Annotated in this window: 62 protein-coding genes and 2 other RNA genes (2 of these 64 cut by a window edge); 31 read left to right on the top strand and 33 right to left on the bottom strand. The window is 68.8% G+C overall.

The annotated features are described in order from the left end of the window. The 5 genes in view from flhA to KTC28_RS09770 are tightly spaced (at most 60 nt apart) and all read right to left on the bottom strand, a layout consistent with a single transcriptional unit that may run on beyond the window. Window positions 1–1,884, bottom strand: partial view of a flagellar biosynthesis protein FlhA gene (flhA, locus tag KTC28_RS09790; protein WP_216708730.1) — the 5' portion only. 186 nt of this gene lie to the left of the window's left edge; 1,884 of the gene's 2,070 nt are visible here — the first part of the coding sequence; its start codon is at window positions 1,882–1,884; its stop codon lies beyond the left edge, outside the window. Further along, window positions 1,884–2,588 carry a lysozyme family protein gene (locus KTC28_RS09785; protein WP_216708729.1) on the bottom strand — a complete coding sequence of 235 codons (705 nt, stop codon included), beginning with the start codon at window positions 2,586–2,588 and terminating at the stop codon, window positions 1,884–1,886. Before KTC28_RS09785 ends, flhA begins: the two co-directional genes overlap by 1 nt. Window positions 2,589–2,616: 28 nt before the next feature. Next, window positions 2,617–2,925, bottom strand: coding sequence for a hypothetical protein (locus KTC28_RS09780; RefSeq protein ID WP_216708728.1), 309 nt, complete (start codon window positions 2,923–2,925; stop codon window positions 2,617–2,619). Then, entirely contained in the window at window positions 2,918–3,181 is a 264-nt protein-coding gene (gene flgM / locus KTC28_RS09775) for a flagellar biosynthesis anti-sigma factor FlgM (RefSeq protein ID WP_216708727.1), read from the bottom strand. Before flgM ends, KTC28_RS09780 begins: the two co-directional genes overlap by 8 nt. Before the next feature lie 60 nt (window positions 3,182–3,241). Continuing rightward, window positions 3,242–3,652 carry a flagella basal body P-ring formation protein FlgA gene (locus KTC28_RS09770; protein WP_216708726.1) on the bottom strand — a complete coding sequence of 137 codons (411 nt, stop codon included), beginning with the start codon at window positions 3,650–3,652 and terminating at the stop codon, window positions 3,242–3,244. 215 nt (window positions 3,653–3,867) lie between these two features. Between KTC28_RS09770 and KTC28_RS09765 the strand changes: the two genes are divergently transcribed. The 13 genes from KTC28_RS09765 to KTC28_RS09705 all read left to right on the top strand — a co-directional run bounded on the left by KTC28_RS09765 (window position 3,868) and on the right by KTC28_RS09705 (window position 15,132). Beyond that, on the top strand, window positions 3,868–4,191 hold the full coding sequence (locus tag KTC28_RS09765) for a flagellar basal body rod protein FlgB (RefSeq protein WP_216708725.1): 324 nt from the start codon (window positions 3,868–3,870) through the stop codon (window positions 4,189–4,191). After that, complete coding sequence (gene flgC / locus KTC28_RS09760; protein ID WP_216708724.1) at window positions 4,191–4,601, top strand: flagellar basal body rod protein FlgC; 411 nt, start codon at window positions 4,191–4,193, stop codon at window positions 4,599–4,601. Before KTC28_RS09765 ends, flgC begins: the two co-directional genes overlap by 1 nt. A 25-nt stretch (window positions 4,602–4,626) precedes the next feature. Further along, entirely contained in the window at window positions 4,627–4,902 is a 276-nt protein-coding gene (locus tag KTC28_RS09755; RefSeq protein WP_216708723.1) for a flagellar hook assembly protein FlgD, read from the top strand. A 155-nt stretch (window positions 4,903–5,057) separates the two neighbouring features. Next, window positions 5,058–6,320 carry a flagellar hook protein FlgE gene (locus tag KTC28_RS09750; RefSeq protein ID WP_216708722.1) on the top strand — a complete coding sequence of 421 codons (1,263 nt, stop codon included), beginning with the start codon at window positions 5,058–5,060 and terminating at the stop codon, window positions 6,318–6,320. A 121-nt stretch (window positions 6,321–6,441) separates the two neighbouring features. Then, window positions 6,442–7,170: a flagellar basal body rod protein FlgF gene (locus KTC28_RS09745; RefSeq protein ID WP_216708721.1), complete on the top strand. Its 729-nt coding sequence runs from the start codon at window positions 6,442–6,444 to the stop codon at window positions 7,168–7,170. Window positions 7,171–7,321: 151 nt separating this feature from the next. Then, complete coding sequence (gene flgG / locus KTC28_RS09740) at window positions 7,322–8,107, top strand: flagellar basal-body rod protein FlgG (protein ID WP_216708720.1); 786 nt, start codon at window positions 7,322–7,324, stop codon at window positions 8,105–8,107. Window position 8,108: 1 nt separating this feature from the next. Next, window positions 8,109–8,744, top strand: coding sequence for a flagellar basal body L-ring protein FlgH (locus tag KTC28_RS09735; RefSeq protein WP_216708719.1), 636 nt, complete (start codon window positions 8,109–8,111; stop codon window positions 8,742–8,744). Between the two features lie 95 nt (window positions 8,745–8,839). Next, window positions 8,840–9,919, top strand: a complete 1,080-nt coding sequence (locus tag KTC28_RS09730) for a flagellar basal body P-ring protein FlgI (protein WP_216708890.1) — start codon at window positions 8,840–8,842, stop codon at window positions 9,917–9,919. A gap of 71 nt (window positions 9,920–9,990) precedes the next feature. Next, window positions 9,991–10,248: a hypothetical protein gene (locus tag KTC28_RS09725; RefSeq protein WP_216708718.1), complete on the top strand. Its 258-nt coding sequence runs from the start codon at window positions 9,991–9,993 to the stop codon at window positions 10,246–10,248. Next, the gene (gene flgK, locus KTC28_RS09720) at window positions 10,245–12,116 is read left to right on the top strand and encodes a flagellar hook-associated protein FlgK (RefSeq protein WP_216708717.1); all 1,872 of its coding nucleotides are present in this window, start codon (window positions 10,245–10,247) and stop codon (window positions 12,114–12,116) included. The genes KTC28_RS09725 and flgK overlap by 4 nt, the downstream gene beginning before the upstream one ends. Window positions 12,117–12,222: 106 nt before the next feature. Continuing rightward, window positions 12,223–13,155 (top strand): flagellin N-terminal helical domain-containing protein, encoded by a 933-nt coding sequence (locus KTC28_RS09715; RefSeq protein WP_216708716.1) that lies wholly within the window; start codon window positions 12,223–12,225, stop codon window positions 13,153–13,155. A 218-nt stretch (window positions 13,156–13,373) separates the two neighbouring features. Next, the gene (motA, locus tag KTC28_RS09710; protein WP_216708715.1) at window positions 13,374–14,237 is read left to right on the top strand and encodes a flagellar motor stator protein MotA; all 864 of its coding nucleotides are present in this window, start codon (window positions 13,374–13,376) and stop codon (window positions 14,235–14,237) included. 1 nt (window position 14,238) lies between these two features. Then, complete coding sequence (locus KTC28_RS09705) at window positions 14,239–15,132, top strand: flagellar motor protein MotB (RefSeq protein ID WP_216708714.1); 894 nt, start codon at window positions 14,239–14,241, stop codon at window positions 15,130–15,132. 126 nt (window positions 15,133–15,258) lie between these two features. Here KTC28_RS09705 and KTC28_RS09700 read toward each other — a convergent pair whose 3' ends face one another. From KTC28_RS09700 to KTC28_RS09690, 4 genes are all read right to left on the bottom strand, one after another. Further along, window positions 15,259–16,386, bottom strand: coding sequence for a glycoside hydrolase family 1 protein (locus KTC28_RS09700; protein WP_216708713.1), 1,128 nt, complete (start codon window positions 16,384–16,386; stop codon window positions 15,259–15,261). A 129-nt stretch (window positions 16,387–16,515) separates the two neighbouring features. After that, a complete protein-coding gene (glf, locus tag KTC28_RS22745; RefSeq protein WP_255601886.1) occupies window positions 16,516–17,667 on the bottom strand; it encodes a UDP-galactopyranose mutase in 1,152 nt (383 codons plus the stop codon). Further along, complete coding sequence (locus KTC28_RS22740) at window positions 17,660–18,811, bottom strand: glycosyltransferase (protein WP_255601885.1); 1,152 nt, start codon at window positions 18,809–18,811, stop codon at window positions 17,660–17,662. The genes glf and KTC28_RS22740 overlap by 8 nt, the downstream gene beginning before the upstream one ends. A gap of 137 nt (window positions 18,812–18,948) precedes the next feature. Continuing rightward, a complete protein-coding gene (locus KTC28_RS09690) occupies window positions 18,949–19,800 on the bottom strand; it encodes an HpcH/HpaI aldolase/citrate lyase family protein (protein WP_216708712.1) in 852 nt (283 codons plus the stop codon). Between the two features lie 80 nt (window positions 19,801–19,880). On the opposite strand from KTC28_RS09690, the gene KTC28_RS09685 reads away from it, so the two are divergent. Together KTC28_RS09685 and KTC28_RS09680 are read left to right on the top strand one after the other, a co-directional pair. Further along, complete coding sequence (locus KTC28_RS09685) at window positions 19,881–20,873, top strand: SPFH domain-containing protein (RefSeq protein WP_216708711.1); 993 nt, start codon at window positions 19,881–19,883, stop codon at window positions 20,871–20,873. 163 nt (window positions 20,874–21,036) lie between these two features. Next, a complete protein-coding gene (locus tag KTC28_RS09680) occupies window positions 21,037–21,471 on the top strand; it encodes an NfeD family protein (protein ID WP_216708710.1) in 435 nt (144 codons plus the stop codon). Between the two features lie 2 nt (window positions 21,472–21,473). Here KTC28_RS09680 and KTC28_RS09675 read toward each other — a convergent pair whose 3' ends face one another. Next, window positions 21,474–22,892 carry a tannase/feruloyl esterase family alpha/beta hydrolase gene (locus KTC28_RS09675; protein WP_216708709.1) on the bottom strand — a complete coding sequence of 473 codons (1,419 nt, stop codon included), beginning with the start codon at window positions 22,890–22,892 and terminating at the stop codon, window positions 21,474–21,476. 202 nt (window positions 22,893–23,094) lie between these two features. Further along, window positions 23,095–23,473, bottom strand: an RNA gene (rnpB, locus tag KTC28_RS09670) — RNase P RNA component class A. A gap of 85 nt (window positions 23,474–23,558) precedes the next feature. Between rnpB and KTC28_RS09665 the strand changes: the two genes are divergently transcribed. Further along, window positions 23,559–23,855: a hypothetical protein gene (locus KTC28_RS09665; protein ID WP_216708708.1), complete on the top strand. Its 297-nt coding sequence runs from the start codon at window positions 23,559–23,561 to the stop codon at window positions 23,853–23,855. Here the strand turns inward: KTC28_RS09665 and KTC28_RS09660 are convergent. Further along, window positions 23,852–24,469 (bottom strand): N-acetylmuramoyl-L-alanine amidase, encoded by a 618-nt coding sequence (locus tag KTC28_RS09660; RefSeq protein WP_216708889.1) that lies wholly within the window; start codon window positions 24,467–24,469, stop codon window positions 23,852–23,854. The two genes, KTC28_RS09665 and KTC28_RS09660, sit on opposite strands and share 4 nt — an antisense overlap. Window positions 24,470–24,516: 47 nt before the next feature. Further along, on the bottom strand, window positions 24,517–25,257 hold the full coding sequence (locus KTC28_RS09655) for a J domain-containing protein (RefSeq protein ID WP_216708707.1): 741 nt from the start codon (window positions 25,255–25,257) through the stop codon (window positions 24,517–24,519). A gap of 115 nt (window positions 25,258–25,372) precedes the next feature. On the opposite strand from KTC28_RS09655, the gene KTC28_RS09650 reads away from it, so the two are divergent. Next, on the top strand, window positions 25,373–26,038 hold the full coding sequence (locus KTC28_RS09650; RefSeq protein WP_216708706.1) for an SDR family oxidoreductase: 666 nt from the start codon (window positions 25,373–25,375) through the stop codon (window positions 26,036–26,038). On the opposite strand, the gene KTC28_RS09645 is transcribed toward KTC28_RS09650, so the two are convergent. Genes KTC28_RS09645 through KTC28_RS09630 form a run of 4 tightly spaced genes read right to left on the bottom strand, consistent with a single transcriptional unit; the run spans window position 26,027 to window position 27,836 of the window. Next, window positions 26,027–26,563, bottom strand: coding sequence for a histidine phosphotransferase family protein (locus KTC28_RS09645; RefSeq protein ID WP_216708705.1), 537 nt, complete (start codon window positions 26,561–26,563; stop codon window positions 26,027–26,029). The genes KTC28_RS09650 and KTC28_RS09645 overlap by 12 nt on opposite strands. Next, on the bottom strand, window positions 26,560–27,201 hold the full coding sequence (locus KTC28_RS09640) for a LysE family translocator (protein WP_216708704.1): 642 nt from the start codon (window positions 27,199–27,201) through the stop codon (window positions 26,560–26,562). The genes KTC28_RS09645 and KTC28_RS09640 overlap by 4 nt, the downstream gene beginning before the upstream one ends. 23 nt (window positions 27,202–27,224) lie before the next feature. Beyond that, a complete protein-coding gene (locus tag KTC28_RS09635) occupies window positions 27,225–27,440 on the bottom strand; it encodes a cold-shock protein (RefSeq protein ID WP_216708703.1) in 216 nt (71 codons plus the stop codon). Continuing rightward, on the bottom strand, window positions 27,441–27,836 hold the full coding sequence (locus KTC28_RS09630; RefSeq protein ID WP_216708702.1) for a M67 family metallopeptidase: 396 nt from the start codon (window positions 27,834–27,836) through the stop codon (window positions 27,441–27,443). 36 nt (window positions 27,837–27,872) lie between these two features. On the opposite strand from KTC28_RS09630, the gene KTC28_RS09625 reads away from it, so the two are divergent. Genes KTC28_RS09625 through mtgA form a run of 4 tightly spaced genes read left to right on the top strand, consistent with a single transcriptional unit; the run spans window position 27,873 to window position 31,726 of the window. Next, window positions 27,873–28,820 carry an RluA family pseudouridine synthase gene (locus KTC28_RS09625; protein ID WP_216708701.1) on the top strand — a complete coding sequence of 316 codons (948 nt, stop codon included), beginning with the start codon at window positions 27,873–27,875 and terminating at the stop codon, window positions 28,818–28,820. Window positions 28,821–28,840: 20 nt separating this feature from the next. Next, window positions 28,841–29,755, top strand: a complete 915-nt coding sequence (gene rpoH, locus KTC28_RS09620; RefSeq protein ID WP_216708700.1) for an RNA polymerase sigma factor RpoH — start codon at window positions 28,841–28,843, stop codon at window positions 29,753–29,755. Then, window positions 29,682–31,013 (top strand): flavin monoamine oxidase family protein, encoded by a 1,332-nt coding sequence (locus KTC28_RS09615; protein WP_255601883.1) that lies wholly within the window; start codon window positions 29,682–29,684, stop codon window positions 31,011–31,013. Before rpoH ends, KTC28_RS09615 begins: the two co-directional genes overlap by 74 nt. A 23-nt stretch (window positions 31,014–31,036) precedes the next feature. Beyond that, window positions 31,037–31,726 carry a monofunctional biosynthetic peptidoglycan transglycosylase gene (gene mtgA, locus KTC28_RS09610; protein WP_216708699.1) on the top strand — a complete coding sequence of 230 codons (690 nt, stop codon included), beginning with the start codon at window positions 31,037–31,039 and terminating at the stop codon, window positions 31,724–31,726. A gap of 12 nt (window positions 31,727–31,738) precedes the next feature. Here mtgA and KTC28_RS09605 read toward each other — a convergent pair whose 3' ends face one another. The 6 genes from KTC28_RS09605 to KTC28_RS09580 all read right to left on the bottom strand — a co-directional run bounded on the left by KTC28_RS09605 (window position 31,739) and on the right by KTC28_RS09580 (window position 36,623). Beyond that, on the bottom strand, window positions 31,739–32,065 hold the full coding sequence (locus KTC28_RS09605; RefSeq protein ID WP_216708698.1) for a YbaB/EbfC family nucleoid-associated protein: 327 nt from the start codon (window positions 32,063–32,065) through the stop codon (window positions 31,739–31,741). Next, window positions 32,058–33,881, bottom strand: coding sequence for a DNA polymerase III subunit gamma/tau (locus KTC28_RS09600; protein WP_216708697.1), 1,824 nt, complete (start codon window positions 33,879–33,881; stop codon window positions 32,058–32,060). The genes KTC28_RS09605 and KTC28_RS09600 overlap by 8 nt, the downstream gene beginning before the upstream one ends. 42 nt (window positions 33,882–33,923) lie before the next feature. Then, window positions 33,924–34,018: signal recognition particle sRNA small type (gene ffs / locus KTC28_RS09595), an RNA gene on the bottom strand. A gap of 67 nt (window positions 34,019–34,085) precedes the next feature. Next, window positions 34,086–34,421 (bottom strand): 2Fe-2S iron-sulfur cluster-binding protein, encoded by a 336-nt coding sequence (locus KTC28_RS09590; RefSeq protein WP_216708696.1) that lies wholly within the window; start codon window positions 34,419–34,421, stop codon window positions 34,086–34,088. Window positions 34,422–34,440: 19 nt separating this feature from the next. After that, window positions 34,441–35,556: a cysteine desulfurase family protein gene (locus KTC28_RS09585; RefSeq protein WP_216708695.1), complete on the bottom strand. Its 1,116-nt coding sequence runs from the start codon at window positions 35,554–35,556 to the stop codon at window positions 34,441–34,443. Then, window positions 35,553–36,623: a cysteine desulfurase family protein gene (locus KTC28_RS09580; protein ID WP_255601882.1), complete on the bottom strand. Its 1,071-nt coding sequence runs from the start codon at window positions 36,621–36,623 to the stop codon at window positions 35,553–35,555. Before KTC28_RS09580 ends, KTC28_RS09585 begins: the two co-directional genes overlap by 4 nt. A gap of 102 nt (window positions 36,624–36,725) precedes the next feature. Between KTC28_RS09580 and KTC28_RS09575 the strand changes: the two genes are divergently transcribed. Further along, window positions 36,726–37,370: an alpha/beta hydrolase gene (locus tag KTC28_RS09575; protein WP_216708693.1), complete on the top strand. Its 645-nt coding sequence runs from the start codon at window positions 36,726–36,728 to the stop codon at window positions 37,368–37,370. Window positions 37,371–37,412: 42 nt separating this feature from the next. Further along, a complete protein-coding gene (locus KTC28_RS09570; protein ID WP_216708692.1) occupies window positions 37,413–37,997 on the top strand; it encodes a hypothetical protein in 585 nt (194 codons plus the stop codon). On the opposite strand, the gene KTC28_RS09565 is transcribed toward KTC28_RS09570, so the two are convergent. Continuing rightward, complete coding sequence (locus KTC28_RS09565; protein WP_216708691.1) at window positions 37,998–39,089, bottom strand: anhydro-N-acetylmuramic acid kinase; 1,092 nt, start codon at window positions 39,087–39,089, stop codon at window positions 37,998–38,000. 80 nt (window positions 39,090–39,169) lie between these two features. On the opposite strand from KTC28_RS09565, the gene tyrS reads away from it, so the two are divergent. Next, window positions 39,170–40,378: a tyrosine--tRNA ligase gene (gene tyrS / locus KTC28_RS09560; RefSeq protein WP_216708690.1), complete on the top strand. Its 1,209-nt coding sequence runs from the start codon at window positions 39,170–39,172 to the stop codon at window positions 40,376–40,378. A 153-nt stretch (window positions 40,379–40,531) separates the two neighbouring features. Here the strand turns inward: tyrS and KTC28_RS09555 are convergent, their stop codons facing one another. Next, the gene (locus KTC28_RS09555; RefSeq protein WP_216708689.1) at window positions 40,532–41,038 is read right to left on the bottom strand and encodes an SEL1-like repeat protein; all 507 of its coding nucleotides are present in this window, start codon (window positions 41,036–41,038) and stop codon (window positions 40,532–40,534) included. Window positions 41,039–41,055: 17 nt separating this feature from the next. Continuing rightward, entirely contained in the window at window positions 41,056–43,122 is a 2,067-nt protein-coding gene (gene recG, locus KTC28_RS09550; RefSeq protein WP_216708688.1) for an ATP-dependent DNA helicase RecG, read from the bottom strand. A gap of 146 nt (window positions 43,123–43,268) precedes the next feature. Here recG and KTC28_RS09545 point away from each other — a divergent pair, with 146 nt between their 5' ends. The 3 genes from KTC28_RS09545 (at window position 43,269) to mfd (ending at window position 47,621) form a co-directional block, all read left to right on the top strand. Beyond that, window positions 43,269–43,547 (top strand): succinate dehydrogenase assembly factor 2, encoded by a 279-nt coding sequence (locus KTC28_RS09545; protein WP_439650097.1) that lies wholly within the window; start codon window positions 43,269–43,271, stop codon window positions 43,545–43,547. A gap of 118 nt (window positions 43,548–43,665) precedes the next feature. Next, the gene (locus KTC28_RS09540; protein ID WP_255601881.1) at window positions 43,666–44,028 is read left to right on the top strand and encodes an endonuclease domain-containing protein; all 363 of its coding nucleotides are present in this window, start codon (window positions 43,666–43,668) and stop codon (window positions 44,026–44,028) included. Then, window positions 44,028–47,621, top strand: a complete 3,594-nt coding sequence (gene mfd, locus KTC28_RS09535) for a transcription-repair coupling factor (protein ID WP_216708686.1) — start codon at window positions 44,028–44,030, stop codon at window positions 47,619–47,621. Before KTC28_RS09540 ends, mfd begins: the two co-directional genes overlap by 1 nt. On the opposite strand, the gene KTC28_RS09530 is transcribed toward mfd, so the two are convergent. Beyond that, a complete protein-coding gene (locus tag KTC28_RS09530) occupies window positions 47,622–48,047 on the bottom strand; it encodes a DUF3592 domain-containing protein (protein WP_216708685.1) in 426 nt (141 codons plus the stop codon). A gap of 258 nt (window positions 48,048–48,305) precedes the next feature. Here KTC28_RS09530 and KTC28_RS09525 point away from each other — a divergent pair, with 258 nt between their 5' ends. Both KTC28_RS09525 and KTC28_RS09520 read left to right on the top strand, forming a co-directional pair. Beyond that, the gene (locus KTC28_RS09525) at window positions 48,306–49,061 is read left to right on the top strand and encodes a hypothetical protein (RefSeq protein ID WP_216708684.1); all 756 of its coding nucleotides are present in this window, start codon (window positions 48,306–48,308) and stop codon (window positions 49,059–49,061) included. After that, window positions 49,058–49,465, top strand: coding sequence for a hypothetical protein (locus KTC28_RS09520; protein WP_216708683.1), 408 nt, complete (start codon window positions 49,058–49,060; stop codon window positions 49,463–49,465). The genes KTC28_RS09525 and KTC28_RS09520 overlap by 4 nt, the downstream gene beginning before the upstream one ends. 197 nt (window positions 49,466–49,662) lie before the next feature. Here KTC28_RS09520 and KTC28_RS09515 read toward each other — a convergent pair whose 3' ends face one another. From KTC28_RS09515 to KTC28_RS09505, 3 genes are read right to left on the bottom strand one after another with little or no spacing between them, the layout of a single operon-like run. Continuing rightward, window positions 49,663–50,535, bottom strand: a complete 873-nt coding sequence (locus tag KTC28_RS09515; RefSeq protein ID WP_216708682.1) for an alpha/beta fold hydrolase — start codon at window positions 50,533–50,535, stop codon at window positions 49,663–49,665. Between the two features lie 36 nt (window positions 50,536–50,571). Further along, window positions 50,572–50,982: a VOC family protein gene (locus KTC28_RS09510; RefSeq protein ID WP_216708681.1), complete on the bottom strand. Its 411-nt coding sequence runs from the start codon at window positions 50,980–50,982 to the stop codon at window positions 50,572–50,574. Next, window positions 50,979–51,299: a DUF1465 family protein gene (locus tag KTC28_RS09505; RefSeq protein WP_216708680.1), complete on the bottom strand. Its 321-nt coding sequence runs from the start codon at window positions 51,297–51,299 to the stop codon at window positions 50,979–50,981. The genes KTC28_RS09510 and KTC28_RS09505 overlap by 4 nt, the downstream gene beginning before the upstream one ends. Window positions 51,300–51,442: 143 nt before the next feature. On the opposite strand from KTC28_RS09505, the gene KTC28_RS09500 reads away from it, so the two are divergent. Next, a complete protein-coding gene (locus KTC28_RS09500; RefSeq protein ID WP_216708679.1) occupies window positions 51,443–51,928 on the top strand; it encodes an Hsp20 family protein in 486 nt (161 codons plus the stop codon). A 44-nt stretch (window positions 51,929–51,972) separates the two neighbouring features. Here KTC28_RS09500 and KTC28_RS09495 read toward each other — a convergent pair whose 3' ends face one another. Beyond that, a complete protein-coding gene (locus KTC28_RS09495) occupies window positions 51,973–52,662 on the bottom strand; it encodes a hypothetical protein (protein WP_216708678.1) in 690 nt (229 codons plus the stop codon). A 119-nt stretch (window positions 52,663–52,781) separates the two neighbouring features. Then, window positions 52,782–52,979 carry a YdcH family protein gene (locus KTC28_RS09490; protein ID WP_216708677.1) on the bottom strand — a complete coding sequence of 66 codons (198 nt, stop codon included), beginning with the start codon at window positions 52,977–52,979 and terminating at the stop codon, window positions 52,782–52,784. A 198-nt stretch (window positions 52,980–53,177) separates the two neighbouring features. Between KTC28_RS09490 and KTC28_RS09485 the strand changes: the two genes are divergently transcribed. Next, the gene (locus tag KTC28_RS09485) at window positions 53,178–53,336 is read left to right on the top strand and encodes a DUF465 domain-containing protein (protein ID WP_216708676.1); all 159 of its coding nucleotides are present in this window, start codon (window positions 53,178–53,180) and stop codon (window positions 53,334–53,336) included. On the opposite strand, the gene dksA is transcribed toward KTC28_RS09485, so the two are convergent. Continuing rightward, a protein-coding gene (dksA, locus tag KTC28_RS09480; protein ID WP_216708675.1) for an RNA polymerase-binding protein DksA crosses the window boundary here: on the bottom strand, window positions 53,337–53,445 show its 3' end. It continues 341 nt past the right edge of the window; only the last 109 of its 450 coding nucleotides appear in the window; the start codon falls outside the window, past its right edge; the stop codon is at window positions 53,337–53,339. It abuts the gene before it with no gap.

Here is a 53,445-nt window from a genome sequence, read left to right as displayed (position 1 = left end):
GGCGGCATCGCGCACCGCCGCGACGACGCGCGCCGCAAGCGCCGGTTCGAACGGGTAGAGCGATCCCGGGCCGGCCCGCACCGCCGCCGCGAGCAGGTCCTCGAGCGCGGAATCGAAGGTGATCGCGAGCAACGGTTCGCGGAGACCGCAGAGGGTTTGGACAATCGCGCCGCCCAACCCGGTTCGAACAAGTTCAGCGAGTTCGCCGGGGTCGCTCGTCCGCGAAGCGACCGCGGCGAGGCTACCGATCGTCCGCCGCACATCGCGGATTGGGACCCACTCCTCGAGCAACCGCTGCAACACCGCGGTCACCGTCGCGAGCGGCAGCAGCTTCGGCACCAGCCCGGCGACGAGCTGCGGGTGCGCCTCGCCGAGCGTGTCGAGCAGCTTCTGCGTCTCGTCCTGCCCGAGCAGCAGATGCGCCTGCACCGTCAGGATATGGTTGAGGTGCGTGCCGATGACGGTCGACGGATCGACGACGGTATAGCCCGCGCCGGTCGCGAGATCGCGCTCGGCGGGGTCGATCCAGCGCGCGTCGAGCCCGAAGCTCGGGTCCTTGCACACCCGCCCGGCGACGGGCACGTCGATCGGCCCGGCTTCGAGCGCGAGCAGGTCGTCGGGGAAGACCTCGTCCTCGGCCATGACGACGCCGTCGATCAGGATGCGGTAGGTGAACGGCCCGAGCGCGATGCTGTCGCGGACGCGGACCAGCGGCACGACGAAGCCGAGCGCCTTCGACAATTGGCGGCGGATGCCGGTGATCCGCGCCATCAGCGGCCCGGTCTTCTCGTCGACCATGCCGATCAGGCCGTAGCCGAGATCGAGCCCGATCGTCGCGGTGTCGGCGACGTCGCTCCAGTCGATCGCCGCGTCGGCGCTCCGCGGTGCCTCGACCGGCACGGCGACCGGCTTGGGCCGCGACAACTTCCACGCGAGCGTCCCGGCGATCGCGGTCGCGGCGAGCAGGATCAGGTGCGGCATCCCGGGGAGGAGCGCGAGCAGCCCCATGATCCCGGCGATCGGGGTCCACGCGCGCGCACTGGCGAACTGGCTGGTGACCTGTCCGGCGAGATCGAGGCTCGACGAGACGCGTGTCACGATCATCGCCGCCGCGATCGACAGCAACAGCGCCGGGATTTGCGCGACCAGCCCGTCACCGATCGCGAGGAGCAGGTAGATCGACGCCGCATCGCCGATCGACAGGCCGTGGCGGAACATGCCGAGGATCAGCCCGCCGGCGATGTTGATGCCGAGGATCAGCAACCCCGCGACGGCGTCGCCCTTCACGAACTTCGACGCGCCGTCCATCGAGCCGTAGAAATCGGCCTCGGTCGCGACGTCGGCGCGGCGGGTGCGCGCCTCGTCGGCGGTGAGCAGCCCGGCGTTGAGGTCTGCGTCGATCGCCATCTGCTTGCCCGGCATCGCGTCGAGGGTGAAGCGCGCCGACACTTCCGACACCCGCCCCGCCCCCTTGGTGACGACGACGAGATTGATGATCAGCAGGATCGCGAAGACGAACAGCCCGACGACGTAATCGCCGCCGATGAGGAACTTGCCGAACGCCTCGATGACCTGTCCTGCGGCCGCGGTGCCCTTGTGGCCGTTGACGAGGACGACGCGGGTCGAGGCGACGTTGAGCGCCAGCCGGAGCAAGGTCGCGAACAGCAACACGCTGGGAAACGACGAGAAATCGAGCGGGCGCTGGGCGTTGATCGCGACCATCAGGACCGCGAGCGCGACGATGATGTTGGCGACGAAGAAGATGTCGAGCAGCACCGGCGGTATCGGAACGACCATCAGCATGACGAGCGACAGGATCGCGACCGGCAGCAGCGCGGCGCGCGGGTTGACGCTTCCGAGCGTGGGAAGGGCGAACGCCGCCATTATGCCGACAGCTCGGCGAGTTGAAGGTAGACCATGCGCGCGGCGTCGGGGGCGGCGGCAAACTGGACACCGGGCTGGCGCGCGACCGGCAGACCGGTGCCGGTGGGCGGCACCGGTCTGCCGCCGAAGATCGCGGCGAAATGGTCGTAGACTTGGCTGACCGATCGCGCACTGCCGTCGGCGGCGAAGAAAATGCGCGGATTGGCGCGGGCAGCGGCGGGGACGATCGCCGACGCTGTTCCGGCGGGGTCGGCCTTGAGGAAGCGCAGGGCCCCGGCGGCGCCGAGAAAATGTGCGAGCGAGAGGTCGGTGGCGGTCGCGGGTCGATCGAGCCCAGCGGATAGTTTTGCGGCGTTATCAGCAGCATACGCTGCCGCCATGTCGGCCGACGCCGTGGGGTCGCGGCGGAGATCGAGGATCGCGCTTCGCGTCGCCGGGTCGATCGGGGCACCGGCGTCGAGGACCGCCGCCGCTGCGCCGAGGCCATGCTCGCGACCATGTTTGCGGATCGTTTCGAGCCACGTTCCGGCGGTGAACTGGAACAGGCCGCGAGCGCTGCTCGTCGGCGCGGCGGCGTTGGGGTCGAGGCCGCTTTCGGTTTTCGCCTGAGTAAACAGGTAATTGAAGTCGATCCCCTGCCGCGCGGTGGCGAGGCGGATGGCAGCGATTGCCGCGCTGGCGGAGGACACGGCTTGCGGGATCATGCTTTCGGCTGAGCAAGGACCGTGCCAGTCATCGCGCGGCGCTCGTCCGCCCGTCGCGCCCGTAGCAGATCGCGACCCCGCGCCCGGCGGCGGCGGTCAGCGCGGCGAGGCGGCGATCGACCCCGGCGAGGAGCATGTTGGTCCGCGTTGCGGCCAAGGCATTGAGCGCGCGGGCTTCGTGGAGGCGGGCGACCGGGATCGCGCCGCCTGTTCGAGCCGCGCCAAGGGCAGCGAGCTTGGCGGCGGTGGCGCGCTCGATCGCGGCGGCGTCGCCGGTGTCGAGGGCGGCGAGTTCGTCGCGTATTGCCGTGAGCAGGTCGCCGAACGCGTCAGGCACGGAGGTCGGTCGCGATCATCCGCTCGGCGATCGCTTCGGGGGCGATCTTGTAACTCCCTGCGGCGATTGCGTTTTTGACGCGGTCGACCTTGGCGGTATCGACCGGCGGCGCTGAGGCCATGTCGCGGACGGCGGAGGCGAGCGCCGAGATGTCGGGGGCTGCCGACGTTACCCTGGTGGACGCTGCGACCGGGGTCGTCGTTGCGGCGGGGCGCGCTGCGATCGGCGGGAGGCGCCCGCCAAGTCCATGAATCATCGTGTCTCTCCAACGTGTTACCCCCGCTGGCTGCGGGTCTTGGAGACAATAACGGCCGGATTACGGAAGGTTATAGCCGGGTGCCGACAGGCTGCCGTCGGGGCGGACGACGGCGCTCAGGTGACCGCCGTTGCGGTCCCTGACGCGGATCGAGGTGCCGGGGGCGGCGTCGGCTTCGGCGATGCCGTCGATGGTGACGTCGAAATGCGCACCGCTGGCGGTCACCGAGACGGGATCGCCGCGGTGGATGATCGGCGCAACCATTTGTAACGGCACGACTATCCGCCAGATGGGGAGCGAACAGGCGAGGCCGATGCCACCCCTCACCGGGGTCATCGCCGGAGGGGTGTTGCACTGCGCGAGGTGGATGCGCCGGTCGATCGCGACCGTGCCCCCCGCGACGGCGCTTGCCTCGACCTCAAGTGCTGCGAGGTCCTGCAGGGCAACGATCGCAACGGCATAGAGCAACATCTTCGGTCTCCCTCGGCGGAGGTCCAGCAAGGATCGCGCCAGTTCGCCGGGCCGAGGAACCCGCCTCGTCGACCGGCAATCCGGTGCCGGTCGGCGGCGCGAAGCTGCCGGGCGCACCCGGTCCGCACATGCCCGCACACCGCCGGCACATGCGTGATCCCCGGTTGGCACAATCGTTGCACCGGCGAGACCGGTAGCAACACGGAACCTCCGCGATGGACCTGATCGATCGAAGCTTCGGCATCCACGGCAAGGCGCTCGAAGTCCGTGGACAGCGGCTCGACCTGCTCGCGTCGAACATCGCCAACGCCGCGACCCCCGGGTATAAGGCGCGCGATCTCGACTTCCGCGCCGCGCTCGACGGGCAGCCTGGCGCGGTCAAGTTCCGCGTGCCGCTGACGAGCAGCCTCGACGGCAACACCGTCGAACTCGCCACCGAGCAGACGCAGTTCGCGCAGAATGCCGTCCAGTACCGGACGACGCTCGGCTTCCTCAACGGCCGCATCGCCGGCGTCATGCAAGCGCTGAAGGGCGAATGATGGGCACCGCCCAGCCGCTGTCGGTCTTCGACATCGCCGGTCGCGCGATGGCGGCGCAGCTCGTCCGCCTCAACACCACCGCGTCGAACCTCGCCAACGCCGGTAGCATCGCCGGGTCGGCCGAGGCGGCCTACCAGCCGCGCAAGCCGGTCTTCGCGACGACCTTCGACGGGGCATCCCGCGCGACGGTCGACGTCGCCGCGATCGCCACCGGCACCGCGCAACCCGAACGCCGCCACGACCCCGGCCACCCGCTCGCCAACGCCGACGGCGACGTCTTCGTCGCGGCGGTCGACGTCAACCAGGAGCTCGTCGAGATGATGGAGACGTCGCGCCAGTACCAGAACAACGTCGAAGTGCTGGCGACCGCGAAGACGCTCCTGCTCGACACGCTCAAGCTCGGCAAATGACCGCCCAACCCCTGAGGATCACGCCATGACCGATGCCATCGCCGGGGTCCGCAGCGCCGCGACCGGGAGCGTCGCCGCCAACCGGACGACGCTCGGCCAGTCCGATTTCCTCGCGCTGATGACCGCGCAGCTGAAGAACCAGGACCCGACCAAGCCGGTCGACAACAGCGAATACGTGACGCAGCTGGCTCAGCTGTCGACGGTCACCGGGATATCGGAGACCAATGTCGATCTGACCGGCATCGCGAAGAAGCTCGACACGCTGATCGCAGCGGGCGCTGCGAAGGCGACGACGGCGTGAGCCCGAACAACGCTGTCATCCTCGCGAACGCGGGGACCCAAAGTCACCGCCGTCAGTGACCTTGGGTCCCCGCATTCGCGGGGATGACAGGAAAATCAAGCACAGCCGCAAGACAAACACAGCCGCAAGACAAGAGCCAGCCGCAGGAGAAGACCATGTCGTTCTACACCGCCCTCACCGGCCTCAATGGCGCGCAGACCGAGCTGTCGACGATCGCCAACAACATCGCCAACGCCTCGACCAACGGCTTCAAGAAGAGCCGCGTCGAGTTCGGCGACATCATCGCCTCGACCCCGCTGCAGGACCCGGCGCGGATCATCGGGTCGGGGACCGCAGTCCGCGGCGTCACCCAGCAGATGAGCCAGGGGGCGATCGCGACGAGCGACTCGGCGCTCGACATGGCGATCAGCGGGCAAGGCTTTTTTACCGTCAAGAGCGCGAACGGCGGCGCGCAGACCTCGTTCACCCGCAACGGCGCGTTCGCGGTCGACGCCGACCGCTTCGTCGTCGACACCGACGGGCGGCGGCTCCAGGTCTTCCCGACGACCGCCGACGGCAGCGTCACCTCGACCGCGCTCGCCGCGACGACGAGCCTGCAACTGCCGCTGACCTCGGGCGCACCGAAGGCGTCGACGGCGATCAAGCTTGCCGTCAACCTGCCGGCGAGCGCGGCGGTGACGACCGCGCCGTTCGACCCGGCGAACGCCGCGACCTTCGCCAGTTCGAGCTCGCTGACAGTCTACGATTCGCTCGGCAATCTGCTCGCGGCGACGGTCTATTACAGCAAGACCGCGACGCCGACCGCGACCGACCCGCTCCACCATTGGACCGCGCACGTCGTCGTCGGCACGACCGAGCTGACCAGTGGCGGGACCGCGGGGGTGCCGATGAGCTTCGATTCGAGCGGCGCGCTGACGAGCCCGACAACCCCCGCCGCGTTCGACGCCTTCACCCCCGCGAGCGGCGGCGCGGCGGTCAGCCTGTCGCTCGACGCCGGGGCCCTGACGACGCAGCGGTCGGGGCCATTCACCGTCGTCGCCTCGTCGCAGGACGGTTACAGCGCGGGGCGGCTCCAGTCGGTCGCGGTCGATGCCAGCGGCAAGGTCCAGGCGACCTTCACCAACGGCGTCGTCCAGGTCCTCGGCAAGGTCGCGGTGGCGATGTTCAGCGACCCCGAAGGGCTCAAGCAGACCGGCGACGCGAGCTATGTCACCAGCCCCGAATCCGGGCCGCCGATCACGGGCGAGGCGGGGCAGAACGGGCTCGGCACGATCCTGTCGGGCAGCCTCGAACGATCGAACGTCGACCTGACCGACGAACTCGTCGGGCTGATTACCGCGCAGCGCAGCTTTCAGGCGAACGCGAAGACGATCGAAACCGCGTCGTCGCTGCTGACGACGATCATCCAGATCCATTGATGAGCCGCGCGCCACACTTGCCTTCGTCATCCCCGCGAAGGCGGGGACCCATCATCCCAACATTCGGGGTGATGGGTCCCCGCCTTCGCGGGGATGACGAAGTAAGAGCGGGAGATGCTTTGTGGACCGCCTGATCTACACCGCCCTCACCGGCATGCGCGCGCGCCTCGCGGCGCAGGGCGTCACCGCGAACAACCTCGCCAACGCCGGGGTCACCGGCTTCCGCCGCGAGATCTCGTCACTTGCCAGCCGCTACCTCGGCGGTCCCGAGGGCGCGACGCGGGTCCAGGCCGACGATGCGGTGACGAGCGCGAGCACCGACCCCGGCCACATCACCCCGACCGGCCAGCCGCTCGACGTCGCGGTGTCGGGGCCGGGGTGGATCGCGGTGCAGGCGAGCGGCGGCGCGGAGGCGTACACGCGGCGCGGCGACCTACGGATCGCCCCTACGGGAGTCCTCGAAACCGGCGACGGACATCCGGTGATCGGGAACGCCGGGGTCATCACCCTCCCCGCGGGCGACGCGTCGATCGCCGCCGACGGGTCGGTCAGCGTCCGGCTGGCGGGAGCGGCGGCACCCGCGGTGGTCGACCGGATCAAGCTCGTCGATCCGCCGCCGGGCGATCTACACAAGGACAGCGCCGGGCTGTTCCGCAGCGCCGACGCCGTCGATGCCGCGCCCGATGTGCGGCTCCAGACCGGCGCGCTCGAGGGGGCGAACGTCGACAGCGCGCGCGGGCTGGTCGAGCTGATCGAACAATCGCGCGGGTTCGACGTGAGTGCGAAGCTGCTCAGCGCGACGCGCGAGATCGACGAAGCGGGGGCTAAGCTGATGCGGCTCGATAACTGACCAACCCCTCCCCTTCAGGGGAGGGGCGAGAGACGCGCCGCTTGGCGCGGCCCGGGGTGGGGCAGTGCCGCGCCGTGGGGTCCGAGGCACTGCCCCACCCCCTGCCCCTCCCCTGAAGGGGAGGGGGGCCAGAAAGCGAAGGAGACGACGCATGACATCCGCCCTGCAGATCGCGCGATCGGGACTCGATGCGCTCGATCAGAAGATGAAGGCGATCTCGAACAACCTCGCCAACGTCAACACGACGGCGTTCAAGAAGGATCGCGCGAGCTTCGAGACGCTGATGTACCAGTCGGGGCGATCCCCCGGCGACCCAGCGGGAGCGAATTCGGACTATGCGGTCGGGCTCGGCACCGGCACCGGGGTCCGCGTCGCCGGGACCGAGCAGATCCACACGCAGGGCGCGCTGACCCAAACCGACAATGCGCTCGACATGGCGATCGAGGGCAGCGGTTTTTTCGCGGTGACGCAGGCCGATGGCACCACCGCCTACACCCGTGACGGCTCGTTCAAGTTGAACGCCGAGGGCCAATTGGTCATGGGCAACGGCGACCGGCTCAGCCCGCCGATCGCGATCCCCGACGGCGCGCAGCAGATCGTCATCGCCACCGACGGGACGGTGTCGGCGACGCTGCAGGGGGCGACGACGGCGACGCAGGTCGGCCAGATCCAGGTCGCACGCTTCCTCAACCCCGCCGGGCTCCAGCCGGCCGGGGGCAACCTGTATACCGCGACGACCGCAAGCGGCGCGGCGCAGGTCGGAACGGCGGGCGCCGACGGCAGCGGGGTGATCCGCCAGGGCTCGCTCGAGGCGTCGAACGTCAGCACGGTGCAGGAGCTCGTCGACATGATCGAGACCCAGCGTGCGTACGAGGTCAACGCGAAGGTGATCAATTCGGCGGACGAAATGGCGAAATATGTCACGCAGAATATGTGAGGTGGCGGCGCTGTTGACGCTGGCCAGCTGCGCCGACACCGCGTTCCGCACCGTCGCGCCGATCGCCCCGGCCTACGCCGCCGCCGCCCTCGCCGTGCCCGAACCATCCGCGAGCCTGTACCGCGCCGACCGCTTCATCGCGCTCGCCAGCGACAACCGCGCGCGCCGCGTCGGCGACCTGCTGACGATCCGCCTGACCGAGCGGATGACCGCGCGCAAGTCGGCGACGGCGGATTCGAAGCGCGATGGCAGCGCGGCGCTGACCCTGCCGACCGCGGCACCGTTCTCATACATTCCCAAGGGGTTGCTGTCGGGTGGCAGCACGTCGAGCTTCAAGGGCTCGGGGACCGCGACGCAGGACAACCTCCTGTCGGGCGAGATCAGCGTGACGATCGCGCGCATCCTGCCGAACGGGGTCTATCTCGTCGCCGGCGACAAGCGCGTCACGCTCAATCGCGGCGAGGAGCAGGTGCAGCTGACCGGCATGGTCCGCGGCGACGATATCGGTCCCGACAATGCGGTGGCTTCGACCCGGGTCGCCGATGCGCGGATTCGCTATTCGGGGAGCGGCGAGCTCGCCGACGCGACGCGGCAGGGGTGGCTGGCGCGGTTCTTCGCGAAGGTGTCGCCGTTGTGATCGGAGCCTGCCCCCTCCACCATGCAAGAGCATGGTCCCCCTCCGAAGACGGGGGAGGATTTTCTAGCTCCTCCCCCTCGCGATGGTGGAGGGGGCTGCTCGCACTCGGACTATCGTTCGCAGCCCACCCCGCGCACGCCGACCGCGTAAAGGACATCGCCCGCTTCGAGGGACTGCGCGCTAATGCCATCACCGGCTACGGCCTCGTCGTCGGGCTGAGCGGGACCGGCGACGACAACCTCGACTACACCGTCCAGAGCATGAAAAGCATCGCCGCGCGGCTCGGCGTCGCGCTGCCCTCCGGGGTCGCGCCGGGGCTCAAGAACGCTGCCGCCGTCATGCTCACCGCCGAGCTTCCCGCCTTCGCCAAGCCGGGGCAGCGGTTGGACGTCACCGTCTCGGCGCTCGGCAAGGCGAAGTCGTTGCGCGGGGGCACGCTGCTGATGGCGCCGATGCAGGGGGCCGACGGCGAGGTCTATGCGCTGGCGCAGGGCAGCCTCGCGGTCGGCGGCTTCGGCGTCGAGGGGCGCGACGGGTCGAAGCTGGTGGTCAACACGCCGTCGTCGGGGCGTATCCCGAGCGGGGCGACGGTCGAGCGTGCGGTCGCCAATCCGTTCGGCGGCGGCGCGGTGATGCTGCTCGACTTGAACGACGCCGATTTCAGCACGGCGAAGGCCCTCGCGGCGGCGATCGACACCGCGATCGGGCCGGGCACGGCGACCGCGGTCGACGCGGTGACGGTCGCGATCGAGGTCGGCGCGAGCATGGCCGAGCGGATCGACCTCGCCAGCCGGATCGAGAACCTCGACATCGCCGCCGCCGCCCCGCCCGCGCGCGTCGTCATCAACGCGCGCACCGGCACCGTCGTCATCGGCGCAAACGTCCGCGTCCTGCCGACCGCGATCGCCCACGGCAATCTGACGATCCGCGTCACCGAGGATGCGCAGGTCAGCGAGCCGGCGCCGCTGTCGAACGGGACGACGGTGGTCACGCCGCACAGTTCGGTCAGCGCCGATGCGCCGGTTGCGCGGGTGGCTTTGTTCGCTCCGGGGGCGTCGCTGGCGGAGGTGGTCAAGGCGATCAATGCGCTCGGGGTGGCGCCGGGGGATCTGGTGGCGATCCTCGAGGCGCTGAAGCAGGCGGGCGCGCTGCGGGCGGAGCTGGTGGTGATATGATTGGTGCCGGATCCACTATCGGTCGTCATCCCCGCGAAGGCGGGGACCCATCACCACCGAACCTTGGGGTGATGGGTCCCCGCCTTCGCGGGGATGACGATAAAAATGAGGGAAACACTCGCAAGCTCGACCCCGCAACCGCCAAGGTCGCGCGCCAGTTCGAATCCCTCTTCATCGCGCAGATGCTCAAGTCGGCGCGTGCGGCGTCGCTCGGCGACGACCTCACCGGCAAGGGCGGGGCGACGTTCAATGACCTCGCCGACCAGCTCCGCGCCGAGGCGCTAGCCACGCAGGCCCCGCTCGGCGTCGCCCGGTTGCTCGCGCAATGAGCGACCTGCTGAGCATCGGCGCGTCGGGGATCGCGGCGTACCAGACCGCGCTGTCGGTGGTCGGCGACAATGTCGCCAACGCCGACACGCCCGGCTACGTCCGCCGCACCATCGTGATGAAGACCGCCGCCGCCGGAGGCGCGGGGGCACCGGCGATGCGCGATGTCGGCGGCGGCAACGGCGTCACCGTCGGCGATATCGGGCGCGCGTCGGACGCGCTCAAGACCGGCGCGGCGCGCGATGCCGACAGCGACCTCAGCCGGATCACGACCCGCGCCGACTGGCTGACGCGGCTGCAGTCGGCACTCGGGTCGGGCACCGCGAGCCTGACCAAGCGCATCGGCGGCTTCTTCGACGCCGCGCAGGACCTCAGCTCGACCCCCGCCTCGACCGCCGCACGAACGATCTTCCTCGACCGCGCCGACCAGACCGCGGCGGCGTTCCGCTCGACCGCGAGCGCGCTCGGCGCAATCGCGTCCGACATCGGCGCTGCGACCGCAACGCAGGTCGCGCAGGTCAACCAGCTCACTACCAGCCTCGCCCAGATAAACGCCGCGGTCACCCGCAGCGGCCGGACCGGCGAGGCGGGGGCGGCGCTGCTCGACCAGCGCGACGCGGCGCTCGCGAGCCTTGCCACCTTCGTCCGGATCGGCGTCACCGATACCGGGCGCGGCACTGTCGAAGTCCGCCTCGGCGACGGCGCGAATGCCCCGCTCCTCGTCAGTGGCACGACCGCGACCGCGATCGGGGTCAGCGCGGCGGGCGACGTCGTCCTCCACCCGGCGCACGACCCCGTCGTCGTCCGCCTGCCTGCAAGCGGCAGCCTAGCCGGGCTCGTCGAGGCCGGGCGCAAAGTCGCCGCGACGATCACCGCGGTCGATGCGCTGGCGACGCGCTTCGCCACCGTGGCGAACGCCCAAAACATGGCAGGGGTCGACGCCGCCGGGATTAACGGCACCGCGCTGTTCGCGACGACGACACTCGACGTCGTCCCCGGCAGGGCGAACGGCGGCGCGGCGGCGATCGACGTCGCGGTCGGCGATGCCGCGACGATCGCGCCGTCGGGGTATGTCCTCGGTTTCGACGGCACCGCGTGGACGCTCGCACGTGGCGACGGCAGCGGCACGGTGACCGGCACCGGCGCACTCCACCTCGACGGCATCACCGTCACCCCGGCGGGCACGGCCAATGCGGGCGACAGCTTCGTCCTTGCTGCAACCGGCGGCGCAGCGGGCATCGCCCTGCGCCCGCTCGACCCGTCGCAGGTCGCCGCCGCTAGCCGCTGGCTGACCGATGCCGATGGCGCGAACAGCGGCAGCGGGGCGCTTGCGGTCAGCGTCAACCCGGCGGCGGCGGGGCTCCCCGCCCTCCCCGCCTACCGGATCGTCGTCACCGGCGCCGCGACCGCCGACATCGTCGATCCGGCGACATCGACGGTGATCGGGACCGCGGTAATCGACGGCTCGAGCATCGCCGGGGCCGGGTTCCTTTTCACGATCGGCGGCCAGCCCGCGGTCGGCGACAGCTTCCGCATTACCCGCAACACCGACGGCGCGGGCGACAACAGCAACATCCGCGCGCTTGTCGCCCAGCGCCTCGCGGGTGGCACCGGCAACACGATCGAGGCGAGCCTCGACGCCACTGTCACCGGGGTCGCGAGCACCCTGTCCGAAACCAAGGCGCTCGCCACCAGCGCGACCGCGGTCCGCGACGACGCCCAGCGCGCGAGCGACGCGGTCGGCGGCGTCGATATCGATACCGAGGCCGCCGAACTGACCCGGCTCCAGGCGGCGTACAAGGCGAACGCGCAAGTCATCGCCACCGCGCGCGCATTGTTCGACACGCTGCTGCAGGCGGTTCAAGCGTGATTTCCGTCCGCTCTTCAGCTGTTATCCCCGCGCAAGCGGGGACCCAAGGTCGCAATGTTGTGACCTTGGGTCCCCGCTTACGCGGGGATGACAGGGATGAGTAATAATGCAGGTCAACACCCGCATCACCCACGACGCCGCGACCGCGCGGCTGACCGACCTGTCGGCGCAGGTCGACGCGATGGAGGCGGCGATCGCGACCGGTCAGCGGATCACGACCCCCGACGTCGATCCGGGCGGCTCCGCACGGCTGCTGACGATCGAGCGCGGGCTTGCGAGCAACGTCAGCCAGAGCACCGGGGTCGACCGCGCGACGAGCCGCCTCAACGCGACCGACGCCACGCTCGACGGGATCGGCACCGTCCTCCAGCGCGCCAAGGAGATCGCGCTTCAGGGCAATACCGCGACGCTCAACGCCGCCGACCGCGCGACGCTCGCCGCCGAGGTCGCGCAGCTCGGCGAGCAGCTTGCGGGCTATGCCAACGCGCGCGACAGCGATGGTACGAGCCTGTTCGGCGGCGCACGGACCGGCGCGGCCTACGCTCCCGATGCTACCGGCGCGATGACGTGGCAGGGCGCGGGGAGTGCGGCCGTGCTCGTCCTCGACGACGCCGCGATTTCGACCGGGGTCGACGGGCCGCGCGTGTTCGCCGGACTGCCGGGCGGCCCCGATGCGACCGGCGCGGCGACGTCGACCGATACCTTCGCAATGCTTGCGGCGCTCGGCGCGGCGCTCGTCGAGCCCGATGCGACGAAGCGGCTGGCGGGGGTGGCGGCGGCGCAAACCGGGCTCGACGCGGCGATCTCGCGCAACGCCGATACGCGCGCGACGGTCGGCACGCGGCTCGCGCGGCTCGACACCGAGGGCAAGCGCCTCGATGCCGCGACGGTCGCGTTGACGAGCGACAAGACGACGACGGGGAGCCTCGACATGACCACCGCAATCGCCCGCCTCCAGCGGCTGACGACGGTGCTGCAGGCGGCGCAGCTGAGCTTCGTCAAGGTGTCGGGTCTGAGCCTGTGGGATTATATCCACTGAGTGATGGTGGGCGTTCGCTGCAAAACCTTCGTCATCCCCGCGAAGGCGGGGACCCATCACCCCAAATGTCCGTGGTGATGGGTCCCCGCCTTCGCGGGGATGACGAAAATCAGAGGGATACCGCAGGTTAACGCATCTCAACCATAAGTCTCCGCACTCCCGCGCCGTAAAACCACCCGACGACGACACGGTGTATGCGTCTTTGGGAGCGGCCAATCATGGTCTCGGTCATCGGGCTGGTCGTGTTGTTCGTCATGGTGTTCGGTGGATTTGCGTTGACCGGCGGCAATATCATGGTGGTGCTCGAGGCGCTTCCCCACGAGATGCTCATCATCGGGGGTGCTGCCGCCGGTTCGACGCTGATCGCGACCGACATCGCGGGCATGAAGGCAATCGGCGGGGGCTTCGGTGCGATCTTTCGCGGCCCCCGCTACAAGCGTGCCGATTACTCGGCGGCGATCTTCCTGACGACGCGGTTGATGAAGATGCTAAAAACCGACGGCGCGATCGCGGTCGAGCCGCACATCGAGGACCCGAAATCGTCGTCGATCTTCGCCGATTATCCGCAGTTTCTCAAGGACCCGGTGTTCCTCCATCTGCTGACCGACAGCCTGCGGTTGCTTGTGGTGTCGACCGGCGGAATCAGCCCGATGGCGGTTGAGGACATCATCGATTCAGCGATCGAGACGCACCACAGCGCGGCGTCGAAGCCGGTCGTGTCGTTGACGACGTTGTCCGAGGCGCTGCCCGCGCTCGGCATCGTCGCGGCGGTGCTCGGCGTGGTCAAGACGATGTCGTCGATCGACAAACCGCCGGCGATCCTCGGCGCGATGATCGGGTCGGCGCTGGTCGGCACCTTCCTCGGCGTGCTGCTCAGCTACGGCATCGTCGGGCCGTGCGCGGCACGGCTGCGGTCGGTGCTCGACGCCGACGCCGAAATCTACCTCGTCGTCCGCCGGGTGATCGTCGCCAGCCTCAAGGGCCAGCCGCAGCCGATGGTCATCGAGGCCGCGCGCACCGCGATCCAGCCGGTCAACCAGCCGAGCTTCTCCGAAGTGTTCGACGGGATGCGGGCGAAGTGACGTGAAACCCGAACCGCACGGCCAGTTCACCGAACCCGTCATCCGCTACCGCAAGGTCAAGGGCCATGCCGCGGCGCATGGCGGGGCGTGGAAGATCGCCTACGCCGACTTCGTCACCGCGATGATGGCATTCTTCATGCTGATGTGGATCCTCGGCGCGACCAACGAGGACCAGCGCAGGGGCATCGCCGATTACTTCACCCCGACTGTTATCCAGATGCAGAACTCGGGCGGGTCGAACGGGATTGGCGGCGGGCGCGCGCTCCGCACCGACGACGGCGTCGCGCCGCACGCGTCGGTGCGCGGCCAGCGCCCGACCCCGGTCCAGGGCGGCGGCGGTGGGGGTCCGCTCGAGGCGAAGGTCAACAGCCACGACAAGGCGACCAACCCCGGCAACAGCCGCGCCGCCGACGAGGAACGCTTCAAGATGGTCGAGCGGATCGTCAACGCGCGCATCGCCGGCGACCCGACGCTCAAGGGGTTGAAGGGGCAGATCCGCTTCGTCCGCACCCACGACGGCCTGCGCATCGACCTCGTCGAGCGCGCCGATTTCAGCATGTTCGGCAGCGGAACGAGCGTTTTGACGAGCGCGGCGGCGGCGCTGGTGCGGACGGTGGCAACTGCGCTCGCGGGGGTGCCGAACAGCCTGACGGTCCGCGGCCACACCGACGGCGTCGCTTATGCGCGCGGCGGGGTCAACAACTGGACGCTGTCGACCGCGCGTGCTGACGCGACACGGCGGGCGCTCACCGGCGCGGGAACCGCCGACGGACGCTTCCGCCGGATCGAAGGGGTCGCCGACACCGATCCGTACAACCCGAAGGACGCGAACGATCCGCGCAACCGGCGGATCAGCGTGACGCTGATGTACAAAGACGGCGGCGCGCCGATTTAGCTCGACACTTTCTGGCTCCCCTCCCCTTCAGGGGAGGGGCTGGGGGTGGGGCAGTCCTACGATCTGAAGACCGAGTGCGCGGCGCATTCCCCACCCCCGACCCCTCCCCTAAAGGGGAGGGGGCCACTATTCGCGCTGGAGATACCCGCTCGCGAACAGCCCCTGCTGGCGCGCGAGTTCATCCGCCAGCGGCTTGTACACCGTGCGCGGCTCGCCGTTGCCGAACGCCTCGATCATGCCGTTCGGACAGCGGCGGAAGTCGTCCCAGCCGAGGTGGCTGAGCACCGGGTACAGGCAGATGCCCTCGACCGGCACGCCGGCGGTCATCGCCGCGGCGACCTCGTCGGCGACATGGTGGAGCCACGGTGCGCGGCCGGTCCCCTCGGTGCCGGTCTCGGCGATGAACACCTTGCGCTCGGTCCGCGCGTGGGCGAGCGCGATCAAGTCGCGCAACGGCTTGTTCGACGGATCGCCGAGGTAGACCGTCGGGCCGTGGTCGATCCACTGGTTGTTGAAGTAGCAATTGAGCCCGACGACATCGAGGTATTGCGGACCGCCGCCGAGTTCGGGGGCGCGCTTTCCGGCAAGGAAATCGACCGCCTCGAACTGCGCGTCCATGTAATCCGCCGCGGCGCGGACATGCTCGGGCGACGGCGACTGCGGCAGGATGTTGATCAGCGGCTCGGCAACCGAGAAGCGCGCGCGGCTGTCGACGTCGCGGATCGCCTCGATCGCGGCGATCGTCGAGCGGACGAGGATCGCCTTCAATTCACCGCCGCGCCCGCGCGCGAACGGGTTGAGATAGGCGACGTCGCCTGCGCCCCATGAGAAGAAACTGATCTCGTTGATCGGGATGTAGAACGGGACGGTGTCGGTTTCGTCCTTGATGACCTGCGCGACTGCCCTGGCGAATTCGGCGAAGCGGTCGACGAAGCGTGGGGCCCAGACGTCGACGCCATTGGGCATGCCATAGTGGAACAGGTCCCAGATGACCTGCGTCCCGGCATCGCGCGCGGCGCGGACTTGCGGCAGCAGCGACGAGAAGTCGTAATCGCCGCGCCGCCGCTCGATCAGGTGCCAGCGCACGGCGTCGCGGACGGTGCGGATGCCGTGCGCCGCCATCAACGCGTAATCCTCGGCGGCGCGGATGTCGTGCTCGGTCGAGGCGATGAGGTCGAGCCGAACCCCTTCGCGGCGGCGCTGCGTCGACGATTCGAAGCCGCCGAGGAAGAAGGATTGGAAGATGTCGGGCATTTGAACTCCTCCCCTCCCCTTCAGGGGAGGGGTCGGGGGTGGGGCAGTCGTTCGGAAGGCGGCCTGAACGCGCGGCGTACTCCCCCACCCCCGGCCCCTCCCCTTAAGGGGAGGGGAGCAGAAGCGAGTTTACTCCGCAGCGACGAACCGCGGTTCGGTGATGACGTTGCTCTTCACCCCGTCGAGCGGGAGCGCTTCCTGGATCCGGCGGAAGGTCGCGAGCGCCTGCCCGGTGACCTGATCCATGTTGTAGTAGCGATACGTCGCCAGTCGCCCGACGAACCACACGTTCGGCGTCGCCATCGCGAGCTTCTCGTACTTCTTGTACAGCTCGGCGTTCTCGGGGCGCGGGATCGGGTAATACGGATCACCCTCGGCGCTCGGATATTCGTAGGTGATCGCGGTCTTCGGGTGAACCTGTCCGGTCATGTACTTGTATTCGCTGACGCGGGTGTACGCCTCGGTCTGCGGATAATTGACCGTGCCCGTCGGCAGCATGACTTCGGTGTCGTGCGTCTCGTGCTGGAACTTCAACGAGCGGTACGGCAGCTTGCCGAAGCGGAAGTCGAAATATTCGTCGACCGGGCCGCTATAGATCAGCTGCTTGAACGACACTTCGTTCTGGATGTCGCGGAAATCGGTCTGCGTCATCACGCTGATATTCGGATGGTCGAGCATCTTCTCGAACATCCGGGTATAGCCGTGCTTCGGCATCGCCTGGAATTCGTCGGTGAAATAGCGGTCGTCCTGGTTGGTCCGGGTGGGCACGCGCGCGGTGACCGACTTGTCGAGTTCGGACGGGTCCATGCCCCACTGCTTGCGGGTATAGCCCTGGAAGAACTTTTCGTAGAGTTCGCGCCCGACGACCGAGACGACGACATCCTCCGACGTGCGGATCGGGTCGACCTTTTCAGCGCGCGCAGCGAACCACGCGGGCAGTTCCTCACTCGTCAGGTTGAGGTTGTACAGCTTGTTGACGGTGTCGAGGTTGATCGGGATCGGCACGAGCTGGTTATCGACCATGCCAAGAACGCGATGCTCGTACGGCCGCCACTCGGTGAACATCGACAGATGATCGAAGATCGCCGCCGAATTGGTGTGGAAGATGTGCGGGCCGTATTCGTGGATCAGCAGCCCGTCGTCGTTATAGCGATCATACGCATTACCGCCGATGTGCGGGCGGCGATCGACGACGAGAACCTTCTCGTTACGCTGCGTCGCGATGCGTTCGGCAAGGGTCGCCCCGGCGAAGCCCGCGCCGACGATAAGCCAATCAAACACGGGCGGTCTCCTTGAGGTTGGTGGTGGACGGGGTAACTGCGCGCATCAACGCGTGCATGTCAGACCACACTTGGTCCCACGACCCACTGGCGAGTTGCGCGTCGACCTTGGCGAGCCACGGGCCGCGGTCGCGCGCCATAACGCGTTCGATCGCGGCGACCGTGTCGGCGGCGGTCGACGCGATCTCGACGAGGCCGAGATCGCCATAGGGCGCGATGACATCGGCGATCGCGGTCGACACCACCGGCAAGCCGGCGGCGAGGAATTCGGGGGTCTTGGTCGGCGAGATGAATTTCGTCGCGTCGTTGATCGCGAAAGGCATGAAGCCGACATCCCAGTTCGCTAGATACGGCGGCAGATCGACGTAGCTCTTACCGCCAAGCCAGTGCAGATTCGCGGCTTGCGGCAGGTGCGCTGGGTCGATCTTCGCGGTCGGTCCGATCATGACGATCTGCCAATCGGGACGCAGCGCCGCGACTTCGCCAACGAGAGCGATGTCCATCCGCTCGTCGATCACGCCAAAAAAGCCGATACGCGGATGGGCGATCGCGGCCTGATCGGCCGGGTCGGGCATACCGTCCCGCGCTGCACCGAAATGCGCGGTGTCGATGCTCGACGGGAAGCAATGGATATTAGCGTGGCGGTGTACCGAGGCCTTGTGCATTGCTGCGCCGCCCGTGAAGACGACGTCGGCGCGCTCGAGCAGTTCGGCTTCGAGCGCGAGCAGCAGCGGCGGCGGATTGGCGAACGCCGACAGCTCGTCCATCTTGTCGAAAACGGTAACGTCGGCCGCGATGTGGCGGCTGAACGGCAGCGCCATCGGCGTATAATACCAGACCGTCAGCGACCCTTTGATATTTGCGACAAGGCCGTCGAGAACGCGGCGCTGATGATCAAGCGAGTCGGCGGCCGACGTGCCGTGCGGCAGGGTCGGTTGAGCGACGCGGATGCCATGCTCGCGGTCGAGAAATTCTACCCCGGGAGCGGCAGCGTCGGTCCAGATTGGTTCTTCGACAACGATGACGTCATAATCGGTCGCGGCGCGGGTCAGAAGGTGCTGGGGACGTTGGAAAACAAAATCCCAGCGCAGATGCGATAATGCGATCAGCGTCGGACGCACAGCATTTGACACTGCGAGGACCATTGGACTCCCGGTAACAAAAAATTAACGATTTGAATGGCCGAGCATGGGCCGATGCCGACGCTGGCACAACGACATAACGACGTCAAAACGACTTAGTTCCGGAAGCCGTCAGGCAGGGTTAATGCCGTCGCGGCGCGTCAGCCGCGCGCTACGATCGCCTCGGCTGCACGCAAAACCCTCTGCGCGGCGGCGACATGGAGACCCTCGACCAGCTTGCCCGCGTAGGTCGTGACCCCACGGTCGCCGGCGCGCGCCGCCTCATGTGCGGCAATAAGTCCATGAGCGTACACAAGTTCCTCGGCGCTTGGCGAGAAAACGCGATTGACCACGTCGATTTGGCCGGGATGGATAAGCGTCTTGCCGTCAAAGCCAAAGTCACGGCCTTGCGTCGCCTCCGCCGCGAGACCCGTTGCATCGCCAAGGTCGATGAACACCCCGTCGAACGCGGCGATCCGTGCTGCCCGCGCGGCGACCACGATCCGGCTGAGGCTGTACAGCAGCGGCGATCGGTCGGGGCGCGGACGCGCGTGCAGGTCGGCGGCGAGATCGGTCGTCCCGGCGACGAGCGCAGTAATCCCCGGCGTCGCGGCGATGTCGTCGGCCGCCTGAATCCCAGCCGGGGTCTCGACCATCGCCCAGATCGGCAACCCGCCGCCGCGCTCGACCGCGATGGCGGCGTCGGCGGCATCCGCGACCTTGGGCACCACGATCCCGGCCAGTCCCTGAAGTCCGGCGATCGCAGCGAAGTCGTCCGCCGACCATGTTGTACCGAGCGCGTTGACGCGGATCAGCAACGCGCGATGTCCCCAGCCGCCTTCGCGAACCGCCGCTACCGCCGCGTCGCGCGCCGCCGGCTTCGCAGCGGGCGCGACCGCATCCTCGAGGTCGAGGACGACCGCGTCGCAGTCGAGAGTCCGGGCTTTGACGATCGCGCGCGGGTTGGCGGCGGGAAGGAACAGAACCGACCGGAGCAGCGTGATTTCGTCCATCGTCCACCTCGCAAAATAACCCCTTCGATGTCATCTATCGGGGGGCGAGGCAAAGCGTCTCGCGTTGCAGGAGTGCACCGATGACGGCGGGGATTTTCGTGCTGGTGCTGCTGGTCGTGGCGGTCGCGGCGCTCGCGCAGGCGGTCGTCGTCGTCAAGCAGGGCTTCGAATACACGCTCGAGCGATTCGGCCGCTTCACCACGACATTGCGCCCCGGCTTCAGCCTGATCACCCCATTCGTCGACCGGATCGGGCGCAAGATCAACATGATGGAGCAGGTCCTCGACATCCCGGGGCAGGAGATTATCACCAAGGACAACGCGATCGTCGCGGTCGACGGGGTCGTGTTCTACCAGGTGCTCGACGCGGCGAAGGCGGCGTATGAGGTCAGCGATCTGTATTCGGCGATCGTCAACCTGACGACGACCAACCTGCGCACCGTCATGGGCGGCATGGACCTCGACGAGACGCTGTCGAAGCGCGACGCGATCAACGCGAAGCTGCTCATCGTCGTCGACCAGGCGACGCATCCGTGGGGCATCAAGATCACCCGCGTCGAGCTGAAGGACATCCGCCCGCCCGCCGACATCGTCAACGCGATGGGCCGGCAGATGAAGGCCGAGCGCGAGAAGCGCGCGAACATCCTCGAGGCCGAAGGCTCGCGGGCGAGCGCGATCCTCCGCGCCGAGGGCGCCAAGCAGGGCCAGATCCTCGAGGCCGAAGGGCGGCGCGAGGCGGCGTTCCGCGACGCCGAGGCGCGCGAGCGCGCGGCACAGGCCGAGGCGACCGCGACCGAACTCGTCTCGGCGGCGATCGCGACGGGCAACCCGCAGGCGCTCAACTATTTCGTCGCGCAGAAGTACGTCGAGGCGATGACCGCGTTCGCGACGTCGCCGAACGCAAAGACGATCTTCATGCCGATCGAGGCGTCGGCGCTGGTCGGGTCGCTCGGCGGCATCGGCGAATTGGTCAAGGCGGTCCGGCCGCAGGGCGACGCGCCAGCGGCACCGGCTCCGAAGGGGTCGGGCACGCCGCAGGTCGGCCAGCAGCGCCGGATCGGCCCGTTCGAGTGACGGCGACGCTCGCTTCCTCCTCCTTACTGGCTCCCCTCCCCTTCAGGGGAGGGGCCGGGGGTGGGGCAGTTGCCGCGAGCCGGATTGCCCGAAGGAGTCCCCACCCCCGGGCCACGCCAAGCGGCGCGTCTCTCGCCCCTCCCCTGAAGGGGAGGGGTAGGAGATGAACCCGACCACCCTTCCCTGGTATTGGGCGACCGCCGCGCTCGTCCTCGCCGCGCTCGAACTCCATGCGCCGGGCGCCTATTTCATCTGGCTTGCTGGCGCAGCCGCGGTCACCGCCGGGTTGGCCTTCGCGATCGACACCGGGTGGCAGTGGCAGATCGTCCACTTCGTCCTGCTCGGCATCATCGCGGTCCTGCTCGGGCGGCAGGTCTTCGGACATCGCATCGTCCGCCGTGCCCCCGGCAAGCTCAACCGCCGCGCCGAGGCGATGATCGGCACCACCGTCACCGTCGTCGACCCGATCACCGGCGGGGTCGGACGCGTTCAGGTCGGCGACTCGCCGTGGCCGGCGGCTGGACCCGACATGGCGGCGGGGACGCTGGCGCGGATCATCCGCGTCGATGGCACGACGCTGGTAGTTGATCCGGCGTAGCGTCAGCGCTCCGCCGTCACCGTCTGCGTCGCCCCGTTCTTGTCGCGCGCGACGACCGCGTCGGGGACCTTCCCCTCCTCGGCCCATTGTTCGAGCGTCGCGAACCAGTCGACCCGCGTCGGCGCATCGCCGCCCGCGCAGTGGAGCATGCCGGGGACCATGAACAGCCGGTAGAAATCGGTGCTCGGCCCCATCTTCGCCTGCACCTGCTTGTAATATTCGAGGCTGTAGCCCGGCGCGATCGCGGGGTCGTTCCAGCCGTGGTACTGGATCAGCTTGCCGCCGCGCGCCTTGAACGCGCCGAGGTCGGGCGAGGCGGCGTCGAGGATCGGGCCAAGCTCGCGGTCGCCCTGAACGATGTCGGCATCGGTCAGGTTCGCCAGTTTGAAGTTCGGGTCCTTTTTGACCAGAAAAGCGAAGTGGTTCAACGGATAGTCGTGGGTCGGGTCGACCCGTCCGGGGGTCGTTGAAATGCCCCAGTCTTTCCAGCTATGGTCGAGCGCCTCGGCCCCCGGCTTGAGGCCAGGCAGCAGCTTGCCGCCGTCGGGATCGCGCGTCCCGCCGTAGATCAGCTTGACCGTCTTGAGCTCGCCCGCGGTCAAGCACGAATCGGTGTCGGCTCCCTTGCACGCGATCGTCGCCGGGTCGAAGCGGCAGCTGCGCTGGTCGGCAATATAGGTCTTGCCGCCGCCGCATGCTTTCAACGCAGCCTCCTGGAGCGCGATCAGCTTGCCGGTCGGCAGCGCGCGTCCCGGCAGCGTGCTGTCGCGGAGAAGCGTCCCGGCGCTGCCCTGGAGCCGCGTCCACCACCACGCCGGGGCGCCCGCGACGATGCCGTCGAAGTCGGCCGGATTGCGCTGCGCGATCATCAGCGCCTCGCGCCCGCCGTCGGAGCAGCCGAAGAAATACGCCTTTTTCGGCACCGCACCGTACGCCGCGAGGATCGCCTTGGCCGCATCGGTCGTCGTCTTGACCGCGCGGCTGCCGAAATCGACGACCTTCTCAGGGTGGCCGAGCGCCCAGCTCGCGTCGGGGTTGACCGTCGTCTGGTGGCCGTCGTCGGTCGCGGCGACGGCATAGCCCTTGGCGAGCCCGAGGAGCATCGTCCCATACGGAATCTGCCCGGCGAAACCGCCGTTGCCGACCTGGAGGAAGCGCCCATTCCAGCCCGCGCCCTCGGGGATCAGCACCTCGAAGCGGATGTCCGAATCGCTCGTCGGGTGCGCCGCGCCTTCGACCCGGCACAAGGCGAACGGGAGCTTGGCGCCCTGCGCGAACGGCAACGGCGTGTCGGCGGCGATGGTGGTGGCGTGGAGCTCGGTCTTGTCGGGGTGGAAGGCGGCAAGGCCGTCGCATCCGGCGGCGGCAGCGGGGACAGCGGCGAACGCCAGCGGCAGGGCAAGCAGGTATTTCGAGCGCATGGCGGTCCCCATCGAGTTTGGACCCGCATGGCGGAGAGATGCGGCGGGGGGAAGAAGTTTCGTTGAGGGATTTGTGACGCGGCGGCGCTGAGGGCGTCGCGGGAAAGCCGCGCCATCAGACGGGTTCGGCGGATAAGCCCGCCGCCCCGCCGGCCGCGCTGGGGCGAGTCGAGGCGCGGCGCGCTCTTTCGCCGCCCTGCGCGTGGCCAGAGGATCTGTAAGCCGGGTTCTGTCCGGGGTGTCGCCACCCGTGGACGGTCATTCCTCTAGGACCGCCATTACTGACGGCCTCAAGCAACCAACCCGGACGACTGGGCCGGTTCCTGCCCTGCGAGCGAACTCGCGCGCCGTCCCTATTCGGTCTTGCTCCCGGTGGGGTTTACCTTGCCGCTCACGTTGCCGCTCGCGCGGTGCGCTCTTACCGCACCCTTTCAGCCTTGCCGGACCGAAGCCCGGCGGTCTCCTCTCTGTGGCACTGTCCCTGGGGTCGCCCCCGCCGGGGGTTACCCGGCACCGTCGTTCCGTGGAGCCCGGACTTTCCTCCCCTCCCCTGCGGGAGCGGCGACCGTCCAATCCTCTGGCCTGTTCGGGGGCTTAGCGGTCAACCCCCGGCTTGCCAAGCCACGCCCCCCGGTTCAGAGGGACGCCATCGTTTGCGGAGGTCTAATGCGTCGCGCCGTCATCATCGTGCTGGTCGTAGCACTCGCGGGCTGCACCACCGTCCGCAAGGGCCTCGGCGCGTACCAGAAGGAAGCCGACAAGGGCGTCACGCTCGGGGACAGCGGCCGCCCGGGCGGAACCGCGCCGCCGAACTCGGCGGGCGAGAATACCGACACGAGCACCAAGCCCGCAGGCGGCAAGGACAAGAAGACCAAGGCGGCGGTCCTCCCCGGCGGTCTCGGCGGCGACAAGGAGCACCGGGCTTACACCGGCGACGCACCGCCGCTCATCCCCCCGCGTTAAAGGTCGGGGCGGAGCAGCCCGAACAGGATCGCGCGGCACTCGGCGTCGATGGCGCCGCCGATGTCGCCGGGCCGGAAGTGGCGCTGGAAGGCGACAACCGCCGGCTGCGCCTCGGTGACGTCGTAACCGTATCGCCCTAATGCCGTCATGAACCCGGCGTCGGTCCAGTTGGGGTCGGTCCGCGCCGCCGGGATGCGATCGGCGAGCCCGGCGCGGGCGAGGCGCGGCCAGTCGAACAGCTCGCCCGGGTCGTCCTTGCGCGCGGGGGCGATGTCGCTGTGGCCGACGGTCATCGCGGGGGCGACTTGCCAGCGCCCGGCGATGTCGCGGACGAGCGCCTCGACCGCGTCCATCTGCGGCGCGGGGAACGGGCGATAGCCAAATTCATGCCCGGGATTGACGATCTCGATGCCGACGCTCGCGCTGTTGACGTCGACGATGCCGCGCCACCAGCTTTTGCCTGCGTGCCACGCGCGGTTCGCCTCGTCGACCATGCGGACGACGACCCCGTCCTCGGCGACGACATAATGCGCCGACACCTTGGCGACCGGGTCGGCGAGCCGGTCGAGCGCTGCAGCGGCGCTCTGCATGCCGGTGTAATGCAGCACGATCATCGAGATCGGCAGCGTCCGCGCGTCGAAATTGGGACTCGCCCGCTCGATCACGCCGCGCCGACTGCCTCGTCCGGAGCCGCACCGCGCCGCGCGACTTCGGCATACGCCGCGTTGATCGCCGCCATCCGCGCCTCGGCGACGCGAAGGAACTCGGGCGGGGTGCCCGCCGCCATGTGCCGGTCGGGGTGGTACGTCTTGACCAGCCCGCGATACGCCGCGCGGATTTCGCCCAGCGAGGCTCCGGGAGCGATGCCGAGGACGACGAACGGGTCGTCTTTCGCCGGGGCGATGTGGCGCGCGCGGATGCGGGCATAAGCGGCGGGGTCGAAACCGAGCCGGTCGGCGACGACGCGCAGATATTCGAGCTCGTCGGGGTGGACGCCGTCGGTCACCGCGATCAGCAGCAGCGCCTCGAGCAGGTCCTCGAGCACCGGCGTCCCCGGCCCGAGCAGCTTCGCGGCCTGTGACGCGTACGCCTCGAACCCTGCCGTCGATCCCTGTGCCATGCGGTAGAAGCGCGTCGCGTTGGCGCGCTCGCCGTCAGGAACGCGGAACAGCCGTTCGAAGGTGGCGAATTCGGTCGCCGTCGCCTCGCCGTCGGCGCGCGCCATCTTCGCCGCGAGCGCGATCGCGGCGATGGTGAAGGCGACCTGCCGCCGCTCGGCGGTCGGCGCGCGCAGGTTGGCGAGGTTCGCGGTGGTGCCCGCAGCGCCCCCGGCCAGCAACCCGAGCGGGCCGCCGAGCAACAGCCCGACGCTCGTCCCAAGGAGCTTACGCCAGATCGTCATGCCGCTCCCTGCTTCACCGAGTCGCCGTCCATCGAGTTGACGTCACCTCCTGATAGGCGATTAATCGCGCCAGCGTGAGCGGGATATTGCCGCATTGCAGCAGGAGTTCGAGTCAATGCCGAGCGTCGTCATCGTCGGAGCCAGCCGCGGCATCGGCCGCGAGTTCGTCCGCCAGTATCTCAGCGACGGCTGGACGGTCGTCGCCACCGCGCGGTCGCCCGAGCAGGTCGCCGAACTCGCCGCCGCCGGGGCGAGCGCATTCCACGCCGACACCACCGACGAGGCGTCGCTGACCGCGCTCGCCGCCGCCGCGCCCGGGCCGCACGACTTGGTCATCCTCAATGCCGGGATCGGTGCCCGCGACGGCACGCTCGCCGCGATCGACGCGACGAAATGGGCCGAGGTGATGGCGGTCAACGCGCTCGGCCCGCTGATCGCGGCGCGCGCGCTGGCACCTACTGTCCGCGACGGCGGGACGATCGCGGCGCTGTCGTCGACGCTCGGCTCGATCGGCGCGAACACCGGCGGCGGGCTGTACACTTACCGGATGTCGAAGGCGGCGCTCAATGCCGGGCTCAAGACGATGGCGATCGAGCTCAAGCCCCGCGCGATCGCGGTCGCGGCGCTCCACCCCGGCTGGGTCAAGACCGACATGGGCGGTGCCGGGGCCGAGGTCGCGGTCGACGCGTCGGTTACCGGGCTGCGGCAGGTCATCGCCGGACTGACCCCCGACAAGTCCGGGGTCTTCCTCGATTACCGTGGCAACGCGCTACCGTGGTAGGCTGAAGCGAAGGCCGTCGGCAGTCTGAACGAGTTCGACCGGCCCCGCGACGGCGAAGATCACCCCGGCGAGCGCGCCGCGCGAGGCGGTCACCGCATCTCCCGCGAACGCAGCCGCGACCGCGTCGTCGAGCCGGACCTTCGCCCCGCTCAGCGTGACGCCGCCGTCGTCGACCGCGATCCGCCCGCCGGCGGGTGCAGCTTCGGCAGCGCACATCGCGAGACCGAGGAGCTGCGCGGCGTGCGCGGCGTCGCGCGGATCGGCGGCCCAGTCGAGCGTCGTCGCGTCGCGGGTCTTGAGCCACGCCGCGAGCAACCCCTGTGCCGGCGTCGCATCCTCCGGCGGCGCAAGGACGAAGCGGTGGAGGCGGAGCGATGCAACCGCCGACGCGGCCCCATCGGCGATCAGCGCGCGCAGTTCGGGGTCGCCGTCGTCGAGCAAATCGATCCCGGTCGAGATCGCGCCGATCGGTCCGGCAAGATCGTGCGTCAGGCGCATCGCCACGAGGGCGGCAAGTGTCGTCATCGCTGAATTACTCCGGTTACGACTGCCGCGACGGCAAACGCCCCGAGCGCGATCGCGGTGCCCTTGTTGAGCTTCTTGAGGTGGCCGTCGTTGATCCGCCCGCGCAACCGCCGCGCGACGCTCGTCACCGCGAGCCACCACAGCATCGATCCGGTGAAGGTCCCCGCGACGACCATCGCCGCGTTGATCAGATGCTCGGGCGAATCGTGGCCGATATCGGTGAAGCCGACCGCGCCGAATGCGCCGATGAAGAACAGGATCGTCGCCGGGTTGGTCAGCGTCAGGGTCAACGTCGCCAGCGCCATCCGCACCGCCGAAACCTGGTCCTCGTCGCCGCGCAGCTTCGGCGCCGACCGCCAGATGAAGACCGCGAAGACGAGCATGATCAGCCCGCCGCCGAGCCGGATCGCAAGCGCGTGTTCGGCGAGCAGTTGGGTCACCGCGCTGACGCCGAACGCCGCCGCTGCTGCGAACAGCGAATCGCCGACCGCCCCGCCCGCACCGAGCAGCAGTGCGCCCGCGGTGTGCGCGGTCAACGTCCGCTGGATGACGAGCAAATTGACCGGGCCGACCGGCGCGGCGGACGCGATGCCGATCAGCGCGCCCATCGGGAAATACAGTGTCGACAGGATACTCATCGCAACTCACTCATCGCGTTAGCTCACTGGGTTTCGATCGCGCGCAGCCCGAGCGCAATCAGCCGCCCGTCGGTCGTCTGGGTCAGTTCGAACTCGATTCGCTGCCCGGCCTCGAGCATCCCGAACGGCGACCGGGCGACCGCCGACAGATGGACGAAAACGTCGCGCGGCCCGGCGTCGGGGCGGATGAAGCCGAACCCCTTGCGCGGGTCGAACCACTTGACCTCGCCCGTCGCCATTCAGGTGGCGACCAGCGCGACCGCGGCGAAGCGCCCGTGCACCGGCCCATCGGCGACGACGCGCCACGCGGCGACGATGCCCCCTGCAGCGATCAGCCATAGCCTGCCGTCCTCCACTGCGCGCGCGGCGTCGGTAGCCGAAGGCTCGGTCGAGCCGTTGGGGTGCGAATGATACCAGCCGAGCACTTTGCGCCCCGCCGCTCGGGCACTGCGATGCGCGCGGAGCAACGCCGCCGGGTCGATCTCGAAGGCGCGTTCAGGATGCGCGGCGACGTTAGTCGCGGCCTCGGCGGCGTCGATCGCGGCGTCGCCGAAGACGATGCCGCACGCTTCGGCAGGTGTGGCGCGGCGAGCATGGTCGAGAATCGAAACCAGCGCGGTGCTTGCAATCGCCATCTTCATCCCGACATCGGCTAAGCGATGGGGGAAGAAATGTCGACAGCAGTGGCGGTTACCGTCACGCCCGAAATGGCGGGGTGGCGGATCGACCGCGCGCTTGCCGTGCTGATCCCGACGATGTCGCGCGAGCGGTTGAAGGCGTTGATCGGCGCGGGGCAGGTGACCGGCGCGAACGGCGCCCACCAGCGCGACCCGGCGCGCAAGGTTGCTCCCGGCGACGCGCTGACCGTCGTCGTCCCGCCCGCGACCACGCCCGACGCGGTGGCGCAGGACATCCCGCTGACGATCGTCTTCGAGGACGATCACTTGCTTGTCGTCGACAAGCCCGCCGGGCTCGTCGTCCACCCGGCGGCGGGCAATCTCGACGGGACGATGGTCAACGCGCTCCTCCACCACTGCGCCGGGCGGCTGTCGGGGATCGGTGGGGTCGCGCGCCCCGGCATCGTCCACCGCATCGACAAGGACACGTCGGGACTGCTCGTCGTCGCCAAGACCGACCCGGCGCATGAGGCGCTGTCGCGTCAGTTCGCCGCGCATACCGTCGAGCGCCGCTACACCGCCGTTGTCGGCGGCCAGCCGCTTCCCGCCGACGGTACCATCACCGGCTCGCTCGCGCGGTCGTCGGCCAATCGGCAGAAGATGGCGATCGTCGCTGAAGGTCGCGGCAAGCATGCCGTGACACACTATCGCACTGTAACGCCGCTGGCCGACGCAGCGAAGATCGAGTGCCGGCTAGAAACCGGCAGGACGCATCAGATCAGGGTTCACATGGCATCGATCGGTCATCCGCTCATCGGCGACCCGGCTTACGGACGGACCCTGAAGCCGCATCGGGCCGTTCTGTCGGAGCTTGGTTTCGCCCGCCAGGCGCTGCACGCGGCGACGCTAGGGTTCGTTCATCCTGTCACCCAAGAAAAACTTTCGTTCCATTCCGACCTGCCGCGCGATATAGTGGACTTAATCGGTCGTCTTTCATTGTGAACGACCGGCAAGGGAGCCTTATGGCCACGACGAAGAATCTTCCCGCCAAGACCTCGATCCCGACGATGGGGGGCGAGGCCGGACTCAATCGCTATCTGTCCGAAATCCGTAAGTTTCCGCTGCTCGCCCCCGAGCAGGAGTATATGCTTGCCAAGCGCTGGGCCGAGCATCAGGACCCCGAGGCTGCCGCCAAGCTGGTGACGAGCCACCTGCGTCTCGTTGCCAAGATCGCAATGGGCTACCGCGGCTATGGCCTGCCGGTCGCCGAGCTGATTTCCGAAGGCAACATCGGGCTGATGCAGGGCGTCAAGAAGTTCGACGCCGAACGCGGCTTCCGCCTCGCGACCTACGCGATGTGGTGGATTCGCGCCTCGATCCAGGAATTCATCCTGCGCTCGTGGAGCCTCGTCAAGATCGGCACCACCGCCAACCAGAAGAAGCTGTTCTTCAACCTCCGCCGGATGAAGGGCAAGATCAACGCGATGGAGGACGGCGACATGAAGCCGGCCGACGTCACCAAGATCGCGACGACGCTGGGCGTCACCGAGACCGAAGTCATCTCGATGAACCGCCGCATGGCGATGGGCGGCGACACCAGCCTCAACGCGCCGCTGCGCGAGGAGGGCGAGGGCGAGTGGCAGGACTGGCTGACCGACACCGGTCCGATCCAGGATGAGATCGTCGCCAACGAGCAGGAGAAGACCCAGCGTCACGAACTGCTGGTCGATGCGATGAGCGACTTGAACGACCGCGAGAAGCACATCCTGACGCAGCGCCGCCTGATCGACGATCCCGAGACGCTCGAGGAACTGTCGCAGCAATACGGCATCAGCCGCGAGCGCGTCCGCCAGATCGAGGTCCGTGCCTTCGACAAGCTCCAGCGCGCGATGCGGACGCTGGCGGGCGAGCGGCGGCTGCTGCCCGAGCCGGCGTAACATCGCCTTCGACGCGGTCATCGTCGGCGCAGGCGCCGCCGGCCTCGCCGCCGCCCGGCGGCTGGCCGACGGCGGCGCGAGCGTCGTCGTCCTTGAAGCCGGCGATCGGGTCGGCGGGCGCGCGCATACCGTCATCCGTGAGGGCTACGCGCTCGATCTCGGCTGCGGCTGGCTGCATTCCGGCGAGCGCAATCCATGGACTGCGGTCGCCGAGGCGGCAGGGCTGACCGTCGACCGCTCGCCCGCGCGCTGGGACACGCAATGGCGCGATCTCGGCTTTCCGCCTGCCGACCAGGCGGCGTTCGGCGCGGCGTTTGCTGCGTTCGACGAGGAGGTCGAGCGGCGGGCCACCTTGCCCGACGTGCCGCTCGCCGATGCCCTTCCCGCTGCTGGCGACTGGGCGGGTGCAGTCGACGCCGTCGTCGGCTACCTCGACGGCGTCGCGGCGAGGGCGGTTTCGCTCCACGACCATGCCGCCTTCGATGCCGCCGCCTCGGACAATAATTGGCGCGTCCGCGAGGGGCTTGGAACCGCCGTCGCGACATTGGCCGTCGGGCTCGATATCCGGCGGAACACGGCAGTGACAGCGATCGCGGTCGGCAGCGATGCGGTCCGCGTGACGACGTCCGCCGGGGTCGTCGAGGCAGCGACGGCGATCGTCACCGTCTCAACCGCCGTCCTCACCCGGATCGCTTTCACCCCCGAACTGCCCGGCCACCTCGCCGCCGCCGGCGACCTGCCGCTCGGCGACGTCGGCAAGGTCTTCCTCCACATCGACGGGCCGACCGACTTCCCTGTCGACGGCCACCTTCGCGGGCATCCGCGCGCATTATGCTCGGCCAGCCACCGGCTTCGCCCGTTCGGCTGGCCCGTGATCGAAAGCTATTTCGGCGGTCCCTACGCCGCCGACCTCGCCGCCGCTGGCCCGGCGGCGGCGATCGACGCGATGATCACCGAGTTGTGCGGATTGCTCGGATCCGACTGGCGAGCGCGGTTCCGGCCCTTGGCGGTCAGCGGCTGGCGCGCCGAGCCGTTTATCGGCGGCGCGTGGAGTCATGCCCGCCCCGGCCGCCGTGATGCCCGCCGGGCAATCGTCGAGCCGGTCGCGGGCCGATTGTTCTTCGCCGGCGAGGCAGGCGCGCTCGACGATGTCGGTACCGCGCACGGCGCGCATGCCACCGGGGTCGCTGCGGCGACCGCCGCGCTCGCCGTCTTGGCGCAACCCGCCTTGACGTCGCCCGAGGCTGTCGCCCAATAGCCCCGCGTAGTTAGGGGAGCCGGGTGGTGCGAACGGTCGGCTGGCTCCTCGGCAAGCTCGTCACCGTGGCGATAGTCGCCGTGCTGTTCGCGGTCGCGTGGGCGCTCGCCTATCGCTGGATCGACCCGCCGATAACCGTGCCGATGATCCGCGACGCGCTCGCCGGGCAGCATGTCGAGCGGACGTGGGCGCGGCTCGACCAGATCGCGCCGGCGATGCCGCGCGCGGTGATCGGCGCCGAGGATTCGACATTCTGCTCGCACCACGGCTTCGATTTCGGCGCGATCGAGCACGCCGCCGAGAAGAACGCGACGTCGCGCAAGGTCATCGGCGGCTCGACGATCTCGCAGCAGACCGCGAAGAACGCCTTCCTCTGGCCGGGTCGCTCGTACCTCCGCAAGGGGCTCGAGGCATATTTCACCGTCCTGATCGAGGCGATGTGGGGCAAGCCGCGGATCATGGAGGTCTATCTCAACATCGCCGAACTCGGCCCCGGCATCTACGGCGTCGAGGCCGCGGCACAGCATTATTTCGGGGTCAGCGCCGCCCGGCTGAGCCCGGCGCAAGCCTCGCGCATCGCCGCGATCCTGCCGCAGCCGATCAAGCGCGACGCCGCCGCCCTCCACGGCGCGGTCAAGCGCCACGCCCGCGCGATCGAGCGGCGGATCGGGGTGGTGCGGCGCGATGCGATCGACGGGTGCCTGGCGGACTGAAGCCGCGCTGGGTTACATCCCCGGCAGCTTGAACCCCGGCGGCAGCGGCAGGCCGGCGGTCATCTTCTGCATCTCGGCGTGTCCGACGGCGTCGGCCTTGCCCTTGGCGTCGTTGAACGCAGCGACAATCAGGTCTTCGAGCATGTCCTTGTCGGCGGTGTTGAGCAGCGACGGGTCGATGTCGACGCCGATGATGCGGCCTTTCGCGGTCGCGCGGACCTTGACCAGACCGCCGCCCGCCGCGCCCTCGACCTCGATCCCGTCGAGGCTCGCCTGCGCCTTGGCCATGTCGGCCTGGAGGCCCTGCGCCATCTTCATGATGTCGTCCATGTTAGGCATCGGCTGAATTCCTGTGCGGTAAATCGTCGGGGTCGGCGGCATCGATACCAAGCAAAGTCGCGTCGGGGAATGCCGCGAGGATCTGCCGCACGAGCGGGTCGGCCATCGCCGCGTCGCGCGTCGCCTGGATCCGCGCCTCGGCCTGTTCGTGGAGCGTCCGCGCGCCGCCGTCGCGCGCCAGTGTCACCGTCCAGCGCGTGCCTCCCGTCGCCTTGCCGAGCGCGAGCATCAGCTGCTGCGCGAAGCCGGGGCCGAGGTCGGACGGCGCGACGATCGTCAGGGTCGGCGGAGCGTAATCGACCAGCCGGACGACGTCGTGGAGGACGTGCGCGAGGCGCGGTTCGCGAGATTCCTCCATCAACGCGACGAGACCGGGATAGTCGGTGGGGAGCGTGGGGAATGGCGCAGGCGAGGCACTTGCCGCTGGCGGCGCAATTGGCGCTCGAGCGGACGATCCCTCCCCCCTTTCGTCGTCCCGGCGCAGGCCGGGACCCATATCTCCGCGAGCCGTGCCGGTGGCGAGATGGGTCCCGGCCTGCGCCGGGATGACGGCTGAAAGTGCGGAAATACCCTGAGCAGCGGGCGCGGCGTGTGGAAGGGCGGGCGCGGCAGGCCCATCCTCCCCGCGCTCGGTCAGCTTGCGGACCAGCTCCCCCGGATCGGGCAGCGCGCTCGCGTGGATGATCCGTAGCAGCGCCATCTCCGCCGCCTGCACCGGCACCGGCGCGGCGTGAACCTCGGCCAGCCCCTTGAGCAATAACTGCCACAGCCGGTGGAGATTGGGGAACGACAGCCGCGTCGCCCAGTCGCGGACGACCGCGCGCTCCTCGGCGCTCATCGCCGCGTCGTCGGCGTCGGCGACCTTGAACCGCGTGATCGTGTGGACGAGTTCGAGCAGTTCCTGCACGACCTGCGCCGGATCGGTGCCGAGGTCGTAGCTGTCCTTGAACGCCGACAGCGCCGACGCTGCCTCGCCCGCCAGCAGCAGCGCCATCAGCGAGCGGACCGCGCCGCGGTCCGACAGGCCGAGCATGTCGCGGACGGCAACGGCGGTGATCGCCCCCGCGCCGTGCGCGATCGCCTGGTCGAGGATCGACAGCCCGTCGCGGACCGATCCCTCCGCCGCGCGCGCGATCAGCGCGAGCGCCTCGGGCTCGGCGGTCGCGTCCTCGAGCGCGACGATCCGCGCGAAATGGTCGGCGAGCATCTCGCTCGGGATGCGGCGCAGGTCGAAGCGCTGGCAGCGCGACAGGACGGTGACCGGCAGCTTGCCGACCTCGGTCGTCGCGAAGATGAACTTGACGTGCGGCGGCGGCTCCTCGAGCGTCTTCAACAGCGCGTTGAACGCGTTCTTCGACAGCATATGGACTTCGTCGACGATGTAGATCTTGTAGCGCGCCGAGACGCTGGCATAGCGCACCGCCTCGATGATCTCGCGGACGTCGTCGACCCCGGTGTTCGACGCCGCGTCCATCTCGATGACGTCGATATGGCGCCCGGCGGCGATCGCGACGCACGGCTCGCAGACCCCGCAGGGCGCGATCGTCGGGCCGCCGGTGCCGTCGGGGCCGATGCAGTTCAATGCCTTGGCGATGATCCGCGCGGTCGAGGTCTTGCCCACCCCGCGCACGCCGGTCAGCAGCCACGCCTGCGCCAGCTGCCCGCGCGCGATCGCGTTGCCGAGCGTCCGCACCATCGCCTCCTGCCCAAGCAGCGAGGCGAAGTCGCCGGGGCGGTACTTGCGGGCAAGGACGCGATATTCGACCGCCGGGGGAGCGGCGGGGGCTTCGGCGGCGGCGGCGAACAGCTCACTCATGGCGCAGTGGTGAAGCCTTCGGCAGTCGGTTGCAACGGCGTTGGGTGGGAGCCGGGAACGACCCAGAGCGGATTCGTTACGGCTGCTTCCTTCCGGACCTGACCGGGTTGGCGATAACTCTGCCCGCCCGACTCCCGCGACCGATATGGGCGAGGCGGCGGCGCGACGCAAGCACCGGCTGCGCCCGGCCGGGACTCCTGGTGCCTAGCGCCCGGTCATGTCGTGGCTCGCGGCAGGCATTTTGACCTCGAGCGTGGCGAGGTCGTCGGTCAGCCAGATCTGGCACGCCAGTCGCGAGGTGCGCGACGCCCCGTAGGCGAAGTCGAGCATGTCCTCCTCCTCGGCGGTCGCTTTCGGCAGCCGGTCGAAATCTTCCGGTTTGATCAGCACGTGGCACGTCGAGCACGCCATCGCCCCCTCGCACGCGCCTTCGAGCGGCTGGTCGTTATTCTGCGCGAGGTCGAGCAGGCGGGTGCCTGCCGGAGCCGTGATCTCGACAACGCGCTTGCCGTCGGCGGAGACGAAACGGACGAGTGTCATGTCGCGATGTGCCCGAGGTTCATGCGGCGCGGCTATGAAGGCGGCGCGCGGCCGCGGTCAAGACGGCAGCGGCGGTGTCGATCTCGGCGTCGGTGGTGAAGCGCCCCCAGCCGATCCGCAGCCCGGGGACCGACCCGGCCATCGCCGCGAGAACATGGCTCGGGCGGCCGCTCGCGCTCGCGCACGCCGACCCGGTCGAGACAGCGAGGTCGCGGACGGCGCTGAACAGCCGCGCTGGATCGACCTCCGGAAAGCCGAGATTGACAGTACCGAACCAGCGGTCGGTGAGCGCGCCATTGACGCGGTACGCGACGTCGATCCCGCCGAGCAGCCGGTCCCACAAAGCGCGGGCATGCGCGGCGTCGATGGCCATGCGCTCGCCCGCGATGGCCGCCGCGGTGCCGAGCCCGACGCACAGCGCAGGCGACAAAGTGCCTGACCGCCCATCCTCCTGCCCGCCGCCGTGGAGCAGCGGGGTCAGCGCGACGCCCGCCCGCCGGTAGAGCGCGCCAACGCCCTTCGGGCCGTAGATCTTGTGCGCGGTCAGGCTAAGCAGGTCGACGCCGAGCGCGGTGCAGTCGACCTTGCCGAACCCCTGCGCTGCGTCGCAGTGCATCAGCGCCCCCGCCGCGTGCGCGCACGCCGCGATGTCCGCAACCGGCTGGATCACCCCTGTCTCGTTGTTGACCAGCATCGCCGAGACCAGCGCAACGTCGTCGCCCATCGCCGCGTCGAGTGCCGCCAAATCGACGATCCCGTCGGGCCGCACCCCGACGATCGTCAGCGCGCAGCCGATGCTTTCGAGCCACCGCGCGGTTTCGAGAACGCAGCTATGCTCGGTCGCCAGCGTCACCAGCCGCCGCCGCGTCTGTCCGGGCGCGGTCATCACCCCCTTGAGCGCCCAGTTGACCGATTCGGTCGCCCCGCCAGTGAACGACACGGTCTCCGCCGCCGCGCCGAGCAGCGCCGCGACCTGCCCGCGCGCCACCTCGATCGCCGCGTCGGCCTCGTAGCCCCACAGATGCGGCGAATGCGGATTGCCGAACTTGTCCGCCAGCCACGGCTGCATCGCCGCGAGCACCGCCGGATCGAGCGGCGTCGTCGCGGCATAATCGAGGTAGATCGGGCGGGTCACGCCGCGCGCCGCCCCAGCCGGTCGGCCATCGCGCGCCACGCCGCGGCGAAGGCGTCGACGTCCGCCGCGGTCGTCGTCCAGCCGAGACTGACGCGGATCGCCTCCCCCGCCGCTCCCGCACCGACCCCCATCGCGCCGAGAACGTGGCTCGTCTTGACCTTGCCCGACGAGCACGCTGCCCCGGCGCTGGCCGCGAATCCGGCGAGGTCGAGCGCCATCAACTGCGTCATCGCCGCGACCCCGGGGAGTCCGATGCACGCGATCGTCCCAAGGCGCGCTGCCCCCGAGCCGTGGACGATCGCCCCCGGCAACTGCACTTCGAGGCGCTCGCTGAGCCGCGTCGCCCGGTCGAGCCACCCTCCATCGGCAGCGCGCGCGGTCAGCGCGGCGGCGAACCCGGCGATCCCCGGCAGATTCTCGGTCCCCGCGCGCTGCCCCCGCTCCTGCCCGCCGCCCTTCGCCACCGCCGCGACGTGATCCCGCACGATCAGCGCACCGACCCCCGGCGACCCGCCCAGCTTGTGCGCCGACACCGCGACGTAATCAGCTTGCGGAAGCGGCAGCTTGCCTGCCGACTGGACCGCGTCGACGAGCAGCGTGCCGCCGCGCGCTGCGACCATCTCGGCGACCTCGGCGACCGGCTGGATCACACCCGTCTCGTTATTGACGTGCATTACCGCGACGAGCGGGCGTTCGATGGTCGCGAGCATCGTATCGAGCGCGGAAAAGTCGACCACCCCGTTCGCATCGACCGGGATCACCCCCGCACCCGGAGCCTGCGCCCGCACCGCATCGTGCTCGACCGCCGAGATCAGCCGCTGCGGCGACTGCGCCAGCGCCAGCCCGAGCGCCTCGGTCCCGCCGCCGGTAAACACGATCGACCGCGCCGGACACCCCAGCGCCGCCGCAACGTCCGCCCGCGCCGCTTCGAGCAGCCCATGCGCCCGCCGTCCCGCCCCATGGACCGAAGACGGGTTCGCCCAGGCGCGCGCGGCATCGGCCATCGCGTCGATCGCGGCGGGGTCAATCGGCGCGGTTGCGGCCCAGTCGAGATAGATTGGCGTCAAACGGGCTCCGGAACGGGTTTGCGTTGCGACTTTACGGCGGCTCCATATATAGGAAATGTCCGCGCCGACGCGCATCCATTTCAAAATCCGCAGGTTCCGCCAGTGCCCGAAGTCATTTTCCCCGGTCCCGAGGGCCGTCTCGAAGGCCGTTACCAGCCCGCCAGCCGCGCCCGCGCGCCGGTCGCGATCATCCTCCAGCCGCATCCGCAGCAGGGGACGATGAACCATCCGATCGCGATGGCGCTGTACAACACCTTCGTCCGCCGCGGCTTCGCGACGCTGCGCTTCAACTTCCGCGGCGTCGGACGCAGCCAGGGCGTGTTCGACAACGGCATCGGCGAGCTGAGCGACGCCGCATCCGCACTCGACTGGATGCAGCAGTTCAACCCCGAGGCGTCGACGACATGGGTCGGCGGCTTCAGCTTCGGCGCGTGGATCGGCATGCAGCTGTTGATGCGCCGCCCCGAGATCAAGGGCTTCATCTCGATCGCCCCGCCGGCGAACATGTACGACTTCACCTTCCTCGCGCCGTGCCCGTCGTCGGGGATCATCGTCGACGGCGAAGCCGACGAGGTCGTCACCGGCGCGAGCGTCCAGAAGCTCGTCGACAAGCTCAAGACCCAGCGCCACATCACGATCGACCACGAGACGATCCCCAAGGCGAATCACTTCTTCGAACACGAGATGCCCGATTTGATGAAGGTCGTGGACGCGTATCTCGACAAGCGCCTGAGCGCTGATCGGTAATAATCCGGATGTAAAGCGGCGGCGGCGACGACGGAGGGTGTTATGCGCGACAACAAGCAGCCGGCGACGGTGCTTAACACGTTGCACGATCTCAACAGCGCGCTGCTCAAGCTGACGCCGTCGATCACCGGCATCGATACGTCGATGCTGCAGGTTCCCGGCATAACGATTGCGATGCTCAACGCCGAGATCGCGGCGAACACGGCGGCGCTGTGGGACGGGATGCAACGTCCCGAGGTGATCAACGCGCTCAAGCCGGGGCTGATCAACCGGGTCAACACGACCCCGATCACGATGACTTACGATGTCCACGGCGACAAGCACTTCCCCGGAGGTCAGCCAGGCACAAAGTTTCCGGTCGCCGCCCACCAGAAGGCGCAGGTCAATACCGCGATCCGCGCGCTGATCGACCCGGTCAAGGGCCGCATCCGGCGCGATGCTAAGGGCAAGAACCAGACCTACTATCTGACCGAGCGCCCGACCACCTACACCGGCGCAATGAGCCTTGTCGTTCAGGTCGATTATATCGCGTCGCCTGAGAGCATCGGTTACCACGGCTATCCGTCGGCTAATGTCCCCATCTACACGATTTCTCGCACGCTCGGCGGGGTCGCGATCGCGATTTGATCAGCCCGCCGGACGATCGATCCGCCCGCCGGTGACCGGTTGCGGCACGCCGGTCGTCTCGGGCCAGCTCGTCGGCAGCCCATTAAGCACCCGCACCGCGAGATAGCCGAACGCCTCCGCTTCGAGCGCGTCGCCGTCCCAGCCGACTGCCTCGACCGGCGTGACTTGCAGCCCAGTCCGTGTCGCAAGCATCGCCATCAACGCCGGATTATGCCGCCCGCCCCCCGTCACGAGCAAGTGCGCCGGGCGGTCGGCGACGTGGCGGAGCGCCTGCGCGACCGTCGCCGCGGTGAAGGCGGTCAGCGTCGCGGCACCGTCGGCGAGGCTCAGTCCGCGCACCGTGCCGAGGCCGAAGTCTGCGCGGTCGAGTGACTTCGGCCCCGGCAGGTCGAACCAGTCGAGGTCGAGCATCGCATCGACGACCTGCTCGTGGACGATGCCGCTGCTGGCGAGCGCGCCTCCCGCATCGTGGCTTGATCCGTTGCCCGCGCGGACCCAGTCGTCGATCAGCGCATTGCCCGGCCCGGTGTCGAAGCTGCCCCACCCACTCGCCCCGAACCAAGTGATATTCCCGACCCCGCCGAGATTGAGCACCGCGACCGGCTCCGACCCCAGCCCGGCGACGAGCGCGCGGTGATACGCGGGAGCGAGCGGCGCGCCGTGCCCGCCCGCGGCGACGTCGGCCGAGCGAAAGTCGCTGACGACCTCGATCCCGGTCAGCCGGGCGAGGAGTGCGCCGTCGCCGATCTGCCATGTCCAGCGGCGGTCGGGGCGGTGCGCGATCGTCTGGCCGTGGAAACCGACGACGTCGACCGCGCTCGCCGCCACCCCGGCTGCGGCGAGCAACGCCGTCACCGCCGCCGCGTGCCGCTCGGTCAGCTCGCGGGCGACGCTGTCGATTTCGACGTCCGGCGCGGGAGCGGCCATTGCCAGCGCCGCCGACATTGCGCCGCGCAGCCGCGCACGAAACGCCTCGTCGTACGGCTCGGTCGAGAACGCGATCCGGCGGACCGCGTCGACCCCGTCGGTCTCGATCAACGCCGCATCGATCCCGTCCATCGACGTTCCCGACATGAGTCCGACTGCGAGCATCACCCACTTCTTTCGATCGCCGTCACCGCCGCTTTCGCAGGGATGACGAATGTTTGCGGATGCTTTAGGCCAATTTCACCATGACCCACGCCTCCACCTTTCTCCGCACCTTGGACGAACGCGGCTTCGTCCACCAGATCACCGATGCCGCCGCATTGGACGCCGCCGCGCTCGCGGGGCCGGTGACCGCGTACGTCGGCTACGACTGCACCGCGCCGTCGCTCCACGTCGGCAATCTCGTTTCGATCATGATGCTCCGCCACCTCCAGCAGTCCGGCCACAAGCCGGTCGTGCTGATGGGCGGGGGGACGACCAAGGTCGGCGATCCGTCAGGCAAGGACGAGGGGCGGCAGCTGCTCGACGACGCGCGGATCGCCGCGAACATGGCGAGCATCCGCCGCATCTTCGAGCGTTTCCTCGACTTCGACGGCCCCAACGCGGCGGTGATGCTCAACAACGCCGACTGGCTCGACGGCCTCGCGTACATCCCGTTCCTCCGCGACATCGGGCGGCATTTCAGCGTCAACCGGATGCTGACCTTCGATTCGGTCAAGCTGCGCCTCGACCGCGAGCAGCCGCTCAGCTTCCTCGAATTCAACTACATGATCCTCCAGGCGTACGACTTCCTCGAACTGTCGCGCCGGGTCGGCTGCTCGCTCCAGATGGGCGGGTCGGACCAATGGGGGAATATCGTCAACGGCACCGACCTGATCCGCCGGGTCGACGGCAAGCCGGCGTTCGGCCTGACGACGCCGCTGATCACCACCGCCGACGGCGCCAAGATGGGCAAGACCGCGGCGGGGGCGGTGTGGCTCCACGAGGATTCGCTCCCGGCGTACGATTACTGGCAGTTCTGGCGGAATACCCACGACGCCGACGTCGGGCGGTTTTTGCGGCTGTTCACCGATCTGCCGCTCGACGAGATCGAGGCGTTCGAGGCGCTGCCGGGGGCGGAGATCAACGCCGCGAAGATCGCGCTCGCCAACGCCGCGACTGCGCTGTGCCGGGGCGAGGCGGCGGCGGTTGCGGCGGCGGAGACCGCGCGCGCGACATTCGCCGGGGATGCGGGCAACGACCTGCCGAGCTTTGCGATCGCGGGCGAGGTCTCGCTCCTCGATGCGCTAATCGGGCTAGGCTTCGCCGCGTCGAAGGGCGACGCGCGGCGGTTGGTCCGGGGCGGCGGCGCGCGGGTCGACGGGGTTGCGGTGACCGACGAAGCGATGCTGGTGAACGCTCCGGCGAAGGTGTCGGCGGGGAAGAAGCGGCATGGGATGTTGGTCGAGGGGTAGGGGCGAGCCCGTCCTTGCTGCTCCCCTCCCCTTTAGGGGAGGGGTCGGGGGTGGGGCAGTCGCCACGATCACCTCAGCCCGAGAAGGCCCCACCCCCGGGCCGCGCCAACCGGCGCGTCTCTCGCCCCTCCCCTGAAGGGGAGGGGTTCCCAACTAATCCCGCCCGCTCGCCCAAGGCCGCCAGCCGTCGAGGCGATTCTCCAGCGCCGCCAAGTCGGTCGGCGAGCGGCCCGCTGCGAGCGACGCCGCGACCGCCGCTGCCGCCGCGATCGTCCGCTGGTCGCCGCGCTGCTGCGCTCGCCGCGCCCACAGCCATGCCGTGTCGCGATCCGCGGCGATGCCCTTGCCCGCCGCCATCGCCTGCGCGAGCGCGAGCTGCGCGGGCGGATAGCCGCGCTGCGCCGCGCGATAATAATAGGTTACCGCCGTCGCGGCGTCGGAGCGAACGCCCTCGCCCCTTGCGTACATCGTGCCGAGCATCGTCTCCGCAACCGCCGAATCGCGGTCGGCGAGCGCGGCGAACTGGGTCCGCGCCGCGGCAAAATTCCCGGCACGATACGCGTCGATGCCCGCGTCGAGCGCCGTCGCGACGGGGGTCGACGCAGGGGGCGCGGGCGACGCGGCGAGCGCGGCGGCGGCGAGGAGGAAGAGAAACGGCATGCAGGTGGCTTAAACCTTCAGCCCGATCGCAACAACCCAACGGCTGCATCGCGCTCGAACAGATACAGCAGAACCCGCGCCGCCTGCCCGCGCGGGCTGTCGAGGCCGCCGTCGCGGTCGAGCAGGAGCCGGGCGTCGTCGCGGGCGATGCCGATCAGCCGCGCGGTCCGCTCGGGGTCGGCGAGGCGGAAGGCGGCGTCGCCCGACTGTTTTGTCCCGAGGATTTCGCCCGCGCCGCGCAGCTTCAGATCCTCCTCGGCGATGCGGAAGCCGTCATTGGTCTCGCGCATCAGCGCCAGCCGCGCCTTCGCCGTCTCCGAGACGACGTCGCCGCGCAGCAGCAGGCAGACCGACTTCGCGCTGCCGCGCCCGACCCGCCCGCGCAGCTGGTGGAGCTGCGCCAGCCCGAAGCGTTCGGCCGCCTCGACGATCATCAGCGTCGCGTTGGGCACGTCGACCCCGACCTCGATCACCGTCGTCGCCACGAGCAGCTTGATCCGGTCGGCGGCGAAGTCGGCCATCACCGCGTCTTTTTCAGGCCCCTTCATCCGCCCATGGACGAGCCCGACGGTGTCGCCGAAGCGCGCCCGCAACATCGCCGCGCGGGTCGTCGCCGCCGCATCGTCGCCGTCCTCCGACCCCTCGACGAGCGGGCAGACCCAATACGCCTGCCCGCCGCCGTCGACGTGGCGCGCGAGCCCGGCGACGACGTCCTCGATCCGGCTCGCGGCCACCACCCGCGTGTCGATCGGCTGGCGCCCGGGCGGCAGCTCGTCGAGCTTCGACACATCCATCTCGCCGTATGCGGTCAGCGCCAGCGTCCGCGGGATCGGCGTCGCGGTCATCACCAGCAGGTGCGGCGGGGTGTCGGCCTTGGCGCTGAGCATCAGCCGCTGGTGGACGCCGAACTTGTGCTGTTCGTCGACGACGACCAGCCCGAGGTCGCGGTACGCCACCGCCTCCTGGAAGATCGCATGCGTCCCGATCAAGATGTCGATCTCTCCCGAAGCCAACCGGTCGAGCAGCGCGGCGCGCTCGCGCCCCTTGTCGCGCCCGGTCAGGATCGCGACGCGGACGGGCAGGTCGCCGAGCAGCTCGGTCAGCTTGGCGTGGTGCTGGCGCGCGAGGATTTCGGTCGGGGCGAGGAACGCTGCCTGGCTCCCGCTCTCGACTGCGGTCAGCATCGCCGCCAGCGCGACCATCGTCTTGCCCGCGCCGACGTCGCCCTGGAGCAGCCGCAGCATCGGCGCCGACTGTGCGAGGTCGCCGCGGATTTCCTCGATCGAGCGGCGCTGCGCCCCCGTCAGCGGCCACGGCAGTTGGGCGACCAGTGCGCCGGTCAACGCCCCCGTCCCCGGCAACGCTCGCCCGCGCCGCCGCCGCGTGCTTGCGCGGACGAGGAGCAGTGCAAGCTGGTTCGCCAGCAGTTCGTCGTACGCCAGTCGGTCGTGCGCGCTGCTATCGTCGCGCATCGCGTGCGCCGCCGCCAGCGCCGCGCGCCACGGCGTCCAGCGGGTCCGCGCCAGGACGCTCGGTTCGATCCATTCGGGGAGCTCGGGGGCGCGTTCGAGCGCAGTCTCGACGAACGACGCCATCCGCCGGTTGGTCACCCCCTCGGTCAGCCCATAGACCGGCTCGCGCGGCGGGATCGTGTTCGCCGCATCGGGAGCGACGACGAAATCGGGGTGCGCCATCTGCAGCCACTGGCCGTAGCGGTCGAGCTTGCCCGATATGACGCGCGCTTCGCCGACCGGGAGCAGCTTGCGCGCATAGCTCCCGCCCTGCCCGAAATAGACGAGCGCGATGTAGGTGTTCGCGGTGTCGACACACTGGACGCGGAACGGCGCGCGCGCGCCGCCGCTCTCGTAACTGACCGGGGTCACGGTGACGGTGATCGTCCGGTCGACATACGCCTCGTCGAGCGCCGCCAGCCGGACGCGCTCGATCGCCATGACGGGCAGATGGAAGACGAGATCGATCGCCCGGGTCAGCTTGAGCCGCGCCAATTGCCGCACGAGCGTCGGCCCGACGCCCTTGAGGGCACCGGTCTCGGCGAACAGCGGGTTGAGCAAGGCGGGGCGCATGGCTATGTCACACCGCATAGACGAACGCGCTCGCGGGGAGAACCGGCGGGCGCGTATTGGCGTTTCGGGCTTACGCCCGGTGTCAGGGTGCCGGGCTTGCGCCCGGTGTTAGAGTGCCGGGCTCGCGCCCGCTGGTGGAGGCTGGAATGGCAATGAACGATCTCGAATTCCGCCAGCGCCGCCTCGCCTTCCGCGCGTGGCACCGAGGCACGCGCGAAGCCGACCTGATGATCGGGGGGTTCGCCGACCGCCATGCCGCGTCGTGGGGCATCGCCGAGATCGACTGGTTCGAGGCGCTGCTCGAGGAGCAGGACGTCGACATCATGGCGTGGGCGATCGGGAAAGCCGTGCCCCCCGAGCGTTTCGAGGGCGAGCAGATGGCGGCGATGCGGAAGCTCGATTATATCGCGAGGTCGATGCGGTGAGCGCGGCCTCCCCTCTCTTTCTGCCTCCCCTCCCCTTCAGGGGAGGGGCCGGGGGTGGGGCAGTCGCCACGCAATGACCGCCCGATTGGACCCCCGCCTCCGTAGCTTTGCGACCAGCATGCGCAACGACCCGACGAAGCCTGAAGCCGTGTTATGGAGTCATCTTCGCGCGTCGCAGACGGGTTACAAGTTCCGGCGGCAGTCGGTCATCGAGCCTTACATCGTCGACTTCTTCTGCCCGCTGGTCGGACTCGTTGTCGAACTCGACGGGGCGACGCATCGCGCCGAACAGGATATCCGCCGCGATGACGACTTACTTCAAAAAGGTTTCAAGGTTTTGCGCTTCGGCAATGCGGAGGTCTCCGCTGACATCGATCGTGTCCTCGACGCGATTTTCGTGACCGCGCGGGCGATGCCACCTCGTTTTGGGCCCCTGCCCCACCCCCCGGCCCCCTCCCCTGAATGGGAGGGGGGGCAGTAATGCTCGACCTGAAATCCCTCATCTCCGCGCGCGAGTCGCTCACCCTCGCGGGCTGCGTCGCCGGCTACCAGCCGTGGCTGATGGCCGACGTCGCGCGCGCCGCGAAGGGCCGCGCGGTATTCATCGCTGCCGACGACAGTTCGGCGCGCGGGATGCTCGACGCGGTGACGTATTTCGCCCCCGAGATCGAGACGGTGTATTTCCCGGCGTGGGACTGCCTGCCGTACGACCGTGCGTCGCCGTCGATGCGGGTGTCGAGCGACCGGCTGGCGGCGCTCTCCGCCTTGGCCGCCCCGACCGACAAGGCGCAGTTGCTCGTCACCACGGTCAACGCCGTCCTCCAGCGCACCCTGCCCCCGGCGCGGATCAAGGACCTGACCGCCGAGATCAAGCCCGGCGCGCGGATCGACCGCGACAAGCTTGCGGCGATGCTGACCGCGAACGGCTATGTCCGCACCGACACGGTGTTCGAGGCGGGCGAATACGCCGTTCGCGGCGGGCTGCTCGACCTGTTCGCCGCAGGCGACACCTACGCGCTGCGCCTCGACTTCTTCGGCGACGAGATCGAGACCGTCCGCCGTTTCGACCCCGCCACCCAGCGCACCGTCGAAACGGCGAAGGGCTTCTCGCTGCTGCCGGTCAACGAGGTCCTGCTCAGCGACGACAGCATCAAGGCGTTCCGCAAGGGCTATCTCGACGCGTTCGGCGCGACCGCGACCGGCGATCCACTGTACGAAGCGATCTCCGACGGGCGGCGGCTCGCGGGGATGGAGCATTGGCTGCCGCTGTTCGAGCCCGGCCTGTCGACGCTGTTCGACTATCTCGGTGACGGTGCGGTCGTCGTCCGCGAGGCCGGGACCGCCTCTGCCGCCGATGCGCGCTTCGAGGCGATCGCGGAATATCACGACAACCGCAAAGCCGCGCTGTCGGCGAAGAAGGGCAGCTACCGCCCGCTCGAACCGGCATCGCTCTATCTCGGGCGCGACGAGTGGACCCGGTTGCTCGCCGGCACGCGGACGCATCTGACCTCGCCGTTCGGCGTCCCCGACGGCACCCGCCGGACGATCGACTGCGAGACGACCCCGCCGCGCGACTTCACCCCCGAACGGACGGCGCAGTCGAACGTCTACGAAGCGGTCAAGGAGCACATCGACCGGCTGCGCACCGAAAAGCGCCGGATCATCCTCGCCAGTTATTCGAACGGGTCGCGCGAGCGGCTGAGCGGGCTCCTCGGCGACCACGGCGTGACCAACGTCGCGACCGCCGATTCGTGGCAGGAGGCGTTGGGTATCGCGTCCGACGGCCGCGTCGCCCTCACCGTCCTGCCGCTCGATCACGGCTTCAGCCAGCGCGACGTCGCCGTCCTCACCGAGCAGGACATGCTCGGCGACCGCCTCGTCCGCCGCCGCCGATCCGCCAAAAAGGCCGACGCCTTCATGGCCGAGCTGGCGATGCTGTCGCCCGGCGACCTGCTCGTCCACAAGGACCACGGCATCGGGCGCTACGAAGGCCTGTTCGCGGTCGACATCGGCGCGACCAAGGCGAGCCGCGCGCCGCACGACTGCGTCATGCTCAGCTATGGCGGCGGCGACAAGTTGTACGTGCCAGTCGAGAATATCGACGTCCTGTCGCGCTACGGCTCCGAGTCCGAAGGCGTCGCGCTCGACAAGCTCGGCGGCGTCGCGTGGCAGGCGCGCAAGGCGAAGATGAAGGACCGCATCCGCGAAATCGCGGGTGAGTTGATGAAGACCGCCGCCGCGCGCGCGCTGCGCGAAGCCGACGCCGCCGTTCCCGACGCGCAGGGCTATGCCGAGTTCGCCGACCGCTTCCCCTACACCGAGACCGAAGACCAGATGAAGGCGATCGACGACGTCTTGGGCGACCTCGCATCGGGGCGCCCGATGGACCGGCTGATCTGCGGCGACGTCGGCTTCGGCAAGACCGAGGTCGCGCTGCGCGCCGCTTATGCCGCCGCGATGAGCGGCCAGCAGGTCGCGATCGTCTGCCCCACCACCCTCCTCGCGCGCCAGCATTTCGCCGGCTTCAAGGAGCGCTTCGCCGGGCTGCCGATCGAGATCCGCCAGTTGTCGCGCCTCGTCACCGCCGGCTCGGCGAACGAGGCGCGCGCCGGCCTTGCCGACGGCACCGTCGACATCGTCGTCGGTACCCACGCGATCCTGGCCAAGTCGATTGAGTTCAAGCGCCTCGGCCTCGTCATCGTCGACGAGGAACAGCGCTTCGGCGTCACCGCCAAGGAGCGCCTCAAGAACCTCAAGACCGACGTCCACGTCCTGACGCTGACCGCGACGCCGATCCCGCGAACGCTGCAGATGGCGCTGACGGGCTTACGCGAACTGTCGATCATCGCCACCCCGCCGGTCGACCGCCTCGCGGTCCGCACCTACGTCATGCCGTGGGACGAGGTCGTCCTGCGCGAGGCGCTGCTGCGCGAACATTATCGCGGCGGCCAGAGCTTCTTCGTCACCCCCAAGATCGCCGAGCTCCCCGACATCGAGGAATTCCTCCGCAAGTCGGTCCCCGAGGTCACCTTCGTCACCGCGCACGGCCAGATGGCCCCGAGCGAAGTCGAGGAGCGGATGAGCGCGTTCTACGACCGCCGCTACGATGTCCTGCTGTCGACGACGATCGTCGAAAGCGGCCTCGATATCCCGAGCGCGAATACGATGATCATCCACCGATCCGACCGGTTCGGCCTGGCGCAATTGTACCAATTGCGAGGCCGGGTCGGCCGGTCGAAGACGCGGGCGTATGCGTACATGACGACGCCGGCCGACCGGATCATCACCGAGACCGCCGAGAAGCGGCTGCAGGTGCTGTCGTCGCTCGACAGCCTCGGCGCGGGGTTCCAGCTCGCGAGCCACGACCTCGACATTCGCGGCGCGGGCAATTTGCTCGGTGACGAGCAGTCGGGGCATATCCGCGAGATCGGCTTCGAACTCTACCAGTCGATGCTCGAGGACGCGATCGTCGAGGCCCGCGCCGGCGCCGCGGGGCTCAAGATCCCCGAGGAGGGCTTCTCGCCGACCATCACGATCGACGCCGCGATCCTCATCCCCGAGGATTATGTCCCCGACCTCAACCTGCGGATGGCGCTGTACCGCCGCCTGAACGAGCTCGAGGACCGCGCCGCGATCGACGGCTTCGCCGCGGAGATGATCGACCGCTTCGGCTCGCTGCCGATGGAGGTCGCCAACCTGATCCAGGTCATCGAGATCAAGCAATATTGCGTCCGCGCCAACATCGCCAAACTGGACGCCGGGGCGAAGGGCGCGCTCGTCACCTTCCAGAACGACCAGTTCCCCAACGGCGGCGGCCTGATGGACTATGTCGCGAGGCTCGGCGACCGCGCCAAGTTCCGCCCCGACCAGAAGCTGTTCGTCGGCGGCGAATGGAGCGACACCGCGGCCCGGCTCAAGGGCGCGATGGCGCTGGCGAAGGGGCTGGCGCGGATCGCGGGCGGGGCGAGCGTCAAGCCGGCGGAGCCGAAGGCGGTGGCGAAACCGAAACTGGCGAGCAAGCCTGCGCCGATGCCGGCACGGCCGAGCGTGTTCAAGGCGAAGGGGCGGCGGTAGTCAGCGCGCGCCGCGAAGGCCGATCGGAATGCCCAGCAGCGGCACGAGGATGAAGGCCAATCCGAGGACAATCGGCCCCGCGACCGGAAACCAAAGCGTCCAGAAGCCGCCGACGACCGCAGTGTCCGCCGGTGCCGCCGGATCGTAGAGCAGGTCGACCGGCGTGCCGATCGTGCGCGCGCCCATCCCGTCCTGCCGGTAGCGGACGATGCTGCCATCGGCGGCGGTGAACTCGACCATCGGGTGCGCGCCCGACATCGTCGGCGACTCCTGGCCGGGTACTGCAACGACGTGGCCGGTGGCGGCGACCGCGCGCCCGACGAAGCGCTCGGTCTGCACGCCTTGCCATAGACCCACGGCCAACGCAGCGACGCCGATGCCCACAAACAGGATTGCTCCAATGCGGCGCGGCTCACCATCTGCCATGTCACTCCCCCTTTGGCCAAATTCAGCCAAGCTGATCCGCGTTACCAATCAATCGTTGTCGACACTTTATAAACAGGCACTTCCATCTCGATAGAGCGTTACGGTTGAAGATCGATACTGAGATCGAGGCAAGTTTTGTCGGCATTTCCAGCAGGGGGTTGAGATATGGCCAGTCGAGCACAGGCTCCCGTGCAAGCCGGTGGACACACTGCCCCGGCTGCGACGGCACTGCATTCCGGATACGGTGCGAAGCTTCTAATGGCTGTCGACAGCGTCCCGGAGATGCGCGGCATGGGCGTCAAAGTTGCGGAAGGCGGGCGCATCGTCACCCTCCGCGGGTCGAAGCCCGATGAGCCTTTTGTCGTTATCGAGCTTCGACCACCCTTGCGACCGACTCGGCCAGCGACGGTGAGCACACCCGCCGAGGAAAAGCCTAATATCGGCAAGGAATGGGGCCAACTTGCGCTCAATCTCGGCGGGGCGACACTGTCATGGATCGGTGTCGTCGGCACCGCTGCGGCGGCACCTGAAACAGGAGGCCTCAGCCTAACGGGTACCGTAGTAATGTGGAGCGGCGCGATTGCTTCTAGCGCTCAGGTTCTCAATTCAGTAGGCCGCCTTACAGCAATATATTCCGGGCACGGCGCGCTTGTTACGAAGGCTGACAAGACGCTGGTCTATGTCGTCGCAAACGATGCTTTAGATTTTGCAGGTCTCTTTGGTTCCGCAGCGGCATTTAAAGAGGCGGCTGCTCTGGAAAAAGGAATTGGCAAGACGGGGGCCCGCACATGGGATCTTGTTCAGGGTTCACCCATCAGCCGGCCGATGCGTCGCCAGCTTACGGAAGCTCTAGAACTGCAGGGTATGAAACGGGTTCCGGCAGCGCGGATCACGCTGATTGTGCGGATGAAGTTGCTCAATGCGTTTGCAGCAGTCTATGGAATTTCAGCTAGCTCTTATAGCGGGGCGCTTCATGACGTTTCGGTTCTCATCGTCCATTCCGTCCAAAAATGAGCGATAAAACGCGCCCCTATGACTACCTCAAGCGCGATGTGCCGATGACGGTTGCGAACCTCGCGGGCTTGGCTGCGGCACTCATGCCGGTCTTGTCGACGACCTACATCCTGGTGCCTCACGGATACTTGGCGTCTCACGGTAACCCGCTCTATTGGCTAATCATGCTTCCGGTGCTGTATTGGGGGTTGGGCGTCACGTCGTTCGATCCGTGGGCCATTCGTCTTCTCGCGCCAGTGCTGATCATCGCGCCGGTGACCGACATACTTATCGCGAAGTTCAGCGGGTTGTCGGGGAGCGACCTCACTGGGATGTGGGTACTCGCTGCCTTGTCGGTCATGTTTGCAATCGTCGGGACCATTGCGTTGAGCAGGACACCGCTTTGGCCCTTCCGCCGACGCTGAGGCTGACAGCCGCCAAAACAAACCGCTGTCCTACACCCTGGCAAATACGTCAGGCTCACCCGATGTCCGCACCCTCGCCCCGGTCCAGCCTGCCGCCAGTCGCCAAGCGCCGCGTGGGGGGCGCGTTTCATCTCGGCGTGGCGTCAGGTTCATCAACTTCGTCAATCCAGCCTGACACGTCCTACACCGCGACTCGGTCAGGCGAAGAAGTCGAGCAGCGCCGCCAGCGTCTCCTCCGGGCGCTCCTCGGGCAGGAAGTGCCCGCAATCGAGGCTGTGGCCGCGGACGTCGGCGGCGTAGTCGCGCCATGTCGCCAGCGGGTCGAGCGCCGCAACCCGCCCGTGTTCGCCCCACAAGGCGAGCAGCGGCGCGGCGATCTTGCCACCCGCGGCGATCGTCGCGGCGTCGTTGGCGTAGTCCACCGTCGCCCCGGCGCGGTAGCACTCGCAGGTCGCGTGGATCGCTTCGGGGGTGGCGAAGGCGCGGCGGTATTCGGCGCGGGCTTCGGGGGTGAAGGCGTCCTTGACCCCGGCCCAGTTTCCGAACGCCATGTCGAGCCAGGTGTCGACCGCGCCGCCGATCAGGTTTTCGGGGATCGGTTGCCGCTGAATCAGGAAGAACCAGTGGAAATAGCCCGTCGCCAGCGCGCGGTCGGTGGCGTCGTAGACCTTCTTGGTGGGCACGATATCGAGGACGGCGACGCGCTCGACTGCCGCCGGGTGGTCGAGCGCCATGCGGTACGCGACCCGCGCGCCGCGGTCGTGCCCGGCGACGGCGAAGCTTTCGTGGCCGAGGCTCGCCATGACCCCGACAAGGTCGTTCGCCATCGTTCGCTTGGAGTAGTTGGCGTGATCCTTATCTCCCGCGGGCTTGGCGCTGTCGCCGTAGCCGCGCAGGTCGGGGGCGACGACGGTGAAGCGCTCGGCCAGCGCCGGGGCGAGCTTGTGCCACATGACGTGGGTCTGCGGGTAACCGTGGATCAGGAGCAGCGGCGGTCCGCTCCCGGCGGTCCAGTAGGCGATGTCGACGCCGTCGGAGTCGAACGTGCCGCGGGTGAAATCGTCGAACATTGCAGCTCCTCAGCGGGTGACGGCCGCCTGCTCCCGCTAACGGGCAAACAGCTGCCCGATGTCCTTGAACGCCTTGAACTCGAGCGCGTTGCCCGCGGGATCGAACAGGAACATCGTCGCCTGCTCGCCGGTCTCGCCCTTGAAGCGGATATGCGGCTCGATCTCGAAGCGCTGGTTCGCCGCGACGAGACGGTCGCGCAATGCCTCCCAGTCGTCCCAGCCGAGGACGAGGCCGAAGTGCGGCACCGGCACCGCGTCGCCGTCGACGGCATTCCGATGGATCAGCGAGCCGGGAGCGAGGTGCGCGACGAGCTGGTGACCGTAGAGGTCGAAGTCGACCCACGTCTCAGCCGACCGCCCCTCGCCGCAGCCGAGCGCGCCGCCGTAGAAACCGCGCGCGGCGGCGAGATCGTCGACTGGAAACGCGAGGTGGAAGCGCGGCGTCATTCGGCGAAGGTCCTCATGTACAGGTCGCGGACGCCCGCAACGATCGCCCGCCCGGGGCCGCCCATGCGTTCGGGGACGGGGGCGAAATCGCGCGGGCGGACCAGCGGCGTGCCCCCGGCCTCGCGGACGATGAGCGCGCTGACGACCTCGAGCAGCCGCGACGTCACCCGCAGCGATTCGGTCGCGACGGCAAGACGGCTTTCGGGGCGCAGCCGCGCGCGCGCGGCGTCCCCCTCCCCGCCGGGGTCGAAATATTGGCGTGCCTGCGCCGCGAGCGTCATCGCTTCAGCGTATAATGTTTCCGCGGCAGGCTCCATTTTTCGAGCATGGCATGGTTTGCAAGGGCCTTGAAGTCCCACTGCGCCTCACCAGATTCCGGGGGTCGCCTCGCCTATCGGGGGGCGGCGCTTCCCGGCCCATCGGGCGGGAGGATCATTGCTTTGCTAAAAGGATGAACCCCATGCGTACCTTTGATATTTCCCCGCTGCTCCGCGCCTCGGTCGGGTTCGAGAACCTCAACCGGCTCGTCGACCTCGCCTCGCGCGGCGATACCAGCGACAACGGCTATCCCCCGTACAACATCGAGAAGACCGGCGACGGCAGCTACCGCGTCGCGATGGCGGTCGCGGGCTTTGCACGTAACGAACTCGACCTGACCGTCCAGGAGAACACGCTGATCGTCACCGGTAACGCGTCCGAGGAGGCCGCATCGCCCGAGCGCCAGTATCTCCACCGCGGGATCGCCAAGCGCGCGTTCGAGCGCCGCTTCCAGCTTGCCGACACGATCAAGGTGACCAACGCCAGCTACGCCGACGGCCTGCTCAACATCGATCTCGTCCGCGAGATCCCCGAGCACAAGAAGCCGCGCAAGGTCGAGATCGGCGATGTCGCCGCGACCCAGCCGGCGATCGACGCGCAGGCCGAGCCCGCCAAGCTCGCCGCGTAAGCCGCAATCGACGGGGCCGGTTCGCCGGCCCCGTCACTCTTTGCTCAGATCGGCGCCCCGGCGGTCCGGGCCAGCGCCGCGAAGGTCGGCCCAGTCGCCCAGTCGCTGCCGAGCTGGATCGCGACGAAGGCAGCGAGCATCGTCGGGAACGGCCACGGCAGCCGCCCGCCGCGCAGGTCGAGCACGATCGCGACCACGAGGACGGCCTCGATCGTCCAGAACATCCACGGCAGGGCACCGGCGAGGCCGTGGAGCGCTGGGATCTGCTCGCCGTACAACCGGCCAAGCGCGGGCCCGAGCCCGATCAGGATCGTCGACCCCATCAGCCGCGCATGTAGCCGCCGCTGCCGCCGATAGGCGAGGCCCAGGCCATAGGTCGCGACGAACAGCAGCAGCAGCATGACGTCGAGGAACAACAGGCTAAGCCGCAGCTCGTGCGGAAACGGCTCGACCCCGACGAGCTCGACCCAGACCATATAGCCGCTGGTCGCCATCAGGACCGCGAACAGGCCGAGCGACAGCCAGCCGAGCCTTTCGTGCAGGCGATGGTTGCGGCGGCCGATCAGCAGCGACTGGACGATGAGCAGGACGACCCACAACGTCGAGGCGATGCCGTGGAGCGTGTGCCAGACGTCGTTGCTCGCCGGGTCGCCGTAAAAGGTCGGCCAGAAGCCGGCGAGGATCGCCGCAAAACCGGCGAGGAAGAAGATATAGGCCGACCCCGTTCGTGCCATGTCGCGCTTCCCCCCGGCAGCAGGCGGGAGCGATGGCCCCGACCGTCAAGGACAATGGCCTGGCGACCGCCCGCGGTGCAAGCCGATGGCGAGAACCGTGCTGTCCCGACCAAGCGGCGTCAGGCGATGATGTCGGGGACGAGCCAGTCGTGGACCACCGCGATCTCGTCGCGCAGCCGCAGTTTCCGCTTCTTGAGCCGCGCCAGCTGAATCTGGTCGTGTCCTGGCAACCCACGCAGCGCATCGATCGCGGCGTCGAGGTCGCGGTGCTCCTGCGTCAGGATATGGAGCCGCGCCTGCAGTTCCGTCTCATCCATCCGCCGTCCTCCCGCACCCGAGTCGTCGCCGGTCAGCATAGCAGCTTGGTCCGCCGCGCTATCCGCAATCTACCGCTGGTAGGTACGCGCCGTCCGCCGCCCAGAATACGCAGTCCGGCGCACCACAGGAAAAATGATGCGACTTTTTCCCGGCCCCGTGATTGTTTCATTGCCCACCAGCCAGTCGAAGGGAACGACATGACCAATGTCCACCGCGCATCGCTGTCGACCAAACATGCTTCGCTCGAAGCCCAGCTTGCCCGGGAGGCGCTCGCCCCCCTCCCCGATACCTTGCGGATGGCCAAGCTGAAGAAGGAAAAGCTGCGATTGAAGGAGCAGCTCGTCCAGCCGGCGTAGCTACTCGTCCCGGGTGACGCGCTCGGCGCGCTCGTGACGCTCCTGCGCTTCGAGCGTCATCGTCGCGATCGGGCGCGCCTCGAGCCGCTGGAGCGAGATCGGCTCCCCG

Source organism: Polymorphobacter megasporae, assembly GCF_018982885.2.
GTDB classification, from domain to species: domain Bacteria; phylum Pseudomonadota; class Alphaproteobacteria; order Sphingomonadales; family Sphingomonadaceae; genus Polymorphobacter_B; species Polymorphobacter_B megasporae.
The sequence above is the reverse complement of the archived record's forward strand: the minus strand, read 5'-3'. Positions and strand labels throughout refer to the sequence as shown.

Coding starts and splice junctions, on each gene's coding strand:
- KTC28_RS09510 (WP_216708681.1), bottom strand. CDS start 50,982: ATGACGCCGCGCTTCCACCTCGCGTTTCCAGTCGACGATCTCGCCGCC.
- KTC28_RS09685 (WP_216708711.1), top strand. CDS start 19,881: ATGACGGCGGGGATTTTCGTGCTGGTGCTGCTGGTCGTGGCGGTCGCG.
- KTC28_RS09750 (WP_216708722.1), top strand. CDS start 5,058: ATGTCGTTCTACACCGCCCTCACCGGCCTCAATGGCGCGCAGACCGAG.
- KTC28_RS09545 (WP_439650097.1), top strand. CDS start 43,269: ATGGCAATGAACGATCTCGAATTCCGCCAGCGCCGCCTCGCCTTCCGC.
- rpoH (WP_216708700.1), top strand. CDS start 28,841: ATGGCCACGACGAAGAATCTTCCCGCCAAGACCTCGATCCCGACGATG.
- KTC28_RS09520 (WP_216708683.1), top strand. CDS start 49,058: ATGAGCGATAAAACGCGCCCCTATGACTACCTCAAGCGCGATGTGCCG.
- KTC28_RS09490 (WP_216708677.1), bottom strand. CDS start 52,979: ATGGATGAGACGGAACTGCAGGCGCGGCTCCATATCCTGACGCAGGAG.
- motA (WP_216708715.1), top strand. CDS start 13,374: ATGGTCTCGGTCATCGGGCTGGTCGTGTTGTTCGTCATGGTGTTCGGT.
- KTC28_RS09665 (WP_216708708.1), top strand. CDS start 23,559: ATGCGTCGCGCCGTCATCATCGTGCTGGTCGTAGCACTCGCGGGCTGC.
- flgM (WP_216708727.1), bottom strand. CDS start 3,181: ATGATTCATGGACTTGGCGGGCGCCTCCCGCCGATCGCAGCGCGCCCC.
- KTC28_RS09770 (WP_216708726.1), bottom strand. CDS start 3,652: ATGTTGCTCTATGCCGTTGCGATCGTTGCCCTGCAGGACCTCGCAGCA.
- KTC28_RS09645 (WP_216708705.1), bottom strand. CDS start 26,563: ATGACGACACTTGCCGCCCTCGTGGCGATGCGCCTGACGCACGATCTT.
- KTC28_RS09540 (WP_255601881.1), top strand. CDS start 43,666: ATGCGCAACGACCCGACGAAGCCTGAAGCCGTGTTATGGAGTCATCTT.
- KTC28_RS09530 (WP_216708685.1), bottom strand. CDS start 48,047: ATGGCAGATGGTGAGCCGCGCCGCATTGGAGCAATCCTGTTTGTGGGC.
- flgK (WP_216708717.1), top strand. CDS start 10,245: ATGAGCGACCTGCTGAGCATCGGCGCGTCGGGGATCGCGGCGTACCAG.
- mfd (WP_216708686.1), top strand. CDS start 44,028: ATGCTCGACCTGAAATCCCTCATCTCCGCGCGCGAGTCGCTCACCCTC.
- KTC28_RS09485 (WP_216708676.1), top strand. CDS start 53,178: ATGACCAATGTCCACCGCGCATCGCTGTCGACCAAACATGCTTCGCTC.
- flgG (WP_216708720.1), top strand. CDS start 7,322: ATGACATCCGCCCTGCAGATCGCGCGATCGGGACTCGATGCGCTCGAT.
- KTC28_RS09700 (WP_216708713.1), bottom strand. CDS start 16,386: ATGCCCGACATCTTCCAATCCTTCTTCCTCGGCGGCTTCGAATCGTCG.
- KTC28_RS09785 (WP_216708729.1), bottom strand. CDS start 2,588: ATGATCCCGCAAGCCGTGTCCTCCGCCAGCGCGGCAATCGCTGCCATC.
- KTC28_RS09500 (WP_216708679.1), top strand. CDS start 51,443: ATGCGTACCTTTGATATTTCCCCGCTGCTCCGCGCCTCGGTCGGGTTC.
- KTC28_RS09625 (WP_216708701.1), top strand. CDS start 27,873: ATGTCGACAGCAGTGGCGGTTACCGTCACGCCCGAAATGGCGGGGTGG.
- KTC28_RS09565 (WP_216708691.1), bottom strand. CDS start 39,089: ATGCTCGCAGTCGGACTCATGTCGGGAACGTCGATGGACGGGATCGAT.
- KTC28_RS09525 (WP_216708684.1), top strand. CDS start 48,306: ATGGCTGTCGACAGCGTCCCGGAGATGCGCGGCATGGGCGTCAAAGTT.
- KTC28_RS09555 (WP_216708689.1), bottom strand. CDS start 41,038: ATGCCGTTTCTCTTCCTCCTCGCCGCCGCCGCGCTCGCCGCGTCGCCC.
- KTC28_RS22740 (WP_255601885.1), bottom strand. CDS start 18,811: ATGGTCCTCGCAGTGTCAAATGCTGTGCGTCCGACGCTGATCGCATTA.
- KTC28_RS09590 (WP_216708696.1), bottom strand. CDS start 34,421: ATGACACTCGTCCGTTTCGTCTCCGCCGACGGCAAGCGCGTTGTCGAG.
- KTC28_RS09635 (WP_216708703.1), bottom strand. CDS start 27,440: ATGGCGACGGGCGAGGTCAAGTGGTTCGACCCGCGCAAGGGGTTCGGC.
- KTC28_RS09515 (WP_216708682.1), bottom strand. CDS start 50,535: ATGTTCGACGATTTCACCCGCGGCACGTTCGACTCCGACGGCGTCGAC.
- KTC28_RS09675 (WP_216708709.1), bottom strand. CDS start 22,892: ATGCGCTCGAAATACCTGCTTGCCCTGCCGCTGGCGTTCGCCGCTGTC.
- KTC28_RS09640 (WP_216708704.1), bottom strand. CDS start 27,201: ATGAGTATCCTGTCGACACTGTATTTCCCGATGGGCGCGCTGATCGGC.
- tyrS (WP_216708690.1), top strand. CDS start 39,170: ATGACCCACGCCTCCACCTTTCTCCGCACCTTGGACGAACGCGGCTTC.
- KTC28_RS09505 (WP_216708680.1), bottom strand. CDS start 51,299: ATGGAGCCTGCCGCGGAAACATTATACGCTGAAGCGATGACGCTCGCG.
- KTC28_RS09600 (WP_216708697.1), bottom strand. CDS start 33,881: ATGAGTGAGCTGTTCGCCGCCGCCGCCGAAGCCCCCGCCGCTCCCCCG.
- KTC28_RS09725 (WP_216708718.1), top strand. CDS start 9,991: ATGGGTCCCCGCCTTCGCGGGGATGACGATAAAAATGAGGGAAACACT.
- KTC28_RS09690 (WP_216708712.1), bottom strand. CDS start 19,800: ATGGACGAAATCACGCTGCTCCGGTCGGTTCTGTTCCTTCCCGCCGCC.
- KTC28_RS09650 (WP_216708706.1), top strand. CDS start 25,373: ATGCCGAGCGTCGTCATCGTCGGAGCCAGCCGCGGCATCGGCCGCGAG.
- KTC28_RS09655 (WP_216708707.1), bottom strand. CDS start 25,257: ATGACGATCTGGCGTAAGCTCCTTGGGACGAGCGTCGGGCTGTTGCTC.
- KTC28_RS09660 (WP_216708889.1), bottom strand. CDS start 24,469: ATGATCGTGCTGCATTACACCGGCATGCAGAGCGCCGCTGCAGCGCTC.
- KTC28_RS09765 (WP_216708725.1), top strand. CDS start 3,868: ATGGACCTGATCGATCGAAGCTTCGGCATCCACGGCAAGGCGCTCGAA.
- KTC28_RS09495 (WP_216708678.1), bottom strand. CDS start 52,662: ATGGCACGAACGGGGTCGGCCTATATCTTCTTCCTCGCCGGTTTTGCG.
- KTC28_RS09755 (WP_216708723.1), top strand. CDS start 4,627: ATGACCGATGCCATCGCCGGGGTCCGCAGCGCCGCGACCGGGAGCGTC.
- KTC28_RS09715 (WP_216708716.1), top strand. CDS start 12,223: ATGCAGGTCAACACCCGCATCACCCACGACGCCGCGACCGCGCGGCTG.
- KTC28_RS09605 (WP_216708698.1), bottom strand. CDS start 32,065: ATGCCTAACATGGACGACATCATGAAGATGGCGCAGGGCCTCCAGGCC.
- KTC28_RS09570 (WP_216708692.1), top strand. CDS start 37,413: ATGCGCGACAACAAGCAGCCGGCGACGGTGCTTAACACGTTGCACGAT.
- flgC (WP_216708724.1), top strand. CDS start 4,191: ATGGGCACCGCCCAGCCGCTGTCGGTCTTCGACATCGCCGGTCGCGCG.
- recG (WP_216708688.1), bottom strand. CDS start 43,122: ATGCGCCCCGCCTTGCTCAACCCGCTGTTCGCCGAGACCGGTGCCCTC.
- KTC28_RS09630 (WP_216708702.1), bottom strand. CDS start 27,836: ATGGCGATTGCAAGCACCGCGCTGGTTTCGATTCTCGACCATGCTCGC.
- KTC28_RS09680 (WP_216708710.1), top strand. CDS start 21,037: ATGAACCCGACCACCCTTCCCTGGTATTGGGCGACCGCCGCGCTCGTC.